Annotated in this window: 50 protein-coding genes (2 of these 50 only partly in view); 29 read left to right on the plus strand and 21 right to left on the minus strand. The window is 70.3% G+C overall.

Annotated features, from left to right (window positions below; all coding sequences use genetic code 11):
* Positions 1-1,507, plus strand: the 3' portion of a protein-coding gene (locus ACZ69I_RS24165; RefSeq protein WP_470834499.1) for a RiPP maturation radical SAM C-methyltransferase. It extends 1,037 nt beyond the left edge of the window; 1,507 of the gene's 2,544 nt are visible here — the last part of the coding sequence; its start codon lies off the left edge, out of view; the stop codon is at positions 1,505-1,507.
* Positions 1,508-1,512: 5 nt separating this feature from the next.
* Positions 1,513-2,124, plus strand: a complete 612-nt coding sequence (locus ACZ69I_RS24170) for a class I SAM-dependent methyltransferase (protein ID WP_470834500.1) — start codon at positions 1,513-1,515, stop codon at positions 2,122-2,124.
* An 11-nt stretch (positions 2,125-2,135) separates the two neighbouring features.
* Here ACZ69I_RS24170 and ACZ69I_RS24175 read toward each other — a convergent pair whose 3' ends face one another.
* A complete protein-coding gene (locus tag ACZ69I_RS24175; RefSeq protein ID WP_467678365.1) occupies positions 2,136-2,774 on the minus strand; it encodes a LysE family translocator in 639 nt (212 codons plus the stop codon).
* Between the two features lie 112 nt (positions 2,775-2,886).
* Between ACZ69I_RS24175 and ACZ69I_RS24180 the strand changes: the two genes are divergently transcribed.
* Positions 2,887-3,441: a CGNR zinc finger domain-containing protein gene (locus ACZ69I_RS24180; RefSeq protein ID WP_470834502.1), complete on the plus strand. Its 555-nt coding sequence runs from the start codon at positions 2,887-2,889 to the stop codon at positions 3,439-3,441.
* Positions 3,442-3,457: 16 nt separating this feature from the next.
* Here the strand turns inward: ACZ69I_RS24180 and ACZ69I_RS24185 are convergent, their stop codons facing one another.
* From ACZ69I_RS24185 to ACZ69I_RS24220, 8 genes are all read right to left on the minus strand, one after another.
* Positions 3,458-5,161 (minus strand): BCCT family transporter, encoded by a 1,704-nt coding sequence (locus ACZ69I_RS24185; protein ID WP_470834504.1) that lies wholly within the window; start codon positions 5,159-5,161, stop codon positions 3,458-3,460.
* Positions 5,162-5,424: 263 nt separating this feature from the next.
* Positions 5,425-6,486, minus strand: coding sequence for a D-alanyl-D-alanine carboxypeptidase family protein (locus tag ACZ69I_RS24190; protein ID WP_470834505.1), 1,062 nt, complete (start codon positions 6,484-6,486; stop codon positions 5,425-5,427).
* Between the two features lie 184 nt (positions 6,487-6,670).
* On the minus strand, positions 6,671-7,126 hold the full coding sequence (locus ACZ69I_RS24195; protein ID WP_470834663.1) for a CorA family divalent cation transporter: 456 nt from the start codon (positions 7,124-7,126) through the stop codon (positions 6,671-6,673).
* 630 nt (positions 7,127-7,756) lie between these two features.
* Entirely contained in the window at positions 7,757-9,061 is a 1,305-nt protein-coding gene (locus ACZ69I_RS24200) for a phospholipase D-like domain-containing protein (protein WP_355805541.1), read from the minus strand.
* 142 nt (positions 9,062-9,203) lie between these two features.
* The gene (locus ACZ69I_RS24205) at positions 9,204-11,021 is read right to left on the minus strand and encodes a stealth family protein (protein WP_470834507.1); all 1,818 of its coding nucleotides are present in this window, start codon (positions 11,019-11,021) and stop codon (positions 9,204-9,206) included.
* A gap of 117 nt (positions 11,022-11,138) precedes the next feature.
* A complete protein-coding gene (locus ACZ69I_RS24210) occupies positions 11,139-11,342 on the minus strand; it encodes a hypothetical protein (RefSeq protein ID WP_470834508.1) in 204 nt (67 codons plus the stop codon).
* On the minus strand, positions 11,333-11,980 hold the full coding sequence (locus ACZ69I_RS24215; RefSeq protein WP_470834509.1) for an alpha/beta hydrolase: 648 nt from the start codon (positions 11,978-11,980) through the stop codon (positions 11,333-11,335). Before ACZ69I_RS24215 ends, ACZ69I_RS24210 begins: the two co-directional genes overlap by 10 nt.
* A 667-nt stretch (positions 11,981-12,647) precedes the next feature.
* Positions 12,648-13,841, minus strand: a complete 1,194-nt coding sequence (locus ACZ69I_RS24220) for a magnesium and cobalt transport protein CorA (protein ID WP_470834511.1) — start codon at positions 13,839-13,841, stop codon at positions 12,648-12,650.
* 282 nt (positions 13,842-14,123) lie between these two features.
* On the opposite strand from ACZ69I_RS24220, the gene ACZ69I_RS24225 reads away from it, so the two are divergent.
* Both ACZ69I_RS24225 and ACZ69I_RS24230 read left to right on the plus strand, forming a co-directional pair.
* On the plus strand, positions 14,124-15,413 hold the full coding sequence (locus tag ACZ69I_RS24225) for a winged helix DNA-binding domain-containing protein (protein ID WP_470834512.1): 1,290 nt from the start codon (positions 14,124-14,126) through the stop codon (positions 15,411-15,413).
* A gap of 77 nt (positions 15,414-15,490) precedes the next feature.
* Positions 15,491-16,009: a cytidine/deoxycytidylate deaminase family protein gene (locus ACZ69I_RS24230; RefSeq protein WP_470834513.1), complete on the plus strand. Its 519-nt coding sequence runs from the start codon at positions 15,491-15,493 to the stop codon at positions 16,007-16,009.
* A 66-nt stretch (positions 16,010-16,075) separates the two neighbouring features.
* Here ACZ69I_RS24230 and ACZ69I_RS24235 read toward each other — a convergent pair whose 3' ends face one another.
* Positions 16,076-16,852 carry an SDR family oxidoreductase gene (locus ACZ69I_RS24235; protein ID WP_470834514.1) on the minus strand — a complete coding sequence of 259 codons (777 nt, stop codon included), beginning with the start codon at positions 16,850-16,852 and terminating at the stop codon, positions 16,076-16,078.
* Between the two features lie 298 nt (positions 16,853-17,150).
* Here ACZ69I_RS24235 and ACZ69I_RS24240 point away from each other — a divergent pair, with 298 nt between their 5' ends.
* The 4 genes from ACZ69I_RS24240 (at position 17,151) to dmpI (ending at position 19,193) form a co-directional block, all read left to right on the plus strand.
* Positions 17,151-17,657 carry a carboxymuconolactone decarboxylase family protein gene (locus tag ACZ69I_RS24240; RefSeq protein WP_470834515.1) on the plus strand — a complete coding sequence of 169 codons (507 nt, stop codon included), beginning with the start codon at positions 17,151-17,153 and terminating at the stop codon, positions 17,655-17,657.
* Entirely contained in the window at positions 17,648-17,962 is a 315-nt protein-coding gene (locus ACZ69I_RS24245; protein WP_470834516.1) for a hypothetical protein, read from the plus strand. Before ACZ69I_RS24240 ends, ACZ69I_RS24245 begins: the two co-directional genes overlap by 10 nt.
* A gap of 23 nt (positions 17,963-17,985) precedes the next feature.
* Positions 17,986-18,882 (plus strand): LysR family transcriptional regulator, encoded by an 897-nt coding sequence (locus tag ACZ69I_RS24250; protein WP_470834517.1) that lies wholly within the window; start codon positions 17,986-17,988, stop codon positions 18,880-18,882.
* A gap of 128 nt (positions 18,883-19,010) precedes the next feature.
* Entirely contained in the window at positions 19,011-19,193 is a 183-nt protein-coding gene (gene dmpI / locus ACZ69I_RS24255; protein WP_467678390.1) for a 4-oxalocrotonate tautomerase DmpI, read from the plus strand.
* Positions 19,194-19,225: 32 nt separating this feature from the next.
* Here dmpI and ACZ69I_RS24260 read toward each other — a convergent pair whose 3' ends face one another.
* Positions 19,226-20,062 (minus strand): LuxR C-terminal-related transcriptional regulator, encoded by an 837-nt coding sequence (locus ACZ69I_RS24260; protein ID WP_470834519.1) that lies wholly within the window; start codon positions 20,060-20,062, stop codon positions 19,226-19,228.
* A gap of 159 nt (positions 20,063-20,221) precedes the next feature.
* On the opposite strand from ACZ69I_RS24260, the gene ACZ69I_RS24265 reads away from it, so the two are divergent.
* Together ACZ69I_RS24265 and ACZ69I_RS24270 are read left to right on the plus strand one after the other, a co-directional pair.
* Positions 20,222-21,904: an AMP-binding protein gene (locus tag ACZ69I_RS24265; protein WP_467678713.1), complete on the plus strand. Its 1,683-nt coding sequence runs from the start codon at positions 20,222-20,224 to the stop codon at positions 21,902-21,904.
* Positions 21,901-23,508 (plus strand): AMP-binding protein, encoded by a 1,608-nt coding sequence (locus ACZ69I_RS24270; protein ID WP_470834521.1) that lies wholly within the window; start codon positions 21,901-21,903, stop codon positions 23,506-23,508. Before ACZ69I_RS24265 ends, ACZ69I_RS24270 begins: the two co-directional genes overlap by 4 nt.
* Here the strand turns inward: ACZ69I_RS24270 and ACZ69I_RS24275 are convergent.
* Positions 23,486-24,142, minus strand: coding sequence for a GNAT family N-acetyltransferase (locus tag ACZ69I_RS24275; protein ID WP_470834523.1), 657 nt, complete (start codon positions 24,140-24,142; stop codon positions 23,486-23,488). The genes ACZ69I_RS24270 and ACZ69I_RS24275 overlap by 23 nt on opposite strands.
* A 356-nt stretch (positions 24,143-24,498) precedes the next feature.
* Here ACZ69I_RS24275 and ACZ69I_RS24280 point away from each other — a divergent pair, with 356 nt between their 5' ends.
* Positions 24,499-25,713 carry an MFS transporter gene (locus ACZ69I_RS24280; protein ID WP_470834665.1) on the plus strand — a complete coding sequence of 405 codons (1,215 nt, stop codon included), beginning with the start codon at positions 24,499-24,501 and terminating at the stop codon, positions 25,711-25,713.
* Here the strand turns inward: ACZ69I_RS24280 and ACZ69I_RS24285 are convergent.
* On the minus strand, positions 25,673-26,020 hold the full coding sequence (locus ACZ69I_RS24285; RefSeq protein WP_470834524.1) for a hypothetical protein: 348 nt from the start codon (positions 26,018-26,020) through the stop codon (positions 25,673-25,675). The genes ACZ69I_RS24280 and ACZ69I_RS24285 overlap by 41 nt on opposite strands.
* Positions 26,021-27,018: 998 nt before the next feature.
* Between ACZ69I_RS24285 and gcl the strand changes: the two genes are divergently transcribed.
* Together gcl and ACZ69I_RS24295 are read left to right on the plus strand one after the other, a co-directional pair.
* On the plus strand, positions 27,019-28,806 hold the full coding sequence (gcl, locus tag ACZ69I_RS24290; protein WP_470834666.1) for a glyoxylate carboligase: 1,788 nt from the start codon (positions 27,019-27,021) through the stop codon (positions 28,804-28,806).
* A gap of 101 nt (positions 28,807-28,907) precedes the next feature.
* Complete coding sequence (locus ACZ69I_RS24295; RefSeq protein WP_470834526.1) at positions 28,908-30,164, plus strand: Shedu anti-phage system protein SduA domain-containing protein; 1,257 nt, start codon at positions 28,908-28,910, stop codon at positions 30,162-30,164.
* Positions 30,165-30,483: 319 nt separating this feature from the next.
* Here ACZ69I_RS24295 and ACZ69I_RS24300 read toward each other — a convergent pair whose 3' ends face one another.
* The 3 genes from ACZ69I_RS24300 to ACZ69I_RS24310 form a co-directional block, all read right to left on the minus strand.
* Positions 30,484-31,941: a catalase gene (locus ACZ69I_RS24300; protein ID WP_470834527.1), complete on the minus strand. Its 1,458-nt coding sequence runs from the start codon at positions 31,939-31,941 to the stop codon at positions 30,484-30,486.
* A gap of 234 nt (positions 31,942-32,175) precedes the next feature.
* Positions 32,176-33,066, minus strand: coding sequence for a 2-hydroxy-3-oxopropionate reductase (locus ACZ69I_RS24305; protein WP_467678404.1), 891 nt, complete (start codon positions 33,064-33,066; stop codon positions 32,176-32,178).
* Positions 33,067-33,119: 53 nt separating this feature from the next.
* Positions 33,120-33,959, minus strand: coding sequence for a TIM barrel protein (locus ACZ69I_RS24310; RefSeq protein ID WP_470834529.1), 840 nt, complete (start codon positions 33,957-33,959; stop codon positions 33,120-33,122).
* A 126-nt stretch (positions 33,960-34,085) separates the two neighbouring features.
* On the opposite strand from ACZ69I_RS24310, the gene ACZ69I_RS24315 reads away from it, so the two are divergent.
* From ACZ69I_RS24315 to ACZ69I_RS24350, 8 genes are all read left to right on the plus strand, one after another.
* On the plus strand, positions 34,086-34,364 hold the full coding sequence (locus ACZ69I_RS24315; protein WP_467678408.1) for a YkoF family thiamine-binding protein: 279 nt from the start codon (positions 34,086-34,088) through the stop codon (positions 34,362-34,364).
* Positions 34,361-34,738: a helix-turn-helix domain-containing protein gene (locus tag ACZ69I_RS24320; protein ID WP_467678410.1), complete on the plus strand. Its 378-nt coding sequence runs from the start codon at positions 34,361-34,363 to the stop codon at positions 34,736-34,738. Before ACZ69I_RS24315 ends, ACZ69I_RS24320 begins: the two co-directional genes overlap by 4 nt.
* Before the next feature lie 181 nt (positions 34,739-34,919).
* Positions 34,920-35,435 carry a 2-oxo-4-hydroxy-4-carboxy-5-ureidoimidazoline decarboxylase gene (gene uraD / locus ACZ69I_RS24325; RefSeq protein WP_470834531.1) on the plus strand — a complete coding sequence of 172 codons (516 nt, stop codon included), beginning with the start codon at positions 34,920-34,922 and terminating at the stop codon, positions 35,433-35,435.
* On the plus strand, positions 35,432-35,848 hold the full coding sequence (gene uraH, locus ACZ69I_RS24330) for a hydroxyisourate hydrolase (RefSeq protein ID WP_467678416.1): 417 nt from the start codon (positions 35,432-35,434) through the stop codon (positions 35,846-35,848). The genes uraD and uraH overlap by 4 nt, the downstream gene beginning before the upstream one ends.
* Before the next feature lie 5 nt (positions 35,849-35,853).
* Positions 35,854-36,786, plus strand: coding sequence for a factor-independent urate hydroxylase (pucL, locus tag ACZ69I_RS24335; protein ID WP_306337172.1), 933 nt, complete (start codon positions 35,854-35,856; stop codon positions 36,784-36,786).
* Between the two features lie 67 nt (positions 36,787-36,853).
* Positions 36,854-38,272, plus strand: coding sequence for a nucleobase:cation symporter-2 family protein (locus tag ACZ69I_RS24340; protein WP_467678419.1), 1,419 nt, complete (start codon positions 36,854-36,856; stop codon positions 38,270-38,272).
* A gap of 45 nt (positions 38,273-38,317) precedes the next feature.
* Complete coding sequence (locus ACZ69I_RS24345; RefSeq protein WP_470834533.1) at positions 38,318-39,718, plus strand: 8-oxoguanine deaminase; 1,401 nt, start codon at positions 38,318-38,320, stop codon at positions 39,716-39,718.
* 326 nt (positions 39,719-40,044) lie between these two features.
* The gene (locus ACZ69I_RS24350; RefSeq protein WP_470834668.1) at positions 40,045-41,454 is read left to right on the plus strand and encodes a nucleobase:cation symporter-2 family protein; all 1,410 of its coding nucleotides are present in this window, start codon (positions 40,045-40,047) and stop codon (positions 41,452-41,454) included.
* An 88-nt stretch (positions 41,455-41,542) separates the two neighbouring features.
* Here ACZ69I_RS24350 and ACZ69I_RS24355 read toward each other — a convergent pair whose 3' ends face one another.
* A complete protein-coding gene (locus tag ACZ69I_RS24355; protein WP_467678423.1) occupies positions 41,543-42,463 on the minus strand; it encodes a scabin-related ADP-ribosyltransferase in 921 nt (306 codons plus the stop codon).
* A gap of 329 nt (positions 42,464-42,792) precedes the next feature.
* Between ACZ69I_RS24355 and ACZ69I_RS24360 the strand changes: the two genes are divergently transcribed.
* Positions 42,793-44,013, plus strand: a complete 1,221-nt coding sequence (locus ACZ69I_RS24360) for an MFS transporter (protein WP_470834534.1) — start codon at positions 42,793-42,795, stop codon at positions 44,011-44,013.
* Positions 44,014-44,339: 326 nt separating this feature from the next.
* Positions 44,340-45,821: an MFS transporter gene (locus ACZ69I_RS24365; RefSeq protein ID WP_470834536.1), complete on the plus strand. Its 1,482-nt coding sequence runs from the start codon at positions 44,340-44,342 to the stop codon at positions 45,819-45,821.
* A gap of 51 nt (positions 45,822-45,872) precedes the next feature.
* Here ACZ69I_RS24365 and ACZ69I_RS24370 read toward each other — a convergent pair whose 3' ends face one another.
* Positions 45,873-46,271: a VOC family protein gene (locus tag ACZ69I_RS24370; RefSeq protein ID WP_470834538.1), complete on the minus strand. Its 399-nt coding sequence runs from the start codon at positions 46,269-46,271 to the stop codon at positions 45,873-45,875.
* Positions 46,272-46,394: 123 nt separating this feature from the next.
* Between ACZ69I_RS24370 and ACZ69I_RS24375 the strand changes: the two genes are divergently transcribed.
* Positions 46,395-47,411 carry a helix-turn-helix transcriptional regulator gene (locus tag ACZ69I_RS24375; RefSeq protein WP_470834540.1) on the plus strand — a complete coding sequence of 339 codons (1,017 nt, stop codon included), beginning with the start codon at positions 46,395-46,397 and terminating at the stop codon, positions 47,409-47,411.
* A 51-nt stretch (positions 47,412-47,462) separates the two neighbouring features.
* Here ACZ69I_RS24375 and ACZ69I_RS24380 read toward each other — a convergent pair whose 3' ends face one another.
* Both ACZ69I_RS24380 and ACZ69I_RS24385 read right to left on the minus strand, forming a co-directional pair.
* Positions 47,463-48,428 (minus strand): hypothetical protein, encoded by a 966-nt coding sequence (locus ACZ69I_RS24380; RefSeq protein ID WP_470834542.1) that lies wholly within the window; start codon positions 48,426-48,428, stop codon positions 47,463-47,465.
* A 194-nt stretch (positions 48,429-48,622) separates the two neighbouring features.
* Positions 48,623-49,486: a chitosanase gene (locus ACZ69I_RS24385; RefSeq protein WP_470834543.1), complete on the minus strand. Its 864-nt coding sequence runs from the start codon at positions 49,484-49,486 to the stop codon at positions 48,623-48,625.
* A 254-nt stretch (positions 49,487-49,740) separates the two neighbouring features.
* On the opposite strand from ACZ69I_RS24385, the gene ACZ69I_RS24390 reads away from it, so the two are divergent.
* Positions 49,741-50,391: a DUF4360 domain-containing protein gene (locus tag ACZ69I_RS24390; RefSeq protein WP_467678438.1), complete on the plus strand. Its 651-nt coding sequence runs from the start codon at positions 49,741-49,743 to the stop codon at positions 50,389-50,391.
* Between the two features lie 109 nt (positions 50,392-50,500).
* Here ACZ69I_RS24390 and ACZ69I_RS24395 read toward each other — a convergent pair whose 3' ends face one another.
* Positions 50,501-52,711 (minus strand): alpha-N-acetylglucosaminidase, encoded by a 2,211-nt coding sequence (locus ACZ69I_RS24395; protein ID WP_470834545.1) that lies wholly within the window; start codon positions 52,709-52,711, stop codon positions 50,501-50,503.
* Positions 52,712-53,052: 341 nt separating this feature from the next.
* Between ACZ69I_RS24395 and ACZ69I_RS24400 the strand changes: the two genes are divergently transcribed.
* From ACZ69I_RS24400 to proP, 3 genes are all read left to right on the plus strand, one after another.
* On the plus strand, positions 53,053-53,415 hold the full coding sequence (locus ACZ69I_RS24400; RefSeq protein ID WP_470834547.1) for a hypothetical protein: 363 nt from the start codon (positions 53,053-53,055) through the stop codon (positions 53,413-53,415).
* A 237-nt stretch (positions 53,416-53,652) separates the two neighbouring features.
* On the plus strand, positions 53,653-55,485 hold the full coding sequence (locus tag ACZ69I_RS24405) for an alpha-L-fucosidase (protein ID WP_470834548.1): 1,833 nt from the start codon (positions 53,653-53,655) through the stop codon (positions 55,483-55,485).
* Positions 55,486-55,640: 155 nt separating this feature from the next.
* Positions 55,641-56,866 carry the 5' portion of a glycine betaine/L-proline transporter ProP gene (gene proP / locus ACZ69I_RS24410; protein ID WP_470834549.1) on the plus strand. The gene runs 244 nt beyond the window's last position, so only the first 1,226 of its 1,470 coding nucleotides appear in the window; its start codon is at positions 55,641-55,643; the stop codon falls past the right edge of the window.

Here is a 56,866-nt window from a genome sequence, read left to right on the forward strand (position 1 = left end):
GATCAAGTCCAACATGCGACGCGAACAACTCGCCTCCCTCGTCGCCGCCGGCATCCACTACGTACAGCCGGGAATCGAAAGCCTCAACGGTCGTGTGCTGAAACTGATGGACAAAGGCGTGACCGGCTGCCAGAACGTGCGCATGCTGCGCGACGCGGAGTCGGTGAGTCTCGGTGTCGTATGGAACTACCTCTTCGGTTTCCCGGCCGAGACCGAAGACGACTACGAATCGGTGATCGACCAGTTCCCGGCCATCCACCACCTCGCTCCGCCGAACGGCGTCACCCGCATAGCCATCGAACGCTTCAGCCCCTATTTCAACCGCCCGGAACTCGGATTCGGCGACCTGCGGCCCGCCGCACACTACGCGGTGATCTACGACCTCCCGGAGTCCGAACTCCGCGACATGGCCTACGTCTTCGACGCGGCGCACCAGGGAATTTCCCGTACGCAGGCGGAGCGGCTGGACAAGGCCGTCGAGACCTGGCGTCACGAGTTCCCGCGAGGGCGGCTGACCCAGTGCGACCTGACGGACTCCATCGTCCTCACCAACACCCGCCCCGGCTTCGACTGGCGGACCCTGAGCATCGATGCCCCGTGGGAGACGGCCGCCTTCCGTCTCCTGGAACAGCCGTGCACGGCCGCCGTACTGCTGACCAAGCTCCGGGCGGGCGGCCACGACGTGACCGCCGAGGACGTATCGGCCCTGCTCTCCCGCTGGCGCACGCTCGGGCTGCTCTTCGAGGACGGCGGCCAGAGCGTGCACGTCGTCCCGTACGCCGCCAACCAGGACCTCATGCGCTGGGTCACCCACGACGCCAGTCCGGCGCTGGTGCCCGCCCTGCTCGACGGGTCGACGGGCCGAGCGCCGCGAGAGAGCGCGTCGACGGCGCTGCGATGCTGGCGGGAGCGCGACGAAGAGACGCGCGCGAAGGACGGCGTATACATCGGTGAGGTCCAGCACGAGGACACCGCGGTACGAACCGTCTCGGACCTGATCGCGGGAGGCACCCGGCACGTGGCCCTCCCCGGCCCCGTGATCCTCGGCGACGACGACCTCGGCGGCGACCGGCGGGCGGTCCGAGGCCTCACACATGTGCGGGAGGCGACGGGCCACGGCCTCTCCGTCGACTGGGACCTGGACCTCGGCGCCGAGATCGCGCACTGGCGGCTGTTCAGCCACCTGTATCCTCCGCGCTCGCTGGCCGGCCCCGACGGCGAGGCGGTCCTCGACCTGTGGCGCGCCACGTTCCACATGAACAAGTGCGGGTACCGGCGCGGCACGGGCTTCGTCGAGGTCACCGACTTGCGCCACGGGAAGCAGCGGCGCGTCATCATGCGCAAGGTGCACAGGGGAAAGCTGGCGTCCCTCCTGGACGGCGCCCCCGCCGCGGACTTCCGGCAACGGGAAACAGACGCGTTCACGAAGTCGGGCCTGGTCCACCGGGTCGGCTCGCTCCTGTGGTGGCTGCCCTCCCGCATCACTCGCTGGCCGGTCGTGGGATGACGGCGATGCGTTCCCTCAACGCCGCGGAGTGGGACCGTACGTATGACTCCACGACCCCCGGCTGGGACGAGGAGCCGCCACCCGTGCTCGGCGAACTCCTCGCCGAGCACGCCCCGCCCCCGGCCCCCGTCATGGATGTCGGCTGCGGACTCGGCACCACCGCCCGATGGCTCGCCGCCCGCGGTTACACCGTGACGGCCTGCGACTTCTCCGCCCGGGCGATCGAAGAGGCCCGGCGCCGCACACCGGCGGGTTCGCCCGTGCGGTACGAGGTCCTCGACGTCACCGTCCACGCGTCCCTGGACCCGTTCCCGGTGGTCCTGGACCGCGGTGTCCTGCACACCTACCCCACCGACCGCGAACGCCGGACGTTCGCCGAGTCGATGGCCCGGATATGCCTGCCCGGCGGACTGTGGATACACGTCGGGGCCGCCGCACTCGGCGAAGAGGACGCCCTGAACCAGTCCAACGGGCCGTCCTGGACCACGGAGGAGACCTTCCGAGCCGCCGTGCACACGTGGTTCACCGTGCTGGACCTCCGCATCGCCGATTTCGGCCGACGGCCGGGCGTCACGGACTGGGCGGCCCGGTATGCCGTGCTGCGCAGGAGGGGGTAGGGCACCCGGGGTCACCCCACGGCGGCACTCACCACGTCCTCGAGGAGGAGCGCCGCCAGCGCGGCGAACGTGATTCCCGCGGCCAGGTTCACCGTGACGGCCGTGCGGCGCCCCCGCACCAGCCCCTGGCCCAGCCGGCCGGCGAACAGCCCTATCGTGCTGTCCCAGGCGAGGCCCATCACCAGGAAGATGAGGCCCAGGGCGAGCAACTGCAGCCAGAGCGGGCCGTGTTCGGGGCTGGTGAAGCGTGGCAGGAAAGCGGCGAAGAACAGCACGATCTTCGGGTTGAGCAGGTTGGTGAGGACGGCCCGGCGCAGGACCTCGCGCTCGGGCGGCGTCTCGGGCGCCGTCGTCGGCGCTTCCCGGGCCGAACGGATCGTGGTCACCGCGAGCCAGCCGAGGTAGAGGCCGCCGATCAGTTCCACGAGGTTCAGCGCGGCGGGCGTCGAGCGCAGCAGGACCGCGAGACCGAGCGCGGCGGCCGTCACGTGCACGACCATGCCCAGGGCCATTCCCATGGCGGAGAGCAGACCGGCTCGCGGGCCGCGTTGCAGGGCCACGGCCACGATGTACGCGGCGTCGGGCCCCGGAGCCACGGTGATGATCGCGGCCGCTGCCAGGTAGGCCGGCAGAAGAGCGAGGTCCAGCATGCCAACCCCCTGCGTTCGGACGATGTAACGCGTAGAGCTGTTGCAGTACGTTACCCGTATGGCGGGGCCGCTGCAACGCAATGACGGCTACCAGCGCGTTACGCTGGGATGTATGGCAGTCACTCTCACCGCAGTCCCCGTCGAGACGGTGACGGAGCTCGTCAACGGCTGGGGGACGCTGCCGCGCCAGGAGGACGGCCGGGGGGACGCCCCTCACTGGCCGGTCGCCGACGTCGCGGCGCGCCTCGGCCTGCCTGGGCGCGTGAGCGCCGCGCTGACCCCGGAGGCCTTCGCCCGCGCGGCGGACCGCCTCCACGAGGTCTTCTCCGCCGGGGACGCCGGGGCGTGCGCGCGGGTCCTGACGCGCCTGTTGTCCGACAGCGGTGTCCGCCCCGTCGTGGCACGCGGGGCGGACACCGGCGTGCTGCGCGCCGCGTGGAGCGTCGACGACGTCGATCACGCCCTGCTCGCGGCGGCGGCGGTCACCCTGCGCCAGTACCTCGCCGACCACGGGTTCGCCCGGATCGGCATCTGCACCGGTGGCCGCTGCGCCGACGTCTACATCGACCAGTCACCCGGCGGCCGACGCCGCTTCTGCTCGGTGACCTGCCAGAACCGGGCTCGTGTGGCGGCCTTCCGGAGCCGCAGGGCGGCTGCCGCCGACTGAGCGGCCGGTGGGCAGCTCACCCCCGGTCCGGCGGGACGACCCCCTGCTCGAGCGCCATCTCCCGCGCCACCCGGGGCGCCGTCCACAGCGTCGGCAACATGATGAAGCCCACCGGTACCGCCGTGACCACGATGAACGACTGCAGCGCGGTGATGCCCCCGTCGCCGACCAGGATCAGCACCGCCGCCGCCGCGCCCATCAACAGGGCCCAGAACGCCCGTACCGCACGCGTCGGTTCACCGGCCTTCGTGCCCGCGGAGGCGATGCTGTACGACATCGAATCGGTGGTCGTCACCACGAACGTGATCGTCAGCAGCAGCAGCGCGACCGCGACCACCGCGCCCATGGGGAGCCGCTGTGCCATGGAAATGACGGCGGCGTCCATGCCGACCGACTTCAGGGGACCCGAGATCGCGCCGGGGTCGCGCTGCTCCAGGAAGATGCCGGTGCCGCCGAACACCGTGAACCAGAACATGGTGGCCAGCGGAGGAATGATCGCGGTGGAGACCACGAGGTCGCGCAGCGTGCGGCCCCTGGAGATGCGGGCCACGAAGATGGACATCAGGGGCCCGTAGCCGAGGAACCAGCCGAAGAAGAAGACCGTCCAGGAGCCGAGCCACGCGTGGTCGCCCCGGTTGAGGGCCAGCGGCACGAAGTCCCGCACGTACTGGCCGAAGCCGCCCAGGAACGAGTCGAGCACGAAGCCGAGGGAGCCGAGGACCAGGAAGACGGCCATCAGGGCGACCGCGAGCCAGATGTTGGCCTTGCTGAAGAACTGGATGCCGCGGTCGACGCCGCTGGCGACGGACAGGACGGCGACGACGGTCAGCAGGACGATGACGCCGAGCTGTACGGGGTAGCCGCCGGAGATGCCGAACACCTCGGAGAGCCCGTACGACACCTGGAGGCCGAGGAAGCCGATCGGGCCGACGGTACCGGCCACCACGGCGATGACGCAGACGATGTCGACGGCGGCCCCGAGGCGGGAGTGCCGGATGCGCTCGCCGAGGAACGGATGGAGCAGGGTGCGCGGGCGCAGCGGCATGCCGCGCTCCTGGCCCCGGATCATCACGATCGAGGCGAGCGTGCCGAGGACGGCCCAGGCGAGGAAGCCCCAGTGCGCGAAGCTCTGGGAGAGCGCGGCGTCGGCCGCCTCCTGGGTGCCGCTCTTGACGCCGTCGTAGAAGGGGGGAGTGTTGACGTAGTGCTCCACGGGTTCGCCCGCCGCGAAGAAGACACCGCCGCCCGCGAGCAGCGTCGACATGATCATCGCGATCCACTGGAACCTGCCGTACTCCGGGCGCGCCCCGGCGCCCCCGAGCCGCACCTTCCCGTACCGGGAGAAGCCCAGCCACAGCGCGACGCCGAACGTCGCGAGCAGCAGCACCTGCCACAGCGGGCCGAACCACCGCGCGACGCAGGTGAAGACGGCGTTCACGGCGTCGCCCGTGGCGGTGGGCGCGATCAGCGCGGCCAGGACGAACGCGGTGAGCAGCCCGCCGCTGACGGCAAGGACCGGTACGTCGGTGCGCCCGCGGCCGTCGGGCGTCGCGGCGGGCGCGGTATGGCCCGCCGCGTCCCTGTGGCCTGTGTCCGTATGGCCCGCTGCGTGCCTGTGGCCTGCGTCCGTATGGCCTGTGTCCGTATGGCCGCCTTCGTCGTCGTCCGCGGCGGGCTCGTCGTCGGCGGGCGCGACGGGACGGGCAGGGGAAGTCGACATGAGGTTCCTTGCTGAGGGGGATTCGCACGCGAGGGCACGGCGCGATGTGGCACGGCACGGCACGGCACGACACGTCGCGGTGCGGGGGGCGCACGCGCGCACGTGAGGCCGGGTGGCGGCCGGACCGCTCGGTACGCAGGTCAGCAGGGAAGGGTGCTATCCGAAGGGCGTTTTCGTCAAATTCCGGACAATGTCCGGTGGCGCAGCGACCGCGTTCATGCCGGAACACCAGCGGCGGCTGCGCCTTGCCCGAACCCGTCAGGTCAGTGGGCGAAGCCCCAGTCGAGCATCTTGGTGGCGTCGTCGAAGCGGCCCTTGTCGGCCCCGACGATCGCGCCGACCAGGGTGCGGTTGTCCCGCCGGGCGGCGAAGACGACGGCGTACCCGGCCTCGGCGCCGCTGCCGGTCTTGATGCCGAGGGCGCCGTCATAGGTGCTCAGGAGCACGTTGGTGTTGTTCCAGGTGTAGTACCGGGTGCGGCCGTTGGCGGCGGGAGCCTCGGTCTTGAACTGCTTCTTCTTCACGACGTCGGCGAACACCGGCTTCAGCATGGCGCGTTGGCCGAGCTTGGCCAGATCGCGGGCGGTGCTGCGGTTGTCGCCGTTCGAGATGCCGTCGAAGGAGTCGAAGTGCGTGCCGGTCAGGCCGAGTTGCTGCGCCTCGGCGTTCATCCGGTTCTCGAAATCGGCGATCCGCGCGTCCGTGGTGTCCCCGGCCCCGAAGGTGTCGGCCAGCGCCATCGCGGCGTCCGCCCCCGACGGCAGCAGCATGGCGTGCAGCAACTGCCTGACGGTCAGCTTGTCCCCGGTCTGGAGGTCGGCCGTACTGGAACCGGTCTTCGCGACGTAGTCCCGGTACTCCTGCTTCACCGTGACCTGCCGGTCCAGATCCTCCGGGTGCTGGAGCGCGATCAGAGCGGTCATGATCTTGGTCGTACTGGCCATCGACACGCTCTCGTCGGCCTTGGCCCCGGCCCACATCTCCCGCTCCTGACTGCCGTCGCGGGCGTCCAGCAGGAAGGCGTGATCGGCCTTGATGACGGGGGCGTCCTGGGTCGCGGCGCGGGGCGCGCCCTGCTCCTGCCCCTGCTCCTGCCCCTGCCCTTGCCTCTGCTCGGCGGACCCGGCGGACCTGGTGGCGGACCCAGCGGATCCGGTGGCCTCGCCACTTGTCCGCTCACTTTCGTCGACGGAGTGCGTGGCACTGGGGGTGGCCGCTTCGGCGAGACCACCAGCGGTGATCGGCAGCACGGCCCCGAACAGCGCGACGGTCGCGATCCGGGCCCCGGTCCGGTGCAGCCGGTTGGGGCGGGCGTGGGAACCCATGAGGCATCTCTTCTCCCGGCGCGGACGCCGGCTGATGGGGGAAAATCGGTGCGTAGTGAACCTACTTGGACGATGACGGCCATTTCAAGATCGCTTTGTCATAGGCGGGTAACAGGGGTGGGGGGCGCTGGCTCGCGCGGTGCACGCGCGACGCACGGATCGAGCTACGCGGCGCGGCTCCCTGCTACAGCCAGTCCCGCCGCTTGAAGATGAAGTACAGGCTCACGCAGACCGCTGCCATCAGCAGGATCGCGAAGGGGTACCCCGCTGCCCACTTCAGCTCGGGCATCGTCTCGAAATTCATGCCGTAGATCGTGCCGACCAGGGTGGGGGCGAAGAGGATGGCTGCCCACGACGAGATCTTCTTGAAGTTGTCTGCCCCGCCGCTCTGAACTGCAGTGATGGAGTCAGGTTGCTCTCTGAGCTGCCTGAACCGATCTTTCAGGGGCTTTCGGCTGCATCTGTGGCTACGTGGTTCGTTCTCCCCACGCGCTCCCCAGCGGCCGTCGTTCTCCCCAGATTCTCCCCACAGGCGGTCACCTGGGAGATGCGGGGCTGCAGCGTATCTGGGGCCGTCTGATGAGGCGAGGCAATCACGATGGGTAGTCGCAGAGTGCGAGACCTTAGGGCAGTTGGTCAGTGGCCAAGCGTCTACCGGATGGCTTCACGCTTCATCATCCGGATGTTGGCCGAATGCCGCAGTCGCCCGTAACGAGGTGCGGTTGCTGGACGCGCGTGCGCCGTGTGTGGTCGCGTCCGTAGAACGTCCACACGCATCGGAGTTCGACGCGGCGGGAGGGCTTGGGTATCGGCCCTGCACGGTCATTGACGCGCGGTGAACGCTACCGGGCCGTCGACAGGACCCGTTCCAGCGTCGCGTAGCCTGCCGGTTCCCACGTCGGCCTCCCCGGGCAGGCCGAGCCGTCCGTTCTGCCCGATGGAGAATTAGATCGAGGGCACGCAGGACGGCCCGGCTTCGGGCGCGCGACCGTGGCCTCGTCACCACGTCCCCCTTGGCCAGGCACCAAGAGCCGCCGCAATTGACACAATCTGGGTTACCGCTGACCTGTCCCTGGCCGCTGACCTCGACGACGGAGCAGCGGTCCCGGGCCTGCTGCTCCTGGATAGCCCAAAGACCAAGGCCCCCACGCAGGGGTGGGGGCTCGACCTCTTGGATGCCGCATCCTAGGGTGGGGCGTGTAGCCATTGGACGCTCGGCCTCAGGTCAGAGAACCAGTCGAACAGCTAGCTGCGTCACAGCCCACTCTGCCTACTCCTGGGCCTGCCGAGGATCGATGGGAATCTCGCGTGCCGTACTCTCGGCGCGCTCCTCGGCACCCAACTGCCGCGCCCTGGTTCCACAGCAGCGGTTGAACTGACTCTGCCAGTCCGTCATGAACGCGTCGTAGTCGGACTGGCCGATGAATTGCAGGTCCGACTCGTCGTTGTGCCAGATGCCGTTGCTCGTCCAGTTCGAGGAGCCGACGAACACGATTCTGGTGTCGGACGCACTCGCGTAACCGCCGCTGACCAGCATGTATTTGTCGTGGGTGTAATGCAGGGCGTTGCCGTTCGCGTCGGTGCCGCGGGTGGTGTCGTGCACCTTGATATTCGGCCGGTCCTTCAGGTAGTCCTGCACGCTGTCATCAACCATGCCGGCGGTGACGAGTATGTGGATTTTTACGCCAGTTTTTGCCAGGCTGACCAGCTTCTTCGGCAGCTCCAGATAGTTCCGGTCGCCAGGTTCGCCGTGAGAGGTCCACTCGAACATGGCGATGTTGATCGTGGCCGGCGCCTTGACGTTGTTCAGGAAGTCGACCCAGGTGTCGCTTCTGTCGCGCGCCTTGGGCCACTGATAGGAGGCTGGATACAGCTTTCGGGCCGCCAGACCGCTGTCGGAGTTGTAATAGTCGGGCGCCAGCGGGCCCGGGCCGTTGAGTGCCCCCTTGGACATGGCTGTGAAGTAGCGGAGATAGGAGTTGTACAGGTCGACGTTGCCCTTGACGGTGGCGGCACTGTTCCACGCGGTGTTGGCCTGGGCGGAGGTGGGGTTGGCGCTGCTGACGGTCACCGTTCTGTTTGCGTCGCTGCCGCCACTGAGCATGTAGTACTTCGCGTGCAGGGCGGAGCCGGAGAAGTGGGTCAGACAGCCGCCCGGGCACAGCGCGGCGAAGCTTTCGGCTTGTGGGTCGTTGCCCAGCTCGCTGACCATCGACTGCCAGGTCGCGTTGTCGCTGTGGGAGTCCATCAGCGCCTTGACGATGACGCCACGCTGGTGTGCGGCGATCAGGGCACTCGCGAATTCCGGGCCCGGGTTCGTGCTTCCTATCGAATACATGGCGACGCGTATGGTCTGCCCGCAACCGGCGCTGTTTATCGATTCGATGATCGGACCCATGACGTTCATCCGGGCATTGGCATCCTCCGGATCGCTGAAGCTCGGTCCCGGTTTTGAGGTGAACGTCCGCGACTCGCAGCTGATTGGAGGTTTGGCCCGTTTGACTGCCGCGTGCGCCGTAGTCGGCGACAGCGCGGTCATGGCAAGCGCGGTGATCAACGTGAGTGTTCGCTTCATGGATGGGCCTCCTGCTGGGCTGTTGACGGTGACAAAACAGGGGTGTTGCTGTGTTGATCGAGCAGTGAGTGGTACTCAGAGGTCGCCAGGTGGAGGACCTAGCGGTACCGGCCTGTTAACCCTGGTTGGTGTGGCGGGCTGCCTAGTCACCGTCCGGTTGAACACGCCCTCGGATAAGTGAGCCTGGAACCAGCGGAGAGCCCTGCGTGTTGGGCGTTTCCCAGCGACTGGCGAATGGGAATTGACTCTCCAAGAAGTCGCGGAGGGCGCCCGCTACGCGCTCCAGCTCAGGGGCGGCGGTGTTGACGTCGTTGAGGCACAGAAAATCGTGTGGGTGCCCCGGCTGGAACTCGTCGAGAGCCGCAGCTAGGCCCGGCTTGCCTACGTCGATGTAGCGCAGTTTGAACGTGCCGGGTACGGCGCGTCCTGTGAGGTAGGCGTGGTGGTGGTGCAACGAGTTTGCCATGGCGATGTCCGTCGTGGCACGGAACCGGGACCGGCTTGTCCGCTGCACGTCCTCTGTGAAGAGTTCTTCCAACTCGGTTAACACACTGCGAAGTTGAGGATGCGGGGTGTGTTTGAACTTGGAGACGGTGAAGCGGCTGTGGGTCTTCTGCATCAGCTGGCGGACGTTCTTTCCCGCCGAGTTCGGTGCGGGTTCGTCGGGGTGAGGGGCGTCGACGCCGAGCTGGAAGGGAGAGAAGGGGAGCTTGGCGATGCCGTTGCCGTGGAAGAACTGTCCGGCGGTGGCCGGGCGGGTGAAGAAGACGTCGTCGTTGAGGTAGAGGTAGTGCTCTGACAGGCCCGGTATGTGGTGCAGCTGGGTTTCGATGGCGTGGGAGTTGAAGACGGGAAGCGCGGTCGGATCAGCGAAGATGTCCTTGTGGTCGATGACCTGGATGCCGGGTGCGTGCGGGGCGAGCCAGTCGGGCCTCTGGCCGTCGGTGACCAGGTAGATGTTCCGAATGAATGGGGCGTACATCTCCACCGAGCGCAGGGAGTACTTGAGCTCGTTCCGGCTGGTGTAGCGGGAGGTGCCGGTCTCGCGCGCGTGGATGCGTGGGGCGTCGGGCCCGGTGCGGAAGGATTCGCGTCGGGCCGTGAGGTCGGGGTCGGAGCCGTCGACCCAGGTGTAGACGAGGTCGATGGGGAAGTTGGCGGCGTCGATGCGGAGCTGGGTGAGGCTCTCGTATGTCGGGTAGTCGCGGCGCTCGATGGTGCGGACGGCCGTGGTGCGAGCGACCGAGGGCAGTACGTCGGTGACCGCGTTGGAGCGCGGTGCGACCAGAGCGTCGGCGAGCACCGCGGGCGGTGCCTGGGTGCGCAGAGCCTCGATGCGAGTGGCGCCGCGGTCGTCGTCCAGCAGCCGCTGGCCGTCCTGCCAGAACTCGACGTCGCAGCCGTAGGTGAGGTCCGCGAGCACTTGCCCGTGCGGACCGAGCAGGATTTCGCCGAAGCGGATGATGTCCTGCCGCTTGAGCGTGGTGGGCAGGGAGCCGTCGGCGTACAGAACCGCATCGTCCGGTAGGGGGTGACGGGTGGGCCTGAGCGCGTACAGCGGGCTGGTCCCGTAGGCGGCCCGCAGGGCGTCGAGGAGCTTCTTGCGGTCGGCGCGGCGCACGGCGACCACGTGGCGGGTGCGAGAGCGGCCGGGGACGAGGAAGAAGTCGATTCCGGTCTGCTCCAGGGCGTCGGCGATGAGGGCGAGGTTGTGGGCGCTGGCGCCGGCTGCGGTGAACCGGTCGACGGTACGGCCGTAGTAGGTGCGGCCCTCGAAGAGGATGGTGCGCACCGTGGTGTCCGACTCCAGCAGGGTGTGTCGCCGATCCGCGATCTTCTGCTGTTGTCTTCGGGCCGCTTCGGCGGCCTGTGTAGCTTTGGCTCGTGCGGCCTGTTCCTCGCGGGCGCGGGCGCGCCCGGGCATCAGACGGTCGGCGAGTCGATGGATGCGGGGGGGCATAAGGGTTTCCTGCCTGGGGTGGTGGCCGGTGCGGGTGCCACCCCGTCGAGCCGTCGGCGTGACGGCACCTGCTGGGTCAGATTGGTCGCCGGTGTTGCGGTCTTGTCCTCCGGGAGGTCAGAGGTCGGCCTCGATCCACGCGAGGATCTTGTCCGGCATGCCGGGGATGCCGAGGAGGGCGCCGCCGTGGGCACGGCTGTCGGCGACCGTCTCGTCCGTGACGCCGTCGGTGGGCATGTAGTGGCCGACTTCCTCGGCTTCCTCCAGGTCGAGGGAGTGCTGCATGGGCACGAAGTCGCCTTCGGAGTGGATCAGGTACATGGCGGCGCCGTAGGCCGCACGCAGCGAGGTCCTGGTGTCGGTGGAGTCGGGGAAGCAGCGGACGAGGATGGTGGCGCTGTCGCGGACCTTGCGCTGCTTGGCCGTGCCGGTGTCGTGATTGCCGTCGTTACACGCCCGGTAGGGCGAGGCGACCGGCGACAGGGCGACGCCTTCACTGACGCGACCGCCGCCGACCCCGTAGGTGGCGAGCGACTTGCGATCCGGCCACCGGCCGAGGAGCCGAGGACGACGAGCCGGTCCGGGTCGAGGTCGAACTGCGGGGCGTTGCCCCTGATCCAGTCGATGGCGGAGATGGCGTCGGTCCTCGGAGTGGGCCAGGCGGCGTCGAAATTCAGCCGATTGTCGATGGACGAGACGGCGCATCCCTGGTCGGCGAAGTAGCGCGACCAAGTGGCCCAGCCGGAGTTCTCGTACCAGTAGCCGCCGTGCAGGATGGCAATTCCCGGCTGGCTCGAGTTCGAGGTACTCCGATAGACGTCGAGTTCTTGCCGGGCGCGTGACCCGTACGAATCGGTCGCTTCGCTGCGCTCTGCGGCGGCGCTGGGGTACACGTCAAGAACTAGCAAAGCCGCGACAATTGCCGCATACGCAACTAGGCGCACCCACAGGCGTTCCACAGGCTTTGCGTCCCCTCGGCCCCCGAGCAGGCGACCTGCAAAATTCGCCGGTTCGCCCCCTTGCGAACCTTTTCGGCATCCTCTGGAGTGCCGAAAACGCGAACAGCCTGCGAGTTCGCGGTGAAGAAACTATGTGCTTCGGGCTGATGGTCCGTCAAGCGTAATTTTGCAATTTGTCCGCCTTGCTCACAATTTGACCAGCAGGAGGTGATCCTGTTCTTTCGATTTCAACCGAGACGGCGTGACCGACACGATCATCGCGGAGCCGCAGGCGACGCTGAACGGGGCGGTGCGGGCCGGTTTGGTGCGCGTGGTCCTTGGCAGCGGCAAAGGGGTCTTCGAGATCTCCCGGGCGACCACCGGAATGCTGGGGTGTGACGGCCCCGGGTGGCTCCTCCGGGGCATCGTGTCAGGTGCCGGGCGGCGAGCGAGAGCCGCTCGGCGTGGGGCTACGACACGTTCCTGCAGGCCGTGGTCGTGCCGGCCGCGCGAAATGGCGGTGTGGATAAGGCGATTCACCTGCATTGGGGGGGGTGACGCGCTGTTCCGGCAGGAAGGAGAAACGACCACACTCGGTCACGGCGTCGGTCCGCCCCAGGCCATCGGGGGTTTGTGATGAGGTGCAGTAGCAAACCGCGTACACGGTACAAGTGGGGTCGGTTCGCCTCTACAGCCAGTCCCGCCGCTTGAAAATCACGAACAAACCCGTACAGACAACCCCCATCAAGCCCACCGCGAAGGGATATCCGAGGCTCCAGCTCAGCTCGGGCATCCTCTCGAAGTTCATGCCGTAGATCGTGCCGACCAGTGTGGGGGCGAAGAGGATCGCCGCCCACGACGAGATCTTCTTGATTTCCTCGTTCTGTTCGAAGCCTGCCTCCGCCAGCGCTCGCATCTCCGCGTTCTGTTGCTGCGTAACCAGGGTCGCGTTGACCGTGAGGATGTCGGTCAGGGCCTGGCGGAAGCCGTCCACTCGTTCGCTGGTGTGGGTGACGTGGTCGGCCACGTCGCGCAGGTAGCGCTGGAGTTCCTCGTCCGTGCCGTACTTCGCGAAGCCTGCCATCAGGGCGTGCAGCATGCCGACCAGGGGGCGGGTGGCACGTTGGAACTCGACCATTTCCCGGGAGAGTTCGTAGATGCGGCGGGACACCTCGGGGTCGCCCCTGAAGACCTCGGTCTCGATCTCGTCGATGTCGTTCTGGACGCCGGAGACGACCGGGGCGTAGCCGTCGACCACCGCGTCGAGGATCGCGTAGAGCACCGCTTCGGGGCCGAGTTTGAGGAGGTCGGGGGAGTCCTCCATGCGGCGGCGGACCGCCGAGAGGTCGGGGGCCGCGCCGTGCCGGACCGTGATGACGAAGTCGGGGCCGACGAAGACGTGCAGTTCGCCGAAGTCGACCTCCTCGGGGGCGTCGAGGTAGCGGGCGGCGCGCAGGACGACGAAGAGTGTTTCGCCGTAGCGTTCCAGTTTCGGGCGCTGGTGGGCCTCCATGGCGTCCTCGACGGCCAGCTCGTGCAGGTCGAACTCGGCGGCCAGGGAGATGAGTTCGGCCTCCGTCGGGCGGGCCAGGCCGATCCACGCCATGCCGTCGTCCGGCTGGTCGCGCAGCTCACGGAAGGTGTCCGCCAGAGAGGTGGGCGTCGCCACGCGGACGCCGTCGCGGTACAGCGCCGCCTGGACGACGGTGTCCGCGTTCGTGCGGGCGGTGGTTTCCGGGGCTCCCGGGATCGGCTCCGCGTTCCGGGAGCCGTCGGAGTCCTCGGGCGTCTTGGCGGACGGGGTCGCCGGGGGACGTGTCATCCGCCGCCACCCGTGCTTCTTCGCGGGTGGCTGTGTCGGGCGGGCTCGGCGCTCCGCCATGCTCGCCGCCTCCTCTGTTCGAGATGTCGAGATGTCGAGAGTGTCGAAAGTCGAGAGTTTCGATTGGTCGTCCGGTTGCCCGGGCGGTCCGCAGTGCGGAGCAGTCACCGAGCAGGATAGGTGGGGTGTGGTGCCTCGGGGGTGGCTGGTACGTCCACGGGGTGTCGGGGCTGTCGGCTGAGTCGTCTCCGGGGGGAGAGGGGGAGAGAGATCCGCTCGCCCTCTCCCGAGTGTCCAGGTCGCGGACCGTTTCTGTCCGCAAGTCCCGCTAGCGTGCCGTCCATGACCAAGACGACGACCCGGTCCCCGGCGCGCACCGCCCCCGTACTGGGCGCGCGTGCCCTCAATCGAGCCACCCTCGACCGGCAGCTCCTCCTGCGTCGGTCCCGTGACCTGTCCGTCAAGGACGCCGTCGCCCACCTCGTCGGTCTGCAGGCGCAGAACGTCAAGCCGCCGTACTACGCCCTCGCCGCGCGCCTCGCGGAGTTCGACCCCGCCGGGCTCTCCGCGCTCCTGGAGTCGCGTCAGCTGGTCCGCATGGTCACCCTGCGCTCCACCATCCATCTGCACACCGCCGAGGATGCCCGCACCCTGCGACCGCTCGTGCAGGTCGCCCCCGAACGCGAGCTCTCGGCGTTCCGCAAAGGCCTCGTCGGCGTCGACCTCGCCGAGCTCGCGGAGATCGCCCGCGAGGCCGTCGAGGCGGAGCCCCGCACGATGAGGCAGCTCCGCGAGGTGCTGCTCGTCCGGTGGCCCGACGCCGACCCGCAGTCCCTCGCCGTCGCCGCCCGGTGCTCCCTCCCGCTCGTGCAGGTCACCCCGCGCGGGCTGTGGCGGCGCGGCGGGCAGGTCGCCCTCACCACCGTCGGACGGTGGCTCGACGATCCTGGGCATCCTGAGCATCCTGAGCAGGGTGAGCGCCATCATGACGCTGGCGATGACAGTCGTCGCGCTCGTGCTGAGGCAGACGGCACGCCCACGCCCGACACCATCGTCCTGCGCTACCTCGCCGCCTTCGGGCCCGCCTCCGTCAAGGACATGCAGACCTGGGCGCGCCTCACCCGGATGCGGGAGGTCTTCGAGCGGCTTCGGCCCCGGCTGCGTACGTTCCGGGACGAGAACGGCGTCGAACTCTTCGACCTGCCCGACGCGCCCCGCCCCGACCCGGACACCCCGGCCCCGCCCCGCTTCCTGCCCGAGTACGACAACCTCCTCCTCTCGCACGCCGACCGCACCCGCGTCGTCCCCGCCGCGTACAAGGGCCGCACCTGGACGGGGAACCTCGCGCACCGCGTCTTCCTCCTCGACGGGTTCCTGGCCGGAGTGTGGCGGCTTGTGGAGGACGCGAGGAGCGGGGTCGCCGTGCTCACCATCGAGCCGTTCGGGAGGCCGAGCCGGGCCCAGCGGGACGAGTTGACGCGGGAGGCGGAGCGGATGCTGGCGACCGTCGCCGAGACCTCGTCGTCGTACGACATCCGCTTCGGGGCAGTTGTCGACCACGGAGACAACCACGGAGACAACCACGGAGACGACAACGGAGGCGACAACGCCGACGACGTCCCGGGGGAGTAGGCGTCGCAGCGTGGTACTCCTGCGGTACGCAGTCAGCGGTATGCCCGGCCCCCGTACGCCTTCAGGAAGGACAGCCGGTGACCAACACCCCCGAGACCACCCCCGAGAGCAACCCCGAAGCTACCCCCGCCAGCACTCCCGCCAACGCGTGCGGACGTCCTGGCCCCGGGGCCGAGCCGACCACCGCCGACCGCGCCTGGCTCGCGGTGGCCTGCCGGCTCGCGACCGAGTGCCCGCCCTCGCGCACGGAGTTCTCCGCCGGTGTGGTCGTCCTCGCCGACGACGGCACCGAACTCGCCCGCGGTTACTCCCGGCAGAACGAGCCCCACGAGCATGCCGCCCAAAGCGCCCTCGCCCGGATCACCCCCGGCGACCCGCGACTGTCCACGGCCACGGTCTACAGCTCGGCCGGGCCGTGCGCCGAGCGTGGCCAGGGGGTCCGGCCGTGCGCCGAGTTGATCCGCGAGGCCGGGATCCGGCGATTGGTCACCGCGTACCGGGGCCCCCACGCCGAGGGCACGTCAAGCGGCGTCACCGTCATCGAGCTGTCCGAGTACGCCGACGCCGCCAAGGCCCCGAATCAGCACCTGCTCTGAGACGGGCTGGAGGGCAGGGCCAGCCAATCAACGAGGCTCAGGCCCGGCCCCGCGTTCCGCCCCCCCTCAGCTCGCCTTCCGCTCCGCCAGGAACGCCCCCCACGTACGCGTCCCCACCGTCGCGCCCGCCGTGGCCAGGTTCTCCCCGGTCCGGTACGCGCGGCCGACCTTTCCCGGCATGCGGACCGGCATCAGGGGGCGGCGCTTGCCGGTCGACTCCAGGTACTGGCGCACCAGTTCGCCCAGGCCGTACACCTCCGGGCCCGAGAGGTCGGCGACCAGGCCCGCCGGGTCGCCCAGCGTCAGCTCCACCAGGCGGGCGGCCACGTCACGGGCGTCCACCGGCTCCCAGCGCATCCCGCCCGGCGCCGGGACGACCGGCAGCTTCCCCATCTTCTGTGCCACCGTCAGCGCCAGGTCGTGGAACTGGGCCGCCCGCAGCGTCGTCCACGGAATCCCCGATTCGGCCACCGCGCGCTCCGCGCCCAGCTTCGCGCGGAAGTACGCCAGCGGGATGCGGTCCGCGCCGATCACGGAGATGTACACGAGGTGCCGTACACCGGCCGCGCGTGCGGCACGCACCAGGTGTGCGGTCGCCTCGTCGTCGCCCTTGGGGCCGCCCGCGAGATGCAACACCGTCTCGACGCCCGCCAGCGCGGCGTCGAGCGCGTCGCTGTCACCTTGCAGCAGGTCACAGGCGTGGTACTCGATCCCGGGTGCGGGCTCGCGGCTGTGCCGGGTCAGGACGCGGACGGGGTGGCCCGCCGCGCGCAGGAGCGGCACGACGTGGCTGCCGAGCGTGCCGGTGCCTCCGGTGACCAGGATGGGGGCAGTTGTCTTCATCGTTGTCTCCCTGACGTTCGACCACAGGCGCCCCCTCGGGACGGCGCGCGCTGTCGGCTCACTGCCATGACGCGCGGCCCGGCGGAACTGTGACAGGAATCGGCCGACCAATATCGGCCGACCCGTTTCCACGGGAGGCTTCCGGTCCGACGGTGGCCCCAGCCACCGGCCCCAGGCACCGGCCCCAGCCACCGGCCCCAGGCCCGGAGAAACAATTTCTCGTATGCCTGTCACATCTCCCCGCCGGGCTCCGTCAGGGCAGTGACAACAGCGTTGAAACCTTGAGGAGTTGTTGACCATGGATACACGTGCTCTTACCGCTGAAGTACCGATGGTTCCGCGGATGACCGAAGACCCCGCCCAGCTCGTTCCCGAGTTGGCGGACGTATCGGCCGCACTGTTCAAAGTCACCGGCAACGGTTCGGTTCCCCGTTCCACGATCGGTCTCGTGCAGCTGCGCGCCGGCCAGATCGTCGGCAGCACCTACCTGACCGTTCTGCACACCGGATTCCTGCGCAGCGGCGGGGCGTCGGAGGAGCGGATCACGTCGGTGGCGTCCTGGCAGGACTCGCCGTACTTCACCGGTGCGGAGCGGGCCGCGCTCGCGCTCGTGGAAGCCGTGCTCCAGCCGTCGGCGGACGGTGAGCGGGTCTCCGACGCGCTGTACGCCGAGGTCGCGGAGCACTACGACGCCAAGGCGCTGGCCACCCTGATGTTCGCGATCGGGCAGGTCAACTTCTTCATCGCCGTGGCGCTCGTCGCCAAGCCGGTGCCCGGGCGGTCCTTCAGCGATCCTTGGAGCTGACACCGGCCGCACGCGGTGACGGCAGGCAACCGCGTGAGCGTGAGCGCCCCGTACGGGTCCCGGCCCGTACGGGGCGCACCCGATCCACCCCGCGCCCCCGGGGCACCGCACCCGGTGAACCCGCCGGGGCGCCGGGGCCCGGGCGGGCCGCGCGGCTCGTCGAGGGCACCGTTCGGGAGTTCGTCACCAGCCACGAGGGCGCCCTGTACGCCCCCGCGGCCGTGCACGTCGTGGACCGTCTTCCGCTGATGGACGTGGGCAAGCCGGACAAGAAGCGCCCGCGGGCATCGCTCAGCCTCGCTTGAGGGTTCCGCTTAGGCTTCCCGCCATGGAACTGCGGCAGCTCAGCTACTTCGTGACCGTCGCCGACGAGCTGCACTTCGGGCGTGCGGCCGAGCGGCTGCACATCGTCCAGTCCGCGGTCAGCCAGCAGATACGGCGCCTGGAGCGGGAGTTGGGCGCCGAGCTCTTCGACCGTTCGCCCCGCCACGTGCGGCTCACCGGTGCGGGGGAGCGGCTGCTGCCCGAGGCGCGGGCGGTGCTCGCCGCCGCCGAGCGGGCGCGGGCCGCGGTCGCCCCGCCCGCCGGACTGCGGCTGGCCACCAGCACAGGACTCGGGGAGCACCTGGACCGGGTGCTCGCGGAGTTCGCCGTACGGGCGCCGGGGGTGCCGGTGGAGCTGGTGGCGGGCGGGGCGCGCGAGCGGGTCGAGCAGGTCGTCGACGGGCGGGTCGACGCCGCCTTCGTACGGTCCACGGAAGCCGTGCCCGGCGTGCGGATCGTGCCGTTGTGGGAGGACCCGCTGGTCGCCGTGGTCCCGGCCGGGCACCCGCTGGCCGCGGAGTCCGACGTGGCGCTCGGCGACCTCGCGGAGCTGCCGCTGGCCATCACCGCGCGGCGCGACAACCCCGCCCTCGTGGACCTCGTCGTCGGGGCCTGCAGGGACGCCGGGTTCGCACCGGTGCCCGGTCCTGCCGACGGTTCGCTGCAGGACCGGCTCGCCACGATCGGGTCGGGGGTCGCCCGGCAGTGGACGGTCGTGTACGCGTCGCACGCGCGCGTGCTGCACAGTCCACGGGTGGCGTTCCTGCCGTTCCGCGCGCCGGGACTCGCGCTCGCCACGGGACTCGCCGTACGGACCGCCGAGCCCTCGCCCGAGCTCGCGCACTTCCTCGCCGCCTGCACGGCCGCGACGCCGGTGACCTGCGGCGATCACGAACGCTGATCGCTGCGGTCGCGGGCTGGCCCTTGGTCGCGGCCCCCGTCGGCGATGGACTGGGGCCGTACCGAACGCCCCGGTTGGCTCCGGGGCGGGACGCCGGTGTATCCGGCCCTACGCAAGGGAGTTCAGCCATGCCCATCGTCACCGTCCAGCAGGGTCCCCGCGACATCGAGCTCAAGCGGGAGCTGGTCAAGCAGATCACCGACGCGTTCGTGGACGCGTACAGGATCCCGGCCGACAGCGTGCACGTCTGGATCCACGAGACGCCCGCGGACAGCTGGGGCGTGGCGGGCACGCTGACGGCCGACAAGTAGGCGGACCGCGGCGACGCACCCGCCGGGCGGGGCTACGGCAGCAGCCCCGCCCGGCGCGCCGCCACCACCGCCTCCAGGCGCGTGTGCACGCCCAGCTTGCGCATGGCCGAGCGCAGATAGCCCTTCACCGTCTCCGGGCGCAGCCCGAGGCGTTCGCCCGCCGTCGCGTTCGTGACGCCCGCGGCCACGCAGGACAGGACGTCCAGCTCACGGGGGGCCAGCGAGACGGGGCGGCTCCGGCCGTGGTCCGGGACGGTCGTCGCCGACTCCAGGCGGCCGCAGACCGACAGGAGTTCGGCGCGCAGCGCCGGGTCGACGATGCGGGGCGCCAGGGCGCGGAGCGCACCGTGCGCCTCACGGACCTCTTCCCACGCGCCGTGGCCCGCCACCGGCTCCCGGGCCGCCACGAGGAGGGAACACACCTCGTCGCGCACGACGAGGGCCTGCTCCACGTCGCGGGCCGCCGCCACCGCCGCCGACAGCGTCCGGTCGCCGAGCGGCTGGGCCGTGCGCAGCGCCCCGTACAGCACACCGCGCACCTGGCGGCGCACCACGACGGGCACCGCGAGGACGGACCGCAGGCCCTCGGCGGCGACCGCCGCGTCGTACTCGTGGCTGATGTGCCGCGACACGTGGTAGTCGGTGACCGCGCACGGCCGGGACAGGGCGACCGCCTTGCCGCCCAGGCCGTTGCCCGACGAGATGGCGAGCCCGTGCAGCGCGCGCGTCCCCGTGCCGCTCAGCTCGCCGATCCGCACGTGGCGCGCGGTGTCGAGCAGGCCGCCGAACGCCACCGGGAGCCCCGTGCCGCGGCGCAGCCGCAGCAGAGCGGCCCGTATCTCCACGGCTTCGCCGCCGTCGTCCGCCACCCGTTCGCCCCTTCCTTCCGCGACACCCCCGTCCGGGGGTAGTGAGACCCGCATCACGAATTACACGATGTTACGTAGCGTCCGGCAATGAGTGCGGCGGCAGAGGCGGCCGGATCGGCCGGAGCGGGTCCGCGTGATCGAGTAGGGGTGCATATGACGATGACCGGGGCGAGCGCCACGGAGCAGTTCCGTACCGCACGGGACTTCCTCCTGCGGCACAGAGAGGATTACGCGGCCGCGTACGAAGGCTTCGCCTGGCCGCGGCCCGAACGGTTCAACTGGGCCCTCGACTGGTTCGACGTCATCGCCGACGGCAACGGGCGGACCGCGCTGCACATCGTGGAGGAGGACGGCCGGGAGGACCGCTACTCCTTCGCGCGGCTCTCGGCCCGCTCGAACCGGGTCGCCAACTGGCTGCGCGGGCACGGCGTCCGGGCCGGTGACCGCATCGTGGTGATGCTCGGCAATCAGGTCGAGCTGTGGGAGATCGCCCTCGCGGCGATGAAGCTGCGCGCCGTCGTCATCCCGGCGACGCCGCTGCTCGGCCCCGCCGACCTGCGCGACCGCATCGAGCGGGGCCGCGCCCGGCACGTGGTCGTGCGCCCCGAGGACACCGCGAAGTTCGACGACGTGCCCGGCGACTACACGCGGGTCGTCGTCGGAGGTGAAGCCTCCGGCGAGGGCTGGCTCTCCTACGGCGGGGCCGACGACGCCCCCGAGGCCTTCGAGCCCGACGGCGTCACCCTCGCCGACGACCCGCTGATGCTCTACTTCACCTCGGGCACCACCGCACGCCCGAAGCTCGTCGAGCACACCCATGTGTCGTACCCCGTCGGCCACTTGGCGACGATGTACTGGATCGGCCTCAAGCCCGGCGACGTCCATCTGAACATCTCCTCGCCCGGCTGGGCCAAGCACGCCTGGTCGAACCTCTTCGCCCCGTGGAACGCCGAGGCCACCGTCTTCATCCACAACTACTCCCGCTTCGACGCCGGGCGGCTGATGGCGGAGATGGACCGGGCGGGCGTCACCTCCTTCTGCGCGCCGCCCACCGTGTGGCGCATGCTCATCCAGGCCGACCTGACCCAGCTGCGCACCCCGCCGCGCGAAGTCGTCGCCGCCGGTGAGCCGCTCAATCCCGAGGTCATCGAGCAGGTGCGGCGCGACTGGGGCGTCACCATCCGCGACGGGTTCGGGCAGACCGAGACCGCCGTCCAGGTCGCCAACTCGCCGGGACAGCCGCTGAAGCCGGGCTCCATGGGCCGCCCCACCCCCGGCTTCGCCGTCGAGCTCCTCGACCCGGTGACCGGCGAACCGGGTGCGGCGGAGGGGGAGATCTCCCTGGACCTGGGCCCTGACCCCGTCGGCCTGATGGCCGGCTACCACGGCGACCCCGAGCGCACCGCGGAGGCCATGGCGGGCGGCTACTACCGCACCGGCGACATCGGCTCCCGCGACGCCGACGGCTACATCACCTACGTCGGGCGGTCCGACGACGTCTTCAAGGCCTCCGACTACAAGATCTCGCCCTTCGAGCTGGAGAGCGCGCTCCTGGAGCACGAGGCGGTGGCCGAGGCGGCCGTGGTGCCCGCGCCGGACCCGGTGCGGCTCGCCGTCCCCAAGGCGTACGTCGTGCTCGCCGAGGGTTTCGCACCGGGCCCGGACACCGCCAGGTCGCTCTTCGAGCACTCCCGTGCGGTGCTCGCCCCGTACAAGCGGCTGCGCCGCCTGGAGTTCGGCGCGCTGCCCAAGACCGTGTCCGGCAAGATCCGGCGCGTCGAGCTCCGTGAGGCGACCGCCGCCGGGTCGGGCGCGGAGTACCGCGAGGAGGACTTCCGGTGAGCGAACTCTCCTACGCGCACGGGACGAGCCGCACGCCCCTGCTCGGCGACACCATCGGGCAGAACCTCGACCGGGCCGTCCGGTCCTGGCCGGACCGCGACGCGCTCGTCGACGTAGCCGCGGGCACCCGCTGGACGTACGCCGAGTTCGGCGCCGCCGTCGCGCGGGTGGCGCGCGGGCTCCTCGGCTCCGGCGTGGCCAAGGGGGACCGCGTCGGGATCTGGGCGGTCAACTGCGCCGAGTGGGTGCTCGTGCAGTACGCGACCGCGCGCATCGGCGCCGTCATGGTGAACATCAACCCGGCCTACCGCGCCCACGAGTTGGAGTTCGTCCTCAACCAGGCGGGCGTCTCCGTCCTGGTCGCCACGCAGGTGCACAAGAGCAGCGACTACCGCGCGCTCGTCGACGAGGTGCGGCCCCGCTGTCCCGGGCTGCGCGCCGTGCACTACATCGGGGACGGTTCCTGGGACGTGCTCCTCGACGCCGCGGGGGGTGTCACGGACGAGCAACTTGCTGCACGCGAGGCCGAGTTGAGCTGCGACGAGCCGGTGAACATCCAGTACACCTCCGGCACCACCGGATTTCCCAAGGGAGCCACGCTCTCCCACCACAACATCCTCAACAACGGCTACTGGGTGGGCCGTACGGTCGGCTACACCGAACAGGACCGGATCTGTCTGCCCGTGCCCTTCTACCACTGCTTCGGCATGGTGATGGGCAACCTCGGCGCCACCTCGCACGGCGCGTGCATCGTCATCCCGGCGCCGTCCTTCGACCCCGTCGCCACGCTGCACGCCGTCGAGCGGGAGCGCTGCACCTCGCTGTACGGGGTGCCGACGATGTTCATCGCGGAGCTGAACCTCGCCGACTTCGCGACGTACGACCTGAGTTCGCTGCGCACCGGCATCATGGCGGGCTCCCCCTGCCCCGTCGAGGTGATGAAGCGCGTCGTCGCCGAGATGCACATGGAGGAGGTGTCCATCTGCTACGGCATGACGGAGACCTCGCCCGTCTCCACCCAGACGCGCCGCACCGACGACCTGGAGCGCCGCACGGGCACGGTCGGCCGCGTCCTGCCGCACGTCGAGGTGAAGGTCGTCGACCCGGCGACCGGCGTGACGCTGCCGCGCGGCACGTCCGGCGAGCTGTGCACCCGCGGCTACGGCGTGATGCTCGGCTACTGGGACGAGCCCGAACGGACCCGCGAGGTCATCGACGCCGGGCGCTGGATGCACACCGGCGACCTCGCGGTCATGCGTGAGGACGGCTACGTCCGGATCGTCGGCCGCATCAAGGACATGATCATCAGGGGCGGCGAGAACATCTATCCCCGGGAGGTCGAGGAGTTCCTGTACGGCCACCCGAGGATCGCCGACGTCCAGGTGGTGGGCGTCCCCGACGAGCGCTACGGCGAGACGCCGCTGGCCTGCGTGATCCTGCGGGACCCCGGCGCGGGACTGACGCTCGACGAGCTCAGGGCGTACTGCGAGGGGCAGTTGGCCCACTACAAGATCCCGACCGGACTGCGGATCCTGGACTCCTTCCCCATGACGGTCTCGGGGAAGGTGCGCAAGATCGAGCTCAGGGAGCGGTACGGGGAGTGACGCGGACCTCGTCCTCGTCCTCGTCCTTGTCCTTGTCCTTGTCCTCATTCTCGTCCTCGGCGAGGTCGCGGCGCATGCAGAGGCGGGGCCACCGGTCGAGGCCGAGCTCCGTCTCGTGCGCGCGGATGCCGCGCAGCGCCGGGGTGAGGCGGGCGTCCGGGAGCGGGCGGAAGCCGATGCGGGCGTAGTACGGGGCGTTCCACGGGACATCGGTGAACGTGGTCAGCGTCAGCGCGGCGGCTCCCCGCGCGCGGGCCCACCGCGCGACGTGCTCGATCAGGGCGCGGCCGACGCCGCGGCGGGCGGCGCGCGGGTGCACGGAGACCTGCTCGATGTGGAACACGGGGTCGGTGGGCTCCCCGTCGACGGAATCGGCCAAGGGCTCGCCGATCAGGTACGCGACCGGGCGGCCGTCCGCGTCGGCGGCGACCCACGCCCGGCCCGCGCGACGGAAACGGTCCAACTCCTCGATGCCGAACGGCTCGTCGTCCGCGATCGCGGCCATGCCGAGGGCACGGAAGGGCTCACCGGCGGCGCGCTCGATGTCCTGGAGCGCGGGCAGGTCGGCGGCGGTGGCGGGACGGATGAGCGGGGTTCCGGGCGTCGTCGGTCCGGGCAGCACGGGGTTGGGCATGGGCCGAGTATGCCGTGACCAAAACCGCTTGTGCGGCGGGGTGCCGACCGGCGATCGTGGGCCGGTCCGTCAGCCGATCACGCGAGGTGAGTGTGCACCTGTCCAAGGCCGGTGACCCGGAAAGGGCCGGTATCGACTCGGTGGGGGTGGGGGCCGATCCGGTGGGGGCCGACCCGGCAGGAGCGGTGGCCGAATCGGCGGGGGCCGGGGCCGAATCGGCGGGAGCCGGGGCTGAGTCGGCGGGGGCCGGGGATGGCTCGGCGGGGGCCGCGGCCGAATCGGCGGGCAAAGGGCGCGGAGGGGGCGGAGGGGTCGACGTCGGCGGCGGCGCGGGACCGTCCGGCCTCAGCCGCGGCATGGTGCTGTTGCTCGCCGTCACCTGTGGCGTGGCCGTCGGCAATGTCTACTTCCCCCAGGCCGTCAGCCCGTTGGTCGCCGACGGCCTGGGCGTGTCGGCCGACACCGCGGCGCTCGTCGTGACGGCCACCCAGTTCGGATACGCGGGCGGCATCTTCCTCCTGGTGCCGCTCGGCGACCGCATACCGTACCGCCCGCTCATCGTCACGCTCCTCTCCCTCGCCGGGCTCAGCCTGCTCGGGGCGGGCCTCGCGCCCGGGCTCTCGCCGCTGCTCGTGGCGAGCGTCCTCGTCGGTGTCACCACCGTGATCGCCCAGGTCATCGCGCCCACGGCGGCGGGCCTCGTGCCCGAGGAGCGCCGCGGAGCCGTCGCGGGCACCCTGCTGAGCGGCTCGATCGGCGGCATGCTGCTGTCCCGCGTCTTCGGCGGCGCGGTGGGGGAGTGGCTGGGCTGGCGCGCCCCGTACCTGATGACGTCGGCCGTCGCCCTGCTCCTCGCGTGCGTCCTGGCCCGCGCGCTGCCGAGGTCGACGGCGCCGTCCCGGCAGCGCTACCCCGCGCTGCTCGCCGAGTCGTTCCGCCTCCTGCGCACCGAGCCGGACCTGCGGCGTTCCGGCTTCTACCAGGCGATGATCTTCGGCGGCTTCTCGGCCCTGTGGACGGGTGTCGCCCTGCTGCTCACGGGCCCGGAGTACGGGATGGGCGCGTCGGCGGTCGGCCTGCTCGCCCTGGTCAACGCGGCGACCATGATCTGTACGCCGGTGGCGGGGCGGCAGGTGGACCGGCGGGGCTCCGACGCGGTCAATCTGGTCTGCATGCTCGCTGTCCTGGTGGCCTCCGCCGTCCTCTTCGTCGGTGGCTCCGGCGGGGTGGTGGGGCTCGTCGCCCTCGGGGTGGGATCGCTGCTGCTCGACGTGGCGATGCAGTCGGGCACGGTCGCCAACCAGGTACGGATCTTCGGGCTGAGCGACGAGGCGCGCGCCCGCCTCAACACGGCGTACATGACCTGCGCCTACCTGGGCGGAAGCGTCGGCTCCTGGCTCGCGGTACGGGCCTACGGCGCCTTCGGCTGGCCGGGGGTGTGCGGGCTCGTGGCACTGCTGACCGTCCTGGCGCTCGCCCGGCACCTGGCGCACCTGGCGCATCTGCGGGGCGGTGCGGGCCGGGCGGCCGTCACGCCCCGGCGGCGACCAGGTCGTCCGCCGCGCCGTTGACCGGCTGAGGCGTGCCGGTCAGGTCCATGGTGAACAGCGGCACGTCGAGGGTGTCCGCGCGGGCGCGGGCGCCGGCCGTGTACCCGGCGAGGGAGAAGCAGACGCAGGTGACGGGGGTGTCGCCCGCCTCCGTCATGGCAGTGAGCCACAGACACTCGATGTCCCGCAGAGTGGTGGGCCGCAGCCCGGGCTCCACCTGCGCCAGCACGCCGCGCGCGGTGATCCGGGACCCCGAGGGCGGGCGCCGGGTGGCGCTGCGTGTATGGAGGTAGCCGAGCCACCGCAGGTAGAGCGCGGCCACGGTCACGGCGTCGTGGGCGTCGCGGATCGTGACGGGGCGGAAGGCGGGGCGCGGGCGCGGAGACTCCGCCCGACCGGGTGGCTCTGCCCTACCCGGAGGCTCGGCCCGCCCCGGCGACTCTGCCGGACCCGGAGGCTCCGCCCGACCCGGCGATGCGGACGCACCCGGCGATGCGGGCCCACCCGGCGACGCGGGCCCACCCGACGGCGCGGACGCACCCGGCGATGCGAGCCCACCCGGCGATGCAGGCCCACCCGACGGCGCGGGCCCACCCGACAGCTCAGCCCCGCCCGGCGATGCAGCCCCGCCCGGCGATGCAGCCCCGCCCGGCGATGCAGCCCCAGCCGACAGCTCGGACCCATCACCCCCCGCATTCGACGGAATGACGGGAATGCGAAGAATCGCCCCACACGCGCAGCCCAGCTCCGGCTGCGGCCACTGACCCCCGCGCCCGCAGGCCCCGCAGCGCACCGTGACCCACTCGTCCGCCCACGTCCGGTCCGTGACCGGGACCGGCGCCGCGTCCCTGGCCACCGGCGGGGTCACCCGGGCGCCGCACGCGCAGGGGTAGGCCGGGGGAGCGTACAGATGCTCGCGCCGGCAGTCCGGGCACCGTATCGGCGTGCCACCGTCCGTCACCGTCACCACCGCCTGCCGTGGGCCGCCCACCGTGTGCCGTCCGTCCGGGCGGACACCCCGCCACCCCGCCACCCCTCGGGTCCTCGGGTCCTCGGGTCCTCCGCCTGGCCTCTCCCCTCATCCTCCACCCAAGGGGTGCCCGGCGGCGGCAAGTTGGGTCAACGGGTGAACCGGGCTCCGACGAGGTGTTCGCCCGGTCTCTCTTGACGGTCTCCGGCGTGCCCGCTTACATTGCTTCCATATAGCAGAACAAAATTTCCACAATGCGGAAACAGAAGCTCACCGCGGGGCGCGACGGGAGCCGGATCCGCCAGCCGAATCCGGCAGCCGAAGAGCTGTCGAAGCTGTCGAAGCAGGAGAACCCCATGGCTCGTATGACCGCTGCCCGCGCGGCAGTTGAGATCCTCAAGCGCGAAGGCGTCGGCAACGCGTTCGGTGTGCCGGGCGCCGCGATCAACCCCTTCTACAAGGCGCTCAAGGAGGGCGGTGGCATCGACCACACCCTCGCCCGCCACGTCGAGGGCGCCTCGCACATGGCCGAGGGCTACACCCGGGCCAACCCGGGCAACATCGGCGTCTGCATCGGTACGTCGGGCCCTGCGGGCACCGACATGATCACCGGTCTGTACTCCGCGATCGGCGACTCGATCCCGATCCTCTGCATCACCGGCCAGGCGCCGACACACCTCCTGCACAAGGAGGACTTCCAGGCCGTCGACATCGCGACGATCGCCAAGTCGGTCACGAAGATGGCCGTCACGGTCCTGGAGGCCGCGCAGGTCCCCGGCGTCTTCCAGCAGGCGTTCCACCTGATGCGCTCCGGCCGTCCCGGCCCGGTCCTCATCGACCTGCCCATCGACGTCCAGCAGACCGAGATCGAGTTCGACCCGGAGACGTACGAGCCGCTGCCGGTCTACAAGCCCGCCGCGACCCGCGCGCAGATCGAGAAGGCGATCACCTTCCTCGTCGAGTCCGAGCGTCCGCTGATCGTCGCGGGCGGCGGCATCATCAACGCCGACGCGTCCGACCTCCTGGTCGAGTTCGCCGAGCTCACCAACACCCCGGTCGTGCCGACCCTGATGGGCTGGGGCACCATCCCCGACGACCACGACCTCAACGCGGGCATGGTCGGCCAGCAGACCGGCCACCGGTACGGCAACGCGACGTTCCTGGAGTCGGACTTCGTCCTCGGCATCGGCAACCGCTGGGCCAACCGTCACACCGGCTACGCGCTGGACGTGTACACCGAGGGCCGCACGTTCGTGCACGTCGACATCGAGCCGACCCAGATCGGCAAGATCTTCGCCCCGGACTACGGGATCGCCTCCGACGCCAAGGTCGCCCTCGAACTCTTCGTCGAGGTCGCCAAGGAGCTGAAGGCGGCCGGCAAGCTGCCCGACCGCTCCGCGTGGGTCGCCTCGCATCTGGAGCGCAAGGAAACCCTCCAGCGCCGCACGCACTTCGACAACATCCCCATGAAGCCGCAGCGCGTCTACGAGGAGATGAACAAGGCGTTCGGCAAGGACACGCGCTACGTCACGACGATCGGCCTCTCGCAGATCGCCGGCGCGCAGATGCTGCACGTCTACAAGCCGCGCCACTGGATCAACTGCGGCCAGGCGGGCCCGCTCGGCTGGACCATCCCCGCCGCGCTCGGCGTCGCGAAGGCCGACCCGGACACGCAGGTCGTCGCCCTCTCCGGTGACTACGACTTCCAGTTCATGATCGAGGAGCTGGCGGTCGGTGCGCAGCACCGCATCCCGTACGTCCACGTCCTGGTGAACAACGCCTACCTCGGCCTGATCCGGCAGGCGCAGATCGGCCTGGACATCAACTTCCAGGTCAACCTGGAGTTCGAGAACCAGAACAGCCCCGAGCTCGGCGTCTACGGCGTCGACCACGTCAAGGTCGCCGAGGGCCTGGGCTGCAAGGCGATTCGCGTGACCGACCCGGCGGAGCTCGGCACGGCCTTCGAGCAGGCCAGGAAGCTCGCGCAGGAGCACCGGGTGCCGGTCGTCGTCGAGGCGATCCTGGAGCGCATCACGAACATCTCCATGAGCCCTACGGCCGACATCAGCGCGGTCAAGGAGTTCGAGGAGATCGCCACGGAGCCGGGCCACGCGCCCACGGCGATCCGCCCGCTGAAGGTCTGACACACGGCTCCCCACAGACAGGGGCGGTCCACCCGTGGGGGGTGGGCCGCCCCTTTGGCGTACCCGGGGTGTTGTCAGTGCCGGGCGGCACACTGGCGGGCATGCGACCAAGAGCCGACGCGACGCTGGAGAAGCAGGTACAGATCGCCGCGGAGGCGGCAGCGGACGCGGGCGCGGGGGAGTGCCTGGCGGCCGTGGCGAGGCACCTGCGCTCGGACCCGAGGGGGAACATCCGGGGCGGCAAGAAGCTCCTCGGGCTGCTCGAGGAGGCCCGGAGCAAGGCGGCCGCGGCCGGGGAGTGGCAGGTCGTACGCCTCGTGCAGGACGCCCTGGACTACGCCGAAGGGCGCATCCTCAAGCCGGAGCTGGACGACCGTCTGCGGCTGTTCCGGGACGGCGAGCGCCGCTCCGGCAACGGGGGCATCGGGCGCGTCGTCGCGGCGGGTTACGCCCAGGCGGCGGATGCCTGCGAGAGCTATCTCGCCACGCATCCGCGGGCGTCGGCGCGGGAGTTGTCGGACCGGCTGCGGGACCTGGAGCGGGACGCCCGGTTCCTGGAGGCACCGGCGGACCGCCCGGGGCGCTACGTCGTCCCGCGCGGCAGCGCGGAGCTGGCGCTCTGGCTGGAGCGCATCCTGCGCGACGGCCGCATCGACGTCGAGGACCCCGCCGAGGCGGCCCGGCGGATCACCACCTCCCCGGAGGCGGTGGCTCTGCTCGCCGCCGATGGCGAGGGGCAACTCGTGCTGCAAGCCGCCGAGTTGAGACGCCGCTCGGCCGGCCTGGAGGAGTTGCGACAGGTCGTCGAGGACCCCGGCGCGTCCGAGCACGACCTGCAGCGTGTGCTCCACGGCCAGCCCTGGATCTTCGGGGGCCGCTATGTCGCCGAGTTCACCCAGCGCCGCCTCGTGCCCGGCGACGAGCTGGACATCCCGCTGCTCCGCGGCGACGGCTCCCTGCACATCGTGGAGCTGAAGCGCGCGACGGGCCTGAAGGGCGCGTTGGTGAAGAAGCATCGGGGGGCCTGGGTGCCGACGGCCCAGGTGCACGACGCCGTGGGCCAAGCGGTCAACTACCTGGTGGGCCTCGACGAGAACCGTGACCGCATCCGCGAGGAGTTCGGCATCGAGACGCGCAGGGCGAGCGCCCTGGTCCTGGTCGGCCACCCCGACGTGCAGTCCGGCGTGCCGGAGAAGGAGATCAACGAGGCGCTGCGGACGTTCAATTCACATGTCAGCCGCGTCGAGGTCCTCACCTACAAGGAGCTCGTCGACAATGCCCGCCTTTCCCTCGCGGGTCCCGCGGACACGGAAGAGCGCCGAGTACGGGACCGTCCGTACTCGGCGCTCTGGCCATGAGGTTCTACGTGGTGACCGCCCGACCGCGCGCGACTGGCGGAACATGCATACGTGCTGCCGGGCGGAGTCTGTGTGAGCCCTCTGGGGGCATCGGCTGGGACCGCGGCGGCTGCGATGGACCGGGGGTTTCCCTCCCTCAGGTCGAGAAGGAAAGCCGTCGGACCTTCACCACCGCACTGGCTCGCAGAGCCGCCGCGGACCTTGCCTGCCCGCGATCGTCACGTACCACCCCTCATCCGGGTCCGTGACGACGGCGCGGGCTCAGCGCCGGTGGGTCGACCTCCCGTCAACTCACCGGCGCAGCCTGGGAGTTGCTCGCTCAGTCCTCGCGCAGGGCGCGGACGGCCGCCTCGACGCGCTTGCCGTAGTCGGCGTCGGCGGCGTGGAAGTGGGCGAGGTTCTTCTCGATGACGTCGTCGCGGGAGACCTGGGACAGGCCACCGGCGATGTTCGCCACCAGACGGGACTTCTCCTCCTCGGACATCAGGCGGTAGAGCTCGCCCGCCTGGAAGAAGTCGTCGTCCTTGGTGTGGGTCGCGGCCGCGTGCGTGCCGGTGTACCCGGCGACGGCGAGCGGCGCGGACAGCGGCTGGCCGGTCTCGGCCGGGCCGTCGTACGAGTTGGGCTCGTAGTTCTTGCGGTCGCGGCCGTAGGCGTTGGACGCCATCAGGCCGTCGCGGCCGTAGTTGTCGGCCTTGGTCGCCTTGGGGGCGTTCACGGCGAGCTGGGTGTGGTTGACGCCCAGGCGGTAGCGGTGCGCGTCCGCGTAGGCGAACAGGCGGCCCTGGAGCATCTTGTCGGGGGAGGGACCAATGCCCGGAACGAAGTTGTTCGGGGAGAAGGCGGCCTGCTCCACCTCCGCGAACACGTTGTCGGGGTTGCGGTCCAGGACCAGACGGCCCACGCGCTGCAGCGGGTAGTCCGCGTGCGGCCACACCTTGGTGAGGTCGAACGGGTTGAAGCGGTAGTCCGCCGCCTCGGCCGCCGGCATGATCTGCACGTGCAGCGTCCAGGACGGGTTCACGCCCCGCTCGATGGCCTGGAGCAGGTCCGTCTGGTGCGAGTTGGCGTCCTTGCCCGCGATCTCGGCGGCCTGGTCGGCGGAGAGGCTGCGGACGCCCTGGTTGGTCTTGAAGTGGTACTTGACGAAGAAGGCCTCGCCCTTGGCGTTCGTCCACTGGTAGGTGTGCGAGCCGTAGCCGTTCATGTGACGGTACGAGGCGGGGATGCCGCGGTCGCCCATCAGCCAGGTCACCTGGTGCGTGGCCTCGGGGGCGTGCGCCCAGAAGTCCCAGACGTTGTCCGGCTCCTGCTTGCCCGTGAAGGGGTCGCGCTTCTGCGAGTGGATGAAGTCGGGGAACTTGATGGGGTCCTTGATGAAGAAGACCGGGGTGTTGTTGCCGACGAGGTCGTAGTTGCCCTCTTCGGTGTAGAACTTCAGCGCGAAGCCGCGCGGGTCACGGACGGCGTCCGCGCCGCCGAGGCTGTCGGCCACGGTCGAGAAGCGCAGGAAGACCTCGGTGCGCTTGCCGATCTCGCCGAGGAAGTCGGCGTGGGTGAAGCCCGTGACGTCGTCGGTCACCTCGAAGTAGCCGTACGCGCCGGAGCCCCGGGCGTGCACGACGCGCTCCGGGATGCGCTCACGGTTGAAGCGGGCCAGCTTCTCCAGGAGGTGCTGGTCCTGGAGGAGGATCGGGCCACCGACGCCGGCGGTGGCGGAGTTCTGATTGTCGGCGACGGGGGCGCCGGACTCGGTCGTGAGCACACGCTTCGACATGGTGGCGAGGTTGACCTTCCGTACGGAACTGCTTCAACTGCAGACGGTGTTCGGGAGCGTATGGACCCCTGAGCAGCTACGTCAACAGTTTGTTGAAGTTTTTGGGTGGGCCGTGTCCACGACATGGAGTACGGCATGGGGTACGGCAGAGGGTTCCGGACCGCGGCGACGCCTGGGCGCGACAGGACAGGTGTCAGCGCCGCCGCGGCCCGGAAGTTCAGGGGGAGCTCCGGACTAGAGCTCGGCGCCCGAGAGGCGCTCGACGGAGCGCAGCAGGGCGGAGTGGTCCAGGCCGCCGTCACCCTGCGTGCGCAGCGAGGCGACGAGCTGGGCGACGACCGCGCCGACCGGCAGGGCGGCACCGACGTTGCGGGCGGCGTCGGTGACGATGCCCATGTCCTTGTGGTGCAGGTCGATCCGGAAGCCGGGCTTGAAGTCGCGGTTCAGGAAGTTGTCCTTCTTGCGGGTCAGCACGGTGGAGCCCGCGAGACCGCCGTTCAGGACGTCGAGCGCGGCCTTCAGGTCCACGCCGGACTTCTCCAGGAAGACCACGGCCTCGGCGCACGCCTGGATGTTGACGGCGACGATGAGCTGGTTGGCGGCCTTGACGGTCTGACCCGAGCCGTGCGGACCGCACAGCACGATGGTCTTGCCCAGGGCCTCCAGGAGCGGCTTGGCCTCGTCGAAGTCGGCCTGCTCACCGCCGACCATGATGGAGAGCACGGCCTCGATGGCACCGGCCTCGCCACCGGACACCGGGGCGTCCAGGACGCGCAGGCCCTTCTCCTTGGCGGCCTTGGCCAGGTCCACGGAGGTCTGCGGCGTGATCGAGGACATGTCGACGATCAGCGCGCCGGACTTCGCGTTCTCCAGGATGCCGTCGGCACCGTACGCGATGGCCTCGACCTGCGGCGACGCGGGCACCATCGTGACCACGACATCGGCGTCCCGGACAGCCTCCGCGATGGACTTCGCGGCGGTGCCGCCGGCCGCGGCGAGGCGGTCCAGCTTGTCCTGCTCCAGGGTGAAGCCGGTGACGGAGTAACCCGCCTTGATCAGGTTCTCGGACATGGGGGAGCCCATGATGCCGAGGCCGATCCACGCGATCTTGGGAAGGTTGCTCATGAGGGTGTCTCTCCTACTGCTCTCAAGCGTGTCGTACGTCGATGAGTGGCCGCTCAGCGTGCGGCGCGGGCCTCGGCGGGCAGCCAGTCGAAGGCCTCGGCGCTCGGGGCGTCGCCCGGCTTGTACTCCAGGCCGACCCACCCCTCGTAACCCGCCTTCCTGAGCTGGTCGAGGAGACCCTCTAGGGGCAGCGATCCGGTGCCGGGGGCGCCGCGGCCGGGGTTGTCGGCGATCTGCACGTGGCCGGTCCTGGACACGTACTGCTCGATGACCGACGGCAGGTCCTCGCCGTTCATGGACAGGTGGTACAGGTCCATGAGGAACTTGGCGTTGCCGAGGCCGGTGGCCGCGTTCACCTTGTCCACGATCTCGGTCGCCTTGGGCGCGCTCACGATCGGGCACTTCGGCGACTCGGGGGCGTTCAGCGCCTCGATCAGCAGGATCGCGCCGACGCGGTCGGCCTCGCGGGCCGCGAGCACCAGGTTCTCCAGGGCGAGTTCGTCCTGGACGGCCGGGTCCACGCCCTCCACGCGGTTGCCGTACAGCGCGTTGAGCGCCGTGCAGCCGAGGGACTTGGCGAAGTCCGCCGCCACCGCGAGGTTCGCGCGGAACTTCTCGCTCTCCTCGCCGGGGATCGACAGGGCGCCGCGGTCGGGACCGGGCAGCTGCCCGGCGTAGAAGTTCAGCCCCACCAGCCGCACGCCCGCGTCCTCGATCGCCTTCTTCAGGGCGTCGAGCTCGGACTGCTCGGGGGTGGGGGCGTCGACCCAGGGCCACCACAGCTCGACCGCGCCGAAGCCGGCCTTCGCGGCGGCCGCGGGGCGCTCCAGGAGCGGGAGCTCGGTGAAGAGGATCGACAGGTTCACATTGAAGCGCTGGTCGGAGTATCCCATGGGGCTTCCGCGCTCCTTCCGTATTGCGGAAGTTCATTTCTGCTTGATGGAAGACTGCCTGTGGTCTGCGGAAGCTGTCAAGAGGGGGCTGCCGAAAAATCGAGCCGCGGCGTTAGGTTGTGGAGCGTGCGATTGAGAGTGGAGTTCACGACCGAACCCTTCGATCTCGACGAGGCCCCCGCGCATGCGCTGGTGGCCCGTGAGGTCATTCAGGGGGCCCCGCTGGACGCCGTGGACGTAGGTCCCTTCGGCAATACGGCGGAGGGGGACGTCGACGCGGTGCTGACCGCGGTCGACGCGATGCTGCGCCGGTCCCTGGGTGCGGGCGCCACCCGCGTCTCGCTCCAGGTCAACGTGATCGGCGAGCCGGGGGAGCCGGCGGACCCGGGGGAGGCGGATAAGTGACCGGTTTCGGGGACGACCCCTTCGTCACCGCGGTGAAACCGCTGGTGGACGCCATGGGCGGCGAGATGATGCCGCCCGACGAGGCGGGGATCGACGACGTGGTCCTGGCCTGGGAGGGCCAGGACGTGGTGGCCGTGCGGCTGCCGCAGCTCGCCGACTCCCTCGACCACATCCTGCTGGCCCTGGAGCGCAAGCAGGGGCGGCCGCTCTCCGAGCTCGACCGCAAGGCGAAGCAGGAGGTCGTACGCATCCTGGAGGCGCGCGGCGCGTTCTCCGTCCGGCACGGCGTCGAGACGGTGGCCGGAGCCCTGGGCGTCAGCCGCTTCACGGTGTACAACTACCTGAACAGGGAGAACGCCGCGAAAAGCGAGTGATTTCCGACGGGCCGCACCGGTCGCACCGGTCTTCCCCGTCACTCTGTGGCGCTGAGCCGTCACCCGTACCACCGGGTGGCGGCTTCTTTGTTCAAGTTATTTCAACAAACTGTTGACGCGGTGTTGTTGAAGGTCTTAGCTGTTCCGCAGCCCGTCCAGCACAAGGCCACGGAGGCTCCCCGTGACTTCGAGTACGACACCGGGTCTCACCCGGTTCAACGCCTTGGAGGAGGCCGCGGCCACCGCCGCCCTCCACGAGGCCTGCGCCTCTTCGGCGTGGGGAAGCAAACTGCTTGCCCAGCGCCCGTACGCCACCGTCGAAGCCCTCTTCGCCGCGAGCGACGCCGCCATGGCCGAGCTCACCGCCGAGGATCTGGCCGAGGCGATGGCGGGGCACCCGCCGATCGGCCGCCCGAAGCCGGGGGACCCGACCTCCGCCCGCGAACAGCGCGGGATGGCCGGTGCCTCCGAGGAGCTCAAGACCGAACTGCTCGAACTGAACCTGGCCTACCAGGAGAAGTTCGGTCACGTCTTCCTGATCTGCGCGACCGGCGCGACCGCCGAGTTCATGCTCGGTCAGCTCAAGGCCCGGATCGAGAACGAGGCGGAGGGAGAGCGCGAGATCGTCCGCAGCGAACTGGGCAAGATCAACCGCATCCGCCTGACCCGCCTCGTAGAAGAAGGAAGCGACGCATGAGCACGGAAACGACCGCTTCGGTGTCCACGCACATCCTGGACACCAGTGTCGGGCGCCCCGCCGAGGGCGTCGCCATCTCCCTGACGGCCCGCAGCGGGCCGGACGCGGAGTGGCAGCCGCTCGGCGGCAGCGCGACCGACGCGGACGGGCGCTGCAAGGACCTGCCGGCCCTGCCGGAGGGCACCACCCACGTACGGCTCGACTTCGAGACCGAGTCGTACTTCCTGACCGAGCACGACCAGCAGAACAAGCAAGCCGAGGCGCAGCAGGACGCCCCCGCGAATCGGGACAGCGGTGCGACCGGTGCGTTCTTCCCGGAGGTGGCGATCACGTTCGCCGTCACGCCGGGCGAGCACTACCACGTACCGCTGCTGCTCAACCCGTTCGGCTACTCCGTTTACCGAGGGAGCTAGCAGACATGCCCACCATTCTGGGACAGAACCAGTACGGCAAGGCTGAGAACCGGGTCGTAAAGATCACGCGGGACGGCGACACCCATCACATCAAGGACCTGAACGTCTCCGTCGCGCTCTCCGGCGACCTGGACGACGTCCACTACAACGGCTCGAACGCCAACTGCCTGCCGACGGACACCACGAAGAACACCTGCTTCGCGTTCGCCAAGGAATACGGCATCGAGTCGGCCGAGCAGTACGGCATCCACCTCGCCCGGCACTTCGTGGACAGCCAGCCCTCGATCCACCGCGCGCGCATCCGCATCGAGGAGTACAGCTGGGAGCGCATCGGCGGCTCCGACAGCAACTCCAAGTTCATCGGCGCCGATGAGGTCAAGCACTCCTTCGTCCGCAAGGGCCAGGAGACGCGGCTCGCCCAGATCACGTACGACGGCGAGAACTTCGAGGTCCTCTCGGGTCTGAAGGACCTGACCGTGATGAACTCCACGAACTCCGAGTTCTGGGGCTACATCAAGGACAAGTACACGACCCTCCAGGAAGACTACGACCGCATCCTCGCCACCTCCCTGTCCACCTGGTGGCGGCACAACTGGACCAACGACGAGCAGCGCATGCCGAGTTGGGAGCGGTCGTACGAGCAGGCGAAGAAGCACATCCTGCACGCCTTCGTGGAGACCTACTCGCTGTCGCTCCAGCAGACGCTGTACCAAATGGGTTCGCGGGTCATCAACAACCGCAGCGAGATCGACGAGATCCGCTTCTCCGCGCCCAACAAGCACCACTTCCGTCAGGACCTCTCGCCCTTCGGCCTCGACAACGCCGCCAAGGACGGGGCCGTCTACTACGCCGCCGACCGCCCGTACGGCCTCATCGAGGCCACGATCCTGCGGGACGGCGTCGAGCCGAAGATCCCGGTCGACATGACCAACCTCTGACGCGGGATGCGCGCCCCCGCTCCACCGCAGTGGGCGGGGGCGCGCCACACCGGAGGGAACATCCGCAATGGCACAGCCTGCAAAGGGGCCGGCAGCAGCCGAAGGCCCGTGTTCCACCCCATCGGACACAGCTGACAGCGCATCAACTGCCGACTGTCACCCGGTGGATGAGAAGCTCCACCCCTCGCGGCTCGTCCCCGCCGCGCTCCAGCACATCGCCGCCATGTACGCGGGTGTGGTCACCCCTCCGCTCATCATCGGCCAGGCCTGCGGCCTGGACACCGTCGCCCAGACCCGGCTCATCGCCGCCGGGCTCCTCATCGCCGGTCTCGCCACCATCCTGCAGACCCTCGGCGTCAAGGGCTTCGTCGGCAACCGCCTGCCGTTCGTGAACGCCGCCTCCTCGGCCGGCATCGCGCCCATCCTGGCCATCGCCGAGACCAATGCCAAGGGCGACCAACTCCCCGCGATCTACGGCGCGGTGATGGTCGCGGGCGTCTTCTGCCTCGCGGTCGGCCCCTTCTTCGGCAGGCTGCTCCGCTTCTTCCCGCCGCTGGTCACCGGCGTCGTCATCACCCTCATCGGCGTCACGCTGATGCCCGTGCCCGTGAAGTGGGCGCAGGGCGGCGACGAGACCGACCCGACCTTCGGCAACATGAAGTACCTGGCGCTCGCCGCCTTCACGCTCGTCGTGATCCTGCTCTTCCAGCGCTTCGGCCGCGGCTTCCTCAAGCAAGTCGCCCTGCTCGCGGGCATGTTCATCGGTACGCTCGCCGCGATCCCGTTCGGCATGGCCGACTTCACGTCGGTGCAGACGGCCCCGCTCGCCGCCCTGCCCACGCCGTTCGCCTCCGGCGCCCCCGTCTTCCAGCCCGCCGCGATCCTCTCGCTCTGCATCGTGATGCTGGTCCTGATGACCGAGTCCGCGGCCGGCATGCTCGCCCTCGGCGAGATCTGCGAGCGCAAGACCGACGGGAGGACCATCACCCGCGGCCTGCGCACCGACGGCATCGCGACGCTGGTCGGCCCCGTCTTCGGCGGCTTCCCGACCTCGGCCTTCGCGCAGAACGTCGGCGTGGTCTCGCTGACCCGGGTCCGCAGCCGGTACGTCGTCGCCGTCGCCGGTGGCGCGCTCATCGTCCTCGGCGCCTTCCCGGTGCTCGGCGCGGTCGTCAACGTGGTCCCGATGCCGGTACTCGGCGGCGCGGGCATCGTCCTCTTCGGCTCCATCGCGGTCAGCGGCATTCGTACGCTCTCCGAGGCGGGCCTGGACGACAGCTCCAACATCATCCTGGTGGCCGTGGCGCTCGGCGCGGGCATCATCCCGCTCGCCGCCCCCACCTTCTACGCGGACTTCCCCGCCTGGGCGCAGACCGTGCTCGGCTCCGGCATCAGCGCCGGTGCCCTGGTCGCCGTCTCGCTCAACCTGTTCTTCCACCATCTCGGCACCCGTGGCTCCACCGCCGCGGCACTCAAATCTTCCTAGGGTCATGCCGTGCCCACATCGCCACCAGCACGAAAAGGAAGCACCATGGCAACCTCGGCAAACCCCGCAGGACCCGTAGAGCGCATCGTCATCGAGAACGCCGCCATCGCGACCGTCGACGCCCAGGACACCGAGTACGCCTCGGGCCACATCGTCGTCGCGGGCAACAAGATCGAGTCCATCGGCGCGGGCAAGGCCCCCGAGGGCCTGGCGAACGTCGTACGCCGTGTCGACGCCACCGGCCACCTCGTCACCCCCGGCCTGGTCAACACCCACCACCACTTCTACCAGTGGATCACCCGGGGCCTGGCCACCGACCACAACCTGTTCAACTGGCTGGTGGCGCTCTACCCGACGTGGGCGCGCATCGACGAGCAGATGACGTACGCGGCCGCGCAGGGTTCCCTCGGCATGATGGCCCGCGGCGGCGTCACCACCGCCATGGACCACCACTACGTGTTCCCGCAGGGCTCCGGCGACCTCTCCGGGTCGATCATCCGTGCCGCCTCCGAGATGGGCGTCCGCTTCACCCTGGCCCGCGGTTCCATGGACCGCAGCGAGAAGGACGGCGGCCTGCCGCCGGACTTCGCCGTCGAGACCCTGGAGGGCGCGCTCGCCGCGACCGAGGAGACCGTCAAGAAGCACCACGACGCCTCCTTCGACGCGATGACGCAGGTCGCCGTGGCGCCCTGCTCGCCGTTCTCCGTGTCGACCGAACTCATGAAGCAGGGCGCCGAGTTGGCCCGCCGCCTCGGCGTGCGCCTGCACACCCACGGCAGCGAGACGGTCGAGGAGGAGAAGTTCTGCCACGAGCTCTTCGGCATGGGCCCGACCGACTACTTCGAGTCCACCGGATGGCTCGGTGAGGACGTGTGGATGGCGCACTGCGTCCACATGAACGACTCCGACATCGCCGCGTTCGCCCGCACCGGTACGGGTGTCGCGCACTGCCCGTCCTCCAACGCCCGCCTCGCGGCCGGCATCGCCCGCGTCCCCGACATGCTGAAGGCCGGCGTCCCGGTCGGCCTCGGCGTCGACGGCACCGCGTCCAACGAGTCCGGCGAGCTGCACACCGAGCTGCGCAACGCGCTCCTCATCAACCGCCTCGGCGCCCACCGGGAAGCCGCCCTGAACGCCCGTCAGGCCCTGCGCCTTGGCACGTACGGCGGCGCGCAGGTCCTCGGCCGGGGCACGCAGATCGGGTCCCTGGAGGCGGGCAAGCTCGCCGACCTGGTGCTCTGGAAGATCGACGGCATCGGACACGCGTCCATCGCCGACCCGGTGACCGCCATCGTCTTCGGCGCGGCGGCCCCGGTCACGCTCTCCCTCGTCAACGGCAAGCCGGTCGTCGAGAACGGCCGCCTGCTGCACGCCGACGAGGACGCCATCGCCCGCTCCACGCGGGACCAGGCGCAGCGTCTCGCGCGGATCGCCGCCGGGAGCTGAACCCAAGAACTCCGGTCGGGGGGGACGGCCCTTGACCGGACTTGAGCAGCCGAGCGGGCTGCTCAAGTGCCGCCCCGGAACGTGGCCCAAAGCTTCGCGTTCCCGGGGCGGTCAGTAATACCTGGGCGCATTTCCACAACCACATACCGAGCAAGTCCTTGCACCACGCACCACCTCCCAGAAGCGAAAAGTGCCGGCGGCCCAGCCGGTACTGGAAAACAACCGGAGGAGCCACAGTGGCCACTCAGCCCAGGTTCACCAAGCAAGGCACCACCCCAGGCACCGGCCCAGGTGCCGCCCCCGACCCGGACACCGACGACGGGTCCATACGCGCCGACGGGGCCGTACACCCCGTCGACGAGAAGCTCCCCGCCCTCAAGATGGCCACCACCGGCCTCCAGCACGTGGCCGCCATGTACGCGGGCGTCGTCGCCCCGCCGCTCATCGTCGGCGCCGCCATCGGCCTCTCGGCCAAGGAGCTCACGTTCCTCACGGGCGCCTGCCTCTTCACCGCGGGCCTCGCGACCTTCCTGCAGACCCTCGGCTTCTGGAAGATCGGCGCCCGGCTGCCCTTCGTCAACGGCGTCACCTTCGCCGGTGTCGCCCCCATGCTCGCGGTCGTCGAATCGACCGACAACAAGGACGACGCGCTGCCGGTCATCTTCGGCGCGGTGATCGTCGCCGGTGTGCTCGGCTTCATCGCCGCCCCGTTCTTCTCGAAGATGATCCGCTTCTTCCCGCCCGTGGTGACCGGCACGGTCATCACCCTCATCGGCATCTCGCTGATGCCGGTCGCCTTCGGCTGGGCGCAGGGGCCCGTCCCCGGCGCCGACGACTACGGCTCGATGAAGAACCTGGGCCTGGCGGGCATCACGCTCGTCATCGTCCTGCTCCTTCGCCGCTTCACCACCGGCTTCGTGAAGCAGATCGCGGTCCTGCTCGGCCTCGTCATCGGCACGCTCGTCGCCATCCCGTTCGGCGTCACGGACTTCGGCCCGGTCGGCGACGCGGACGTCGTGGGCTTCCCGACCCCCTTCCACTTCGGTGCGCCGCAGTTCGCCGCCGCCGCGATCGTCTCCCTCTGCGTGGTCATGGTCGTCTCGATGACCGAGTCCACGGCCGACATGCTCGCCCTCGGCGAGATCGTGGAACGCCCCGCCGACGAGAAGACCATCGCCGCGGGCCTGCGCGCCGACACCCTCGGCTCGGCGCTCAGCCCGCTCTTCAACGGCTTCATGTGCAGCGCCTTCGCGCAGAACATCGGCCTGGTCGCGATGACGAAGATCCGCAGCAGGTACGTGGTCGCCGTCGGCGGCGGCTTCCTCGTCCTGATGGGCCTCTGTCCGATGGCCGCCTCGCTCATCGCGGTCGTGCCGCGCCCCGTGCTCGGCGGCGCGGGCGTGGTGCTCTTCGGCTCGGTCGCGGCGAGCGGCATCCAGACGCTGGTCAAGGCGAACCTGGAGCGCGACAACAACGTGCTGATCGTGGCCGTCTCGCTGGCCGTCGGCCTGATCCCGATCGCGGCGCCGGAGTTCTACCACGCCTTCCCGGAGACGGCGAAGATCATCCTGGATTCGGGCATCTCGACGGGCTGCGTGGCCGCTGTGCTCCTGAACCTGGTCTTCAACCACATCGGCAAGGGCCGCGAGGAGGACGACGTGACGGCTCCGATGGAGCCGGGCGGGGAGATCGCCGAGACACGGGTGCCGGGGCAGGGGCGGGCGGTGGCGCACTGAGGTCCCGGCCCGCGGTCACGGCTCGCGTACGCCGTTCCCTCGCGCGGTCAGGTCCCGCGCGAGGCCACGGCCCGTCACCCGCCGTCCCTCAGCCGTCGACGTCCATCGCGTCCGGGTCGCCGCCCTTGACGACCTTGATGACCTTGCCGCTCGCGTCGCACAGCTCCGCGCGGACGACGTAGTTCGCCTGGATGCCCTTCCAGAAGATGACTTCCTGCTGCTGGGCGAAGGACGTGGTGCCCAGCGTGTCCACCAGGTCGATGCCGCCGGGCGCGTGGATCACGTAGCGCCAGCCGCTGCCGTCCGGCTGCCGCGCCCAGTCGGGCACGTACCCGCCGGGGGAGCGGGTGGTGCTGACGAAACCCGTCCTCTGCAGAAGCTTCTGATAGTGCCGCAGGCTCGCCGGCAGCTTCTCGTTCCAGGGCTTGAACCCCTTGCCGAGTATCTGGTCCGGCGTCCTGCCGTCCCAGCGGTACAGGGGTTCGCTGTCCTTGCGGTAGCGCAGCGGCGGTACGTCGCGGCCCTGCTTCCTGTCCTCGCGCATCGACTTCACCTTGCCGGGGTCGATGCCGTAGGTGCTGTCCCCGAAGCCCGCCGCGGCCTGCGGAGTAGGCGTGGTGGAACGGGGGTGCTTGTCGCGCTCGGCCATGAAGTCGGGGAAGTCGTACTCGCCCGCCTCCGAGTCGGTGCCGCCGTCCGAGAGCTCCTCGGCGTCGGAGAAGTCCAGCCTGTCGATGTCCATCGCCATCGGGTCCTGGCCCGGCGCGCGCTGCACCGTGGGCTGCCCGTCCTGCTGATGGCCGCAGCCGGCGCCGTGCCGGTGCTGCTCCTGCTCCCCGGCGCCCTGCCCGCCGTTCTGACGGAGCATCTGCACCACGGCGGCGTTCCCGGCGGCTCCTTGCAGGGCGCGCAGCCGCTGGAGCGGGTCTTCGGTTCCGGTTGTGGGTCTGCGGGCCGTGTCTCGCGTCTTCCCGGCGGCGTTCGTACGGGGGTGGTCGTGTTCGCGCAACGGGACTCCTCGATCTACAGAGCCACCAAGTCTCCCTGACAGCAGGCGGGTGCGGCCAGAGACCGAAGGGCAAGGTCGCGTGGCTGAACGGGCAGGTGCGGGGCGCGGGCGGTCGGTGCGGGGGTGCCCCGGGGGGCTTCCGCTTTCGGGGTGCGCCGGCCTGCGGCGACGTCGTCGATCCCGGCGGAGGACGACGCCGATCCTGGCGTGAAAGACAGGCCCTGACGTCGACGGCCACCGCATCCACATCCACGCCGCCATCTCCTGCTCTACGTTGACGTCGAATTCATGCCAGACCCGGGCAGGGGGCGACTGCTGAACTCGGAGCCATGACCGCACCGACGACCGCTTCGCCCCCGCCGACGCCCCCCGCAGGCGCGGCCACCGCCACCGGCCGCTCGCCCCTGACCGGCCGGCTCGCGGTCCTCTCCCTCACGTCGGGGATCTTCTCCATCGTCACGACCGAGATCCTCCCCGTCGGCCTGCTCACCCCGATCGGTGACACCTTCGGCACGTCGGACGGCACGTCCGGCCTGATGATGATGGTGCCGGGTCTGCTCGCGGCCGTCGCCGCCCCCACCGTGACGGTCACCACCGGACGCGTCGACCGCCGCCGCATGCTGTGCCTGCTGATGGCGGTCCTTGCCCTCGCCGACTTCCTCGCCGCGTGCGCGCCCGGGTACGGGATGATGATGGTCTCCCGCGTCCTCGTCGGCCTCGTCATCGGCGCGTTCTGGTCCATCGGCGCGGGACTCGCGGCCCGCCTCGTGCCCGCGGCGCAGGCGGGGCGCGCCACCGCCGTCATCTTCTCCGCCGTACCCCTCGGCTCGGTGCTGGGGGTCCCGGCCGGCACCCTTCTGGGGCAGCTCATGGGCTGGCGTGCGGCGTTCGCCGCGATGGGCGTCCTGACGCTGATCGTCCTGGCCGCGCTCCTGCGCACGCTGCCACCGCTGCCCCCGCAGCGCGTGACCCGGCTCACCGTGCTGCGCGACTTGCTCGGCACGGCCCGCGTCCGGGCCGGTCTCGCCGTGACGTTCCTGGTGGTGGCGGCCCACTTCGGCACGTACACGTACGTCACCCCGTTCCTGGCGGAGGTGACGCACGCGGGGCCGACCCTGATCACCGCGTTCCTGCTGGCCTACGGTGCCGCGGGCGTCGCGGGCAACTTCCTCGCGGGCGCGTACGCGGCGCGAGGGCTCCGTACCGCCTTCGCCGCCGCGGCCGGTCTGCTCGCCGCGGTGACGCTGCTGCTGCCCCTGCTGGGGGCGGGGAAGGCGGGCGCCCTCGCGCTGCTCCTGGTGTGGGGCCTCGCCTACGGAGCGGTGCCGGTCTGTTCCCAGACGTGGTTCGCGCGCGCCGCGCCGGAGACGCCCGAGGCGGCGTCGGTCCTGTTCACGTCGTCGTTCCAGGCGACGATGTCGCTCGGCGCGCTGGCGGGCGGAACGGTCGTGGACGCGGCCTCCGTCTCCGTGCTGATGGTCCTCGGCGGGGTCGTCGCGGTGTGCGCGGTGGCGGCGGTGGCGCTCACGTCCCAGCGGGGCACTTCATAATCCGTTGTACGAAGGGCCCCGAGATGTCATACCGTGGTTGGGCTTCCGTGCCGAGGTCTCGGCCGGAGCTCTTGTTCCTGCTGTGTCGATGCTGAGGTGACGTCCTATCAACCAGGCCATGTAGTTGTCCGCGTTCCCCGCGTGCTGTCGTGTCGCACGTGTCCGGGGGCGGACGTCGCGCTGGCCTGAGTTGCGTCACCCCCCCGCAGTTTTCTGTCTTTCTTCCTCCCGGGTGCAGCTCTGCCGTCTGCCCCGGGTTTCGCGTTCTCCCGCGCCGGTGCAGTTGTCGGCAGGGCTCCCCGATTCCTTGGATCAGGAGTTCCGTCGTGTCGTCCGCCGCGCTCGGCAACGAGCCACAGCACACCACCCAGCCCCCGGACCACCCCGCACCCCACCACCCGAAAATGGCCCTGGCCGCCCGGATCGCCCTCCTGGTGCTGCTGGTCGCCGAGCTCATGGACATCCTCGACCAGTCGGTCGTCCTGACCGCTCTGCCCGCGATCCAGGAATCGACCGGTGCGGGACCGGCCGCCGTGCAGTGGCTGACCACCGGCTATTCCCTGCCCGTCGCCGTCGGGCTGATCACCGGCGGGCGCCTCGGCGACCTCTACGGCCGCCGCAGGACGCTCCTCACCGGCACCGTCGTGTTCACCGCCGCCTCGCTGCTGTGCGGCCTCGCCACGGGTCCCGGTGTACTGATCGGCGCGCGCATGCTCCAGGGCGTGGGAGTGGCCCTGATGATTCCGCAGGTCCTGGCGACCCTCCACGTCACCTTCGAGGGGCAGAACCGCAGCAAGGCGTTCGGCCTGTACGGGGCGGTCCTCTCCCTCGCCAACGTGCTGGGCCCGGTGCTCGGCGGGCTGCTCACCGAGGCCGATCTGTTCGGGCTGTCCTGGCGGCCGATCTTCCTGATCAACGTGCCCGTCGGCCTCGCCGTGCTCCTCCTGGGACGCCGGTTCATCCCCGAATCGACCGTCCAGAAGGCCGACCGGCCCGACCTGACCGGCATGCTGCTGTCCGCACTGGCCATCGTCCTGATCCTCGTCCCGCTCACCGAGGGGCACCTCCACCGCTGGCCGCCGTGGTGCTTCGTCATGCTCGCCACCGGCCTGCTCGCGCTCGGCGCCTTCCTGCGCCACCAGCGGCGCAAGCAGGGCAGCGCACCCCTCGTGCCGCTGCCCCTCTTCCGGGGCCGGCAGTTCTCCGGCGGTACGGCCGCGCAGCTGACGCACGGCGTGCTGTGCGGGCTGTTCTTCATGACCTGGACCCTCTACCTCCAACGCGGCCTGGGCATGAGCCCTTTCCACGCGGCCATCGTCTTCGTCCTGCTCTCCTTCGGAGAACTGGCCGGAGCGACGATCGCGGCGAAGAGCGCCGGACGCTTCGCCCGACGATTGCCCCAGACCGGAGCCCTCATCGCGCTCGCCGCGATGGCCGCGTACGGACTCCAGGCCGACGCGGTTCAGGCGGACCTGACCCTGCTGGCGATGACTCCCGCGGTGGTACTGATCGGGTTCGGACTCGGCATGGTGAGCGGTCCGCTCGCCGACATGTCGCTGGCCGGGGTCCCGCACGAGGACGCCGGTGCGGCCTCGGGCCTGTTCAACACCGCCATGCACCTGGGCATCGCCCTCGGCACCGCGCTGACCGCCCTGGTCTTCTTCGCCAGCACCGGCGGCTCGCCCGACGCCGGACTCAACCGTGAGGCGTTCACCACCGTGCTGTGGTGGGTCGGCGGCCTCCTCGCCCTGCTGTGGGCGCTGATGTTCTGCCTGCCCGAGCGGGCGCACGGCGCGGCCGAGCGCTGATCCACTCCGTGGCGCGGCCCGGCGGCCCGTCCGTCGCCGCGCTACGGGTGCTCACCGGGCGAACTTCGCGACGGCCGCCGGGGTCACCGGGGTGAAGAAGTTGACGAGGTTGCCGTCGGGGTCGCGGAAGAGCAGGGAGCGGTTGCCCCAGGGCATCGTGGTGGGGGGTGCGACGAAGTCGGTGACCAGAGCGGTCAGGTTCTCGTGGACGCGGTCGACGTCGTCGACGAGGAACTCGATGATCACGCTGTGGTTGTCCGCGGGGCGGGCCGAGCCGGGGGCGAACAGCGGGACGGTGCGGGTGCCTGCGATCGCGAGGGTCGCGGTGGGGGTGCCCAGCTCCGCGAAGTCCTCGGTGGCCCAGGCGGCCGGGACGCCGGTGGCCTTCTCGTAGAACGCGACGAGGCGCGCGACGTCGTGCGTGATGATGCGGATCGAGACGAAATCCATGGTGTTCTCCCAGGTCAAGAATGTGGTCGCCTAAGGCGCCGCCGTGCCGTGAGGTCGCGGCAATCCGCAGGCTAGGACAGATACAGGACAGAATCGGTCCGGTATCGGCGCTAGGCTCCGACCATGTCTCGACCTACCGGGCGTGTGCTGACCCTCTTGGAGCTGCTGCAGTCGGGCGGCATCCGGACCGTGGCGGAACTCGCCGGGAAACTGGGCGTCGACGGGCGGACCGTGCGGCGGTACGTGGACCATCTGGTCGACCTCGACGTGCCGGTCGAGGCGGTGCGCGGCCGCTACGGCGGGTACCGGCTCGCTCCCGGATACCGTCTGCCGCCGCTCATGCTCAGCGACGAGGAGGCGCTCGCCGCGCTGCTCGGCCTGGTCGCCGGGCGCAGGGCGGGGCTGATGACGGCGGCGGACTCGGCGAGCGAGACGGCGGCGGCCAAGATCCGCAGGGTGTTGCCCGAGCGCCTCGCGCACCGGCTCGACGCGGTCCTGGACTCCCTCGCCTTCACGGCGCCGCCCGGCGAGTCCGCGACCCCGGATGCCGAGGTCCTGCTCACCCTCGCCGACGCGGCGCGTCACCGGCGTCCGGTCTCGATCAGATACGTCGACCGGGGCGGCCGCCGCAGCGAACGCCCCCTGCACGTGTACGGGATCGTCGCCCACGCGGGCCGCTGGTACGTCACGGGCGCGGTCCCCGGCACCGGCGAGGACCGGACCGGCACCGGCGAGGACCGGACCTTCCGGCTCGACCGCATCGAAGGGGCGCGGAACCTGCTCGGCGCGTTCGAGGTGCCGGACGGAGTCGATCCGGCCGAGCGCGTCCTGGCGGGGCTCGCCACGGCCCCGTACCGGTACGAGGTGACCTTGCGGATTCAGGGCACGGCCGAGCAGATCCGGGCCCGGCTCCCGGCCTCCGTCGCGACGCTGGAGGAGCTCGGCCCCGCGTCCGGGGCGGGCGCGGACGCGGGGGCCGAGCCCTGGCTGCGGGTCGAGGTGCGGGCCGAGCGGCTCGACTGGCTGCCGCCGGTGCTCGCCTCCCTCGACCGGCCCTTCGTCATCGAGCGGCCCGACGAACTCCGGGAACTGGTACGCGAGTTCGCGGACCGTATCGCTTCCTGGGCCCGCCGGACCTGATGAGAGAAGGCCGGATAGGGGAAGGCCTGATGCGAGATGGTGGGCCGGCGGTCAGCGGGACGTGCCGCCGCGCGGCAGCCGCACCGTGGTCACGACCCCTCCCGCGTTCTCGTCGTCCGTGCCGAGCAGCAGTGACCTCGTCTCCGGGACGTACTCCATCGCCTCGATCTTGTGGCCCTTGAACTTCCGCAGTACGTCGGGGGACTTGGCGACCGAGAGGCGCACCGCGCCGGAGCTGCTCACCGACAGGCTGCCCGCGTCGTTCACGGCCGAGTCGAAGGGGCCGTCGTCCCCGGCGTCCGAGGCTGAGCTGATCAGGAGGCGGCCGGAGCCCGTGACCGTGATGTCCGAGGCGTGCCGGACGTCGCCCGACGGGTAGGGGGCACGGAAGCGGGCCGTGGTGACCCGGCCGAACTCCGCCTCGCCGTACTTGTTGAAGGAGAACGGCGCCGCGCGCAGCGTCGCCGGGCGGCCCCTGCCCGCGCCCCGGTCGGCCCAGACCGCCGCAAGGCTGCCGTGCCGCGAGGTCAGCGCGAAGCTCTCGTAGTCGTCGCCCTCGGCGATAGCGGGGAGCGGGGAGGTGTCCAGGACCTCGGCTTCGGAGCCCTTCACCTTGAGGTGGTAGACGAGGCCGCGGCTGGCCAGCGCCACGTACTCGGCGGAGGTGCCCGGCACCGCCTCGATCGCCTCCAGGTCTATGGGTTCGGCACCGCCCGCCCAGGTGAGCGGCTCGACGGTGGCGGAGCGGCCGGGGCGGTAGGTGAGATCGGCGACGCGGTTCTGGCCGGGCTTCTTGTTGTCGCGTACGACGACGGCGTGCGTCGCGCCGTCGGCACGGCCGGTCAGCGCGGAGCCGCTGATGCCCGAGGTGATGTCGTCACCGGCCCGCTGCCAGCCGCCGTCCGACGCGGAGGCCGCGGTGGCGGTGGTGGCCGGGCTGTCGGTGGTGGCGCCCGTGACGGCGAGCGCGGCGACGGCGACGGCTGCGGTGGTCAGCACGGTCGTACGGAGGAACATGGGGGTCTCTCACCTCGGTGCAGGTTGACGCGCGTAGATGGGGAGTTGGCCGGGACCGTATCCACTGGGGCCCTGGTGAGGCAAGAGGCGCGTGGCATTGGAGGTGCGCGAGAGGGGGAGGGGACGGAAGCGCGGGGCGCCGAAGCACCCCGCGCGAGCGGACCCTCGGGAAGGCGGCCGAGGACCGCTGACCGTCACCCGATGCGGTACGGGCCCCCGTAGACCTTCCACTCCAGCGGCGTGTCCAGGTTGAGGTTCCGCTTCTTCAGGAACACCCGCTGCGCCGTGTCGACCCGGCTGGTGTCCTCGTGGGCCTCCTCCTGCTTCATCGCCCAGACGCGCGCGTCGAGGAAGGCGTTCAGGTACGCCACCTCGTCGCCGCCCTGGGCCGGCGGCTTGGCCGAACGCAGCGCGCGCTTGCGGATGTTGCGGAAGCTGGTGGAGTCGCCGCCGTCGCCGTGCATGACGATCGCGTCGTAGTAACAGAACTGCCCGAGGACGCCGATGCCGTCCGCCTTGCCCTGCTTGACCGACGGGTTGAAGTAGACGCGGTCGCGCTCGTCGTTCTGCGCCTTGCGGAACTCCGCGTCGGTGTCGGCGGCCCGCTCCCAGTCGCGCTTGAAGTTCGGGTCGAGGCCCTCGTGCGAGTCGGTGCCGTCGACCCTGCGCAGCGCCGGGAGGTACTTGGCCAGGACGTTGCCCGGCTTGCGCTGCGTGTAGAGCTCGACCAGGTCGAGCATGTCGCCGGTGCCGGAGCAGAAGCCGATGATGCCCGCGGTGTAGCCGCGGCCGTCGTCGATGTCCTCGCAGTATCGATACTGCTTCTTCCAGTCGAGCGAGGAGTTCTCCGCGCTGCAGACGATCTGCATCGCGATCTCCTTCTTCGCCGGGTCGTCGAGCCCGCCGGCCGCGCGCGGGGAGGAGGCGGATGTCTGGGTCGCGTTCGCCGCCTGCGTGGCGAGCAGCGGCCCCGCGACGGCCGCCGCGCCCATGACGGCGAGCAGCGTGCGGCGGGAGGTGAGGGTGGTGGTGCGCGTGCGTATGTGGGGGGTCTCCACGAGGGCCTCCAGGTGAGGGAGTTCATGGTTCCGCGTCTGTTAGGAAGGTTTCCTACCAGAGATTTGAGATGACGTATACCCGTCAAGCCGCGATACCTCGGCGGCGCCAAATGGCCGGACCTCGCTCTGGCAGCGCGCCCCACGGGTCCGTACGCTCCCCCTCGCTCACGCAATCCGCTCCAGGCACCCGCACTGCGCTCCACGCACCACAGGCACTTCTCCAACCCCCCTCCGCAGAAATGGAATGGAGAACCATGGCCGGTGCACTGCTGCTGAGCGGCGCCCTCGTGGCGCTCTTCGGCTCGACGCTCCCCGCGCAGGACACGACCTCGATCCTGGACCCGCCGCCCGACAAGATCGTGATCGAGGTCGCCACGGTCAACGGCTCCGGCTGCCCCGCCGGTACCGCGGCCGTCGCCGTGTCCGAGGACAACACGGCCTTCACGGTCACCTACAGCGACTATCTCGCCCGTACGGGTGCGGGGGCCGACCCCACGGCCTTCCGCAGGAACTGCCAACTCAACCTCGTCGTGCACGTCCCGCAGGGCTTCACGTATGCGATCGCCAGCGCGGACTACCGCGGTTACGCCTCGCTCCAGCCCGGCGCCAAGGGCACGGAGAAGGCCTCGTACTACTTCCAGGGGTCGCCCCAGACGGGGGCGATCAGCCACGAGTTCAAGGGGGCCTACAGCGACAACTGGCAGGCCACCGACAGTACGGACTGGGCGCAGCTCGTGTGGGCGCCGTGTGGGGTGAAGCGGAACTTCAACATCAACACGGAGTTGCGTGTCGACGCGGGAACGTCCGACCCCGCGAAGTCGAGCTTCATGACGATGGACTCGACCGATGGGGACATCAGTACCGTGTACCACATGGCCTGGAAGGAGTGCCCGCGCCGTCCGTGAGGTGACGCAGGGGCCCGCCCCCTTGCCCCGCGCGCCGGGGTGGGGAGCGGGTCCTTCGCGTCTCTGGCCGCGGGTGTGTCGTGGCTCGTCGCGCCGTTCCCCGCGCCCCTTACGGGGCGCCCGCCCCGTCCGAGAGGCGCCTGCGCACCACGGCGGCCACCGCGTACGTGCGGCCCGAAGGGCGGGTCGGCAGGTGGCCCGGGTCGCGGGCCCAGGCGTTCTCGATCGTGAACCAGTCGAGGTCGGCGGGAGCGCGGTCCTCCTTGAGGGCGGCGCGCAGTTCCTTGAAGTAGAGGGACCAGCGGTGCCGGTAGAGGCCGCCGACGAGGCCCGCCCACTCACGGTTGGCGTAATCCCGCAGGCCCGCGTCCGCGCCCTCGCGCGTGCCCCAGACCGTGACCAAGGAGAGCTGGTCGTAGGCGAGTTCGGCGCGTTCCTCGTCGGTCGCGCCCCAGGCGCGGGCGTCCGCGACCCAGCGGCCGAGCAGGTGGCGCGCGTCGGTGGCCACGAGCCGGTCGAGCAGGTCCATGAGGGCGAGCCAGTCGCGGGTCAGCCGGTCGAAGCGGGCCGCGTCCCCCGCGTCGTACGCCTCCCTGATCCGGGGGAGCAGGACGCGGCTGCGGTTGGAGAGCGCCTGCCGGGCGACATCGAGCAGGTCGCGGCGGTATGCGGACGAGGTGCGCAACTCGGGGCGCACCGCGAGCAGTTCGGTCAGGGCGGGCTCGAAGTCCGCCGGGTCGTAGCGCATCTTCTTGGGGGACCAGGCCGCCGCCGAGGTCGCGGCCAGGTCGGGGCGTGCACCGAACAGCCCGTCGGCGCCCTCGGCCCATGAGTCCGCCCGGGTCGTGCCGTAGGCGGTGCGGCGCAGGATGTCCCAGGCGGCGGTGGCGTGCGGGTCTTCGGCCCCGTATCGGGTACGGGCCCACTCGGCGAACCAGCGCTTGAGGTCCAAGTCGCCCTTCCTCCACGCCAGTTCGGAGAAGAGCTCGAAGGCCGCCGGATTGTCGTCGGCGGCCTCCGGCATGAGGGAGATGCCGCGCATCGTGCTGCCGTCCCTGGTGCGCCACTTGTCGTAGAGGGCCGCCCAGTCGGGTGTGTTGGCGCCGAGGACGGTGTGTCCGCCGAAGTTCCAGATGGAGCCGAAGGTGTACGGGGTGGCGCCCCAGTCGGCCTCGCGGTCGGTGACGTGCGGGAAGCGGTCGGAGAGGCCGTCGACGACGAGCATGCGCTCCTTGTCGACGGCGTCGGTGATGGCCTTCGGGGGATTGTGCTGCCAGCCGAGGATGACCCAGGTGGCGCCGGGGTGCGCGGTCCGCAGCGCCTTCTCGACGCCCTTCGCGGCCTCGCCGACCGGCACGCCGCCGGGCTTCCCGCCCTCGTGCAGGAGGTCCATCTTGTACATCGTGGTCGGGCCGAAGAGGGCGTCCTGCGCCCGGTAGAACGCGGCGGCCACGCGCGCGAAATGGCCGGTGCGCGGATCCAGCCAGTCCGGTCGCGTGAAGCCCACCCAGTCGCCCTGCGGAACCGTCTTCGCGCCGGGGTTCCTGTCGGCGAAACCGGCCGGCACGGTGCCGTAGTAGCCGGGCAGGACCGGTGTCATGCCGAGCTCGCGGAGCCGGTCGCAGATGCGGCGGCCCAGGCGGGCGCGGGCGTCGAGCAGCTGCCGGGACACGGGGTGCGGGAATGACGACATGTTCTGCAGGAGCCACCACGGCTGGTGGGCGGGGCCCGGTATCCAGGCGCGCAGCTCCTCGTCCGCGTAGCCGAACTCCTGGAACGCGCGGTGCTGTACGGCGTCGGCGCCCACGTACACGAGCACTTCGTTGTAGCCGTGCAGCGCGAGCACGTCGATCTCGCGCTCCCAGTAGGCCCAGTCGTGGTACGCGCCGGTGTAGCCGTCGTTGGTGTCGTTGAGTACGAAGCGGTGGGGGACGTTGGCCGTGCCGGTGAGCGGGGCCGTGGGCGCGGGGAGCCGCTTCGGCAGGTCCGTCCGGCTGCCCGCCCAGGTGATGTTGGCGTGCCCCGTGTGCTTCAAGTAGTGGCGCAAGCCCGTGAGTTGGGGTGCGGGTCCGGTCGCCGTGACCGTGATGCGGCCGCGCTCGCCGGTGACCCGGAAGGAGTCCTCGGCGCCCGGCTCCTTGGGGACGGTCCTGAACGTGATCTGGTCCCAGTGGCGGGGTAGCAGGCGTCGGGCCGCCTCGGTCGCGGCGGTCCGGCGCGGGGCGGGCGCGCCGTCGGCCGTGCTGCCGGTACAGGCGACGGCTGCGGCACCGGCCGTACCGGCGAGGCCGGTGAGGAGGGTGCGGCGGGGGAGAGGCATACGGGCTCCGTAATCGGGAGGGATGCGGTGCGGGGTGGTGCGGTGCAGTGCGGTGCGGGGCGGGGCAGTGCGGTGCGGGGCGGGTGCGCGGTGCATTCCGAGGTGTCTCTTCCCCTGCTTGATCCGGGGGCACGCCTGTGCTCCCGACGGCTCTGAAAAAGCACGCTTCGGCCGGTGTTCCGCTGGATGGACCGGAATTTGGGGGTTCGGTGGCTCGCGAGGAACGCTGGACGAGTCGCATCCCGGAAGGGTGGATGCGGGTCAACTCGCCTTCTGTGTAAGCGAGTTGACGGGTCTCGCAGCGCGAGCCCCGCATCGCGAGAATGGATGGGAGAACAGCTATGACCACAGCCAAGGCCGACAACGCCGTCGCCCCCCAGATCCTCAGGAGCACGCAGGAAGCCGTGCGGGACGGGAGGGTCGAGGCGGCCGGTGGCAACGTGGGTGAGGTCTGGCGGGCCGCGTGGTGGTGGGGCCCGGGGAACGGCACGTGGAATCTGCCGATCGACTGGAGCGTGATCAACCCGAACTCGACCGTCGTCATCACGGCTTCCGAGACCGACGGCAACGGCATGAGGTTCGTCGGCTCCGCGCCGTTCGAGGTGTCGAGCATCGCACCCGGCACGGGCCAGGTGATATTCAAGATCAACATCGGCTGGGGCAGCCCGATCCCGATGCGTACGGACGTCGTCGTCTTCAACTGAGATGTCCCGGAGCGGTCGGTGCCGCCGTCGCGCGCCGCCACCGTACGCCGCCGCCGTGCGCGTCTTCACGCGCCACGGTGGCGGCGAACTCCAGTCATCGGAGCAATGGGGACTCGATAAGGCAACTGGTCACCAGATGGCGCCGATTCGACCCATGACCGGCCCATTGACATCCGACGTATTCACTCCTACGTTCCCGTGCGACCCCCAACCCAGGGACCCCCGGGAGCCGCCCCCATGCGCCGCAGAGCCACTGGACCCGCACTCGCCCTGCTCCTCTCCGCCGCCCTCGCGGGCACGGCCGTCCCCGCCGCGACCGCCGTCCCCGCCGCGACCGCCAACCCCACCGCGACCGCCAACCCCGGCACCGACCATGCCGCGGACGACCCCTTCACCGCGGACCGCACCAACTGGTTCCGCCAGGACCGCTTCGGCATGTTCATCCACTTCGGCGCCTACTCGAACCTGGAGGGCGAGTACGAGCGGCCCGACGGGAGCGTGTGCCGCGACGCCGAGTGGATCAAGCGGCAGTGCGACATCCCCATGGCCGCGTACGAGAAGCGGGCACAGTCGTTCAACCCCGCGGACTTCGACGCGAAGGCCGTCGTCGAGGCGGCCAAGGGCGCCGGGATGCGCTACATCGTCATCACGTCCAAGCACCACGAGGGCTACGCGATGTGGCCGACGAAGGTGAACGACTGGAACCTGCGCGACCACTCCTCCTTCGACAAGAACCGCGACATCCTCGCCGAGCTCAAGAAGGCGACCGACGACGCGGGCATCAAGCTCGGCTTCTACTACTCGATCTGGGACTGGCACGACAAGGACTTCGCGGACCCGGCCACCTTCCCCGCGTACGAGAGGCGCATGTACGCCCAGCTCAAGGAGCTGGTCGACACCTACGACCCGGCGCTGCTCTGGTTCGACGGCGAGTGGGACACCGACAACCCCCACAACCCCTGGACGGCGAGGGACGGCGAGCGCCTGGAGTCCTACCTCCGCGGCCTCGACCCCGGGCTGGTCATCAACAACCGCGTCGGCAAGCGCCGCGTCGTCGACGGCGACTACGGCACCCCCGAGCAGGAGATCCCGGGCGCCCCGGTCGACGGCCAGCTCTGGGAGTCGTGCATGACGCTCAACGGCCACTGGGGGTACGCCCGTTACGACGAGAACTGGAAGTCGGGCCCGGCCCTGACCCGCAACCTCCTGGCCACCACATCGCGCAGCGGCAACTACCTCCTCAACGTCGGCCCCGACGCACGCGGCCGCGTCCCGCAGCCCTCCGTCGACCGCCTGAAGCAGATGGGCGACTGGCTGCGCGAGGACGGCCAGGGCAACGCCGTCTTCGGCGCCCGCTACGGCGGCCTCGTCGAGGAGCCGTCCTGGGGATCGGTGAGCCGCAAGGGCGACAAGCTGTACGCGGCGGTCACCCGCTGGCCGGCGGCGGGCGGGACACTGCACCTCACGGCGCGCACCGGGTTCACGGTGACGTCGGCCAGGGTCCTCGGCAGCGACCAGAAGGTGACGGTCACCGAGGCGGGCGACGGCTTCGACATCAGGCCGTCGGGCGCCGCCACCAACGAGACCGCGACCGTGGTCGAGCTGTCCGTCGACCCCGGACCCACCGCCCGCCCCGGCCGCGGCACCGGCCTCAAGCAGGAGGTCTTCGACAACGCGAAACTCGAAGGCGCCCCGAGGATCACCCGTACCGACGCCACGCTCAACCACGCGTGGAAGTACACCGGCTCACCCGCCGCCGCCATCCCCCCGGACCACTTCAGCGTCCGCTGGACGGGATCGGTCGTGCCGCGCCGCTCGGAGACGTACACGCTGACCACGGTCTCCGACGACATGGCCCGCGTGTGGATCGACGGCAAGCTCGTCATCGACTCCTGGACCCCGCACGAGCCCAGGCTCGACAAGGCCCGGGTGAACCTGACCGCGGGCAGGCGTCACGCGATCAAGGTCGAGTACGCGGAGCAGACGGGCGAGGCCCATCTGAAGCTGCTGTGGTCGAGCCCCGGCCAGGAGCAGCAGATTGTTCCCCGTTCGCAGCTGTACATGCGCTGACGGGACCCACTTCCTGAAAATCGGGCCTCAAGTCCTTTGTCCGAAGGACTTGAGGCCATGGGCCTTGGGACCAATGGCGGGCACTTCCCCTTCCGGGGGTTGGCAATGTTGATCGACGACCGTCCCAGGTGTCCGACAGAGAGAGTGACTGCAACGTGAGCGCGCCCGAAGCCCCTGAAACACCGGCACCGCCCGCTCCCGAAGCAGTGGCCCGCCACCGTGCGCTCTTCCGCGCGATCCACCGCCGCAAGAACCCGCGGCTGCGCCAGTCCGACATCACGGTGACCGAGGAAGCTCAGGTCAAACGCGCGGTGAAGGCGACCGCGCTGGGCAACGCCATGGAGTGGTACGACTTCGGCGTCTACGCCTACCTCGCCGTCATCATCGGCAAGGAGTTCTTCCCGTCCGGGAACGACACCGCGCAGACCCTCTCCTCCTTGGCGACCTTCGCCGCCGCCTTCCTGGTGCGCCCCATCGGCGGCATGTTCTTCGGCCCGCTCGGCGACAAGGTCGGCCGCAAGAAGATCCTCGCCCTCACCATGATCATGATGTCGACGGCGACGCTCGCCATCGGCCTGATCCCCAGCTACACCTCGATCGGCGTCTGGGCGCCGGTCCTCCTCGTCCTCTGCCGCATGGTGCAGGGCTTCTCCACGGGGGGCGAGTACGGCGGTGCGGCGACGTTCATCGCCGAGTACGCCCCCGACAAGCGCCGCGGCTTCTGGGGCTCCTTCCTGGAGTTCGGCACGCTGATCGGCTACACCGTCGCCGCCGTCCTCGTCACCACCCTGACCATGGCGCTCAGCGACGACTCCATGCAGTCCTGGGGCTGGCGCATCCCGTTCCTGGTGGCGGCGCCGCTCGGCCTCATCGGCCTCTACCTGCGCCTGAAGCTCGACGAGTCGCCCGCCTTCCAGAAGATGGAGGAGAGCGGACCGGCCGCCGAGCGCGACAAGAAGTCCTTCAGGGATTCCTTCTTCGGCCAGTGGCGCGCGATGCTGCTCTGCATCGCCCTGGTCGCGGCGTTCAACGTCACCGACTACATGCTGCTGTCGTACATGCCGACGTACCTCACCCAGCTCGGTTTCGGCGAGACCGGCGGCCTGATGTCCATCGTCATCGTGATGCTGATCCTGATGGCCCTCATCAACTCCGTCGGCCGCCTCTCCGACCGCATCGGCCGCAAGCCGGTCCTGATGGCGGGCTCGATCGGCTTCTTCGTGCTCGCCCTTCCGGCCTTCCTCCTCATCAAGCAGGGCGGCACGATCCCGGTCTTCTCGGGCCTGCTCATCCTGGGTCTCGCCCTGGTCTGCTACCTGGGCGTCATGTCCTCGTCGCTGCCCGCCCTCTTCCCCACGGACGTCCGCTACGGCTCGCTGTC

This window comes from Streptomyces sp. NPDC036815 (assembly GCF_055609205.1).

What these genes read in the sequence shown, in the direction of transcription:
- ACZ69I_RS24170 (WP_470834500.1), top strand. Translation starts at nt 1,513, where the DNA reads ATGCGTTCCCTCAACGCCGCGGAGTGGGACCGTACGTATGACTCCACG.
- ACZ69I_RS24175 (WP_467678365.1), bottom strand. Translation starts at nt 2,774, where the DNA reads ATGCTGGACCTCGCTCTTCTGCCGGCCTACCTGGCAGCGGCCGCGATC.
- ACZ69I_RS24180 (WP_470834502.1), top strand. Translation starts at nt 2,887, where the DNA reads ATGGCAGTCACTCTCACCGCAGTCCCCGTCGAGACGGTGACGGAGCTC.
- ACZ69I_RS24185 (WP_470834504.1), bottom strand. Translation starts at nt 5,161, where the DNA reads ATGTCGACTTCCCCTGCCCGTCCCGTCGCGCCCGCCGACGACGAGCCC.
- ACZ69I_RS24190 (WP_470834505.1), bottom strand. Translation starts at nt 6,486, where the DNA reads ATGGGTTCCCACGCCCGCCCCAACCGGCTGCACCGGACCGGGGCCCGG.
- ACZ69I_RS24200 (WP_355805541.1), bottom strand. Translation starts at nt 9,061, where the DNA reads ATGAAGCGAACACTCACGTTGATCACCGCGCTTGCCATGACCGCGCTG.
- ACZ69I_RS24205 (WP_470834507.1), bottom strand. Translation starts at nt 11,021, where the DNA reads ATGCCCCCCCGCATCCATCGACTCGCCGACCGTCTGATGCCCGGGCGC.
- ACZ69I_RS24210 (WP_470834508.1), bottom strand. Translation starts at nt 11,342, where the DNA reads ATGTACCTGATCCACTCCGAAGGCGACTTCGTGCCCATGCAGCACTCC.
- ACZ69I_RS24220 (WP_470834511.1), bottom strand. Translation starts at nt 13,841, where the DNA reads ATGGCGGAGCGCCGAGCCCGCCCGACACAGCCACCCGCGAAGAAGCAC.
- ACZ69I_RS24225 (WP_470834512.1), top strand. Translation starts at nt 14,124, where the DNA reads ATGACCAAGACGACGACCCGGTCCCCGGCGCGCACCGCCCCCGTACTG.
- ACZ69I_RS24235 (WP_470834514.1), bottom strand. Translation starts at nt 16,852, where the DNA reads ATGAAGACAACTGCCCCCATCCTGGTCACCGGAGGCACCGGCACGCTC.
- ACZ69I_RS24240 (WP_470834515.1), top strand. Translation starts at nt 17,151, where the DNA reads ATGGATACACGTGCTCTTACCGCTGAAGTACCGATGGTTCCGCGGATG.
- ACZ69I_RS24250 (WP_470834517.1), top strand. Translation starts at nt 17,986, where the DNA reads ATGGAACTGCGGCAGCTCAGCTACTTCGTGACCGTCGCCGACGAGCTG.
- dmpI (WP_467678390.1), top strand. Translation starts at nt 19,011, where the DNA reads ATGCCCATCGTCACCGTCCAGCAGGGTCCCCGCGACATCGAGCTCAAG.
- ACZ69I_RS24265 (WP_467678713.1), top strand. Translation starts at nt 20,222, where the DNA reads ATGACCGGGGCGAGCGCCACGGAGCAGTTCCGTACCGCACGGGACTTC.
- ACZ69I_RS24275 (WP_470834523.1), bottom strand. Translation starts at nt 24,142, where the DNA reads ATGCCCAACCCCGTGCTGCCCGGACCGACGACGCCCGGAACCCCGCTC.
- ACZ69I_RS24280 (WP_470834665.1), top strand. Translation starts at nt 24,499, where the DNA reads ATGGTGCTGTTGCTCGCCGTCACCTGTGGCGTGGCCGTCGGCAATGTC.
- gcl (WP_470834666.1), top strand. Translation starts at nt 27,019, where the DNA reads ATGGCTCGTATGACCGCTGCCCGCGCGGCAGTTGAGATCCTCAAGCGC.
- ACZ69I_RS24295 (WP_470834526.1), top strand. Translation starts at nt 28,908, where the DNA reads ATGCGACCAAGAGCCGACGCGACGCTGGAGAAGCAGGTACAGATCGCC.
- ACZ69I_RS24300 (WP_470834527.1), bottom strand. Translation starts at nt 31,941, where the DNA reads ATGTCGAAGCGTGTGCTCACGACCGAGTCCGGCGCCCCCGTCGCCGAC.
- ACZ69I_RS24305 (WP_467678404.1), bottom strand. Translation starts at nt 33,066, where the DNA reads ATGAGCAACCTTCCCAAGATCGCGTGGATCGGCCTCGGCATCATGGGC.
- ACZ69I_RS24310 (WP_470834529.1), bottom strand. Translation starts at nt 33,959, where the DNA reads ATGGGATACTCCGACCAGCGCTTCAATGTGAACCTGTCGATCCTCTTC.
- uraH (WP_467678416.1), top strand. Translation starts at nt 35,432, where the DNA reads ATGAGCACGGAAACGACCGCTTCGGTGTCCACGCACATCCTGGACACC.
- pucL (WP_306337172.1), top strand. Translation starts at nt 35,854, where the DNA reads ATGCCCACCATTCTGGGACAGAACCAGTACGGCAAGGCTGAGAACCGG.
- ACZ69I_RS24340 (WP_467678419.1), top strand. Translation starts at nt 36,854, where the DNA reads ATGGCACAGCCTGCAAAGGGGCCGGCAGCAGCCGAAGGCCCGTGTTCC.
- ACZ69I_RS24345 (WP_470834533.1), top strand. Translation starts at nt 38,318, where the DNA reads ATGGCAACCTCGGCAAACCCCGCAGGACCCGTAGAGCGCATCGTCATC.
- ACZ69I_RS24360 (WP_470834534.1), top strand. Translation starts at nt 42,793, where the DNA reads ATGACCGCACCGACGACCGCTTCGCCCCCGCCGACGCCCCCCGCAGGC.
- ACZ69I_RS24370 (WP_470834538.1), bottom strand. Translation starts at nt 46,271, where the DNA reads ATGGATTTCGTCTCGATCCGCATCATCACGCACGACGTCGCGCGCCTC.
- ACZ69I_RS24375 (WP_470834540.1), top strand. Translation starts at nt 46,395, where the DNA reads ATGTCTCGACCTACCGGGCGTGTGCTGACCCTCTTGGAGCTGCTGCAG.
- ACZ69I_RS24380 (WP_470834542.1), bottom strand. Translation starts at nt 48,428, where the DNA reads ATGTTCCTCCGTACGACCGTGCTGACCACCGCAGCCGTCGCCGTCGCC.
- ACZ69I_RS24390 (WP_467678438.1), top strand. Translation starts at nt 49,741, where the DNA reads ATGGCCGGTGCACTGCTGCTGAGCGGCGCCCTCGTGGCGCTCTTCGGC.
- ACZ69I_RS24395 (WP_470834545.1), bottom strand. Translation starts at nt 52,711, where the DNA reads ATGCCTCTCCCCCGCCGCACCCTCCTCACCGGCCTCGCCGGTACGGCC.
- ACZ69I_RS24400 (WP_470834547.1), top strand. Translation starts at nt 53,053, where the DNA reads ATGACCACAGCCAAGGCCGACAACGCCGTCGCCCCCCAGATCCTCAGG.
- ACZ69I_RS24405 (WP_470834548.1), top strand. Translation starts at nt 53,653, where the DNA reads ATGCGCCGCAGAGCCACTGGACCCGCACTCGCCCTGCTCCTCTCCGCC.